67 protein-coding genes and 1 riboswitch are annotated in these 57,671 nt (G+C 32.7%); of the genes, 20 read left to right on the top strand and 47 right to left on the bottom strand.

Going from position 1 to position 57,671, the window contains the following annotated elements; translation table 11 throughout:
* Positions 1–88: 88 nt before the first annotated feature.
* A complete protein-coding gene (locus IDG66_RS10320; RefSeq protein ID WP_103143734.1) occupies positions 89–1,018 on the top strand; it encodes a glycerophosphodiester phosphodiesterase in 930 nt (309 codons plus the stop codon).
* Between the two features lie 389 nt (positions 1,019–1,407).
* On the opposite strand, the gene IDG66_RS10315 is transcribed toward IDG66_RS10320, so the two are convergent.
* The 5 genes from IDG66_RS10315 to IDG66_RS10295 all read right to left on the bottom strand — a co-directional run bounded on the left by IDG66_RS10315 (position 1,408) and on the right by IDG66_RS10295 (position 7,133).
* Positions 1,408–2,652, bottom strand: coding sequence for a Glu/Leu/Phe/Val family dehydrogenase (locus IDG66_RS10315; protein ID WP_000138487.1), 1,245 nt, complete (start codon positions 2,650–2,652; stop codon positions 1,408–1,410).
* A gap of 108 nt (positions 2,653–2,760) precedes the next feature.
* The gene (locus tag IDG66_RS10310; protein ID WP_103143735.1) at positions 2,761–3,951 is read right to left on the bottom strand and encodes an ornithine--oxo-acid transaminase; all 1,191 of its coding nucleotides are present in this window, start codon (positions 3,949–3,951) and stop codon (positions 2,761–2,763) included.
* A 307-nt stretch (positions 3,952–4,258) separates the two neighbouring features.
* Complete coding sequence (locus IDG66_RS10305; RefSeq protein WP_000838033.1) at positions 4,259–5,386, bottom strand: NADH-dependent flavin oxidoreductase; 1,128 nt, start codon at positions 5,384–5,386, stop codon at positions 4,259–4,261.
* 361 nt (positions 5,387–5,747) lie between these two features.
* Positions 5,748–6,125: a S1 domain-containing post-transcriptional regulator Ygs gene (gene ygs, locus IDG66_RS10300; RefSeq protein WP_001067294.1), complete on the bottom strand. Its 378-nt coding sequence runs from the start codon at positions 6,123–6,125 to the stop codon at positions 5,748–5,750.
* 414 nt (positions 6,126–6,539) lie between these two features.
* The gene (locus tag IDG66_RS10295; RefSeq protein ID WP_000035058.1) at positions 6,540–7,133 is read right to left on the bottom strand and encodes a peptidylprolyl isomerase; all 594 of its coding nucleotides are present in this window, start codon (positions 7,131–7,133) and stop codon (positions 6,540–6,542) included.
* Positions 7,134–7,196: 63 nt separating this feature from the next.
* Here IDG66_RS10295 and IDG66_RS10290 point away from each other — a divergent pair, with 63 nt between their 5' ends.
* The 9 genes from IDG66_RS10290 (at position 7,197) to IDG66_RS10250 (ending at position 14,878) form a co-directional block, all read left to right on the top strand.
* Positions 7,197–7,580, top strand: coding sequence for a kinase-associated lipoprotein B (locus tag IDG66_RS10290; protein WP_000781162.1), 384 nt, complete (start codon positions 7,197–7,199; stop codon positions 7,578–7,580).
* Positions 7,581–7,710: 130 nt separating this feature from the next.
* The gene (gene mnhA1 / locus IDG66_RS10285) at positions 7,711–10,116 is read left to right on the top strand and encodes a Na+/H+ antiporter Mnh1 subunit A (RefSeq protein ID WP_000054609.1); all 2,406 of its coding nucleotides are present in this window, start codon (positions 7,711–7,713) and stop codon (positions 10,114–10,116) included.
* Positions 10,109–10,537, top strand: coding sequence for a Na+/H+ antiporter Mnh1 subunit B (gene mnhB1 / locus IDG66_RS10280; RefSeq protein WP_001081626.1), 429 nt, complete (start codon positions 10,109–10,111; stop codon positions 10,535–10,537). The genes mnhA1 and mnhB1 overlap by 8 nt, the downstream gene beginning before the upstream one ends.
* Positions 10,537–10,878 (top strand): Na+/H+ antiporter Mnh1 subunit C, encoded by a 342-nt coding sequence (gene mnhC1 / locus IDG66_RS10275; protein ID WP_000402803.1) that lies wholly within the window; start codon positions 10,537–10,539, stop codon positions 10,876–10,878. Before mnhB1 ends, mnhC1 begins: the two co-directional genes overlap by 1 nt.
* On the top strand, positions 10,871–12,367 hold the full coding sequence (gene mnhD1 / locus IDG66_RS10270; protein WP_000573077.1) for a Na+/H+ antiporter Mnh1 subunit D: 1,497 nt from the start codon (positions 10,871–10,873) through the stop codon (positions 12,365–12,367). The genes mnhC1 and mnhD1 overlap by 8 nt, the downstream gene beginning before the upstream one ends.
* A gap of 1 nt (position 12,368) precedes the next feature.
* Positions 12,369–12,848 (top strand): Na+/H+ antiporter Mnh1 subunit E, encoded by a 480-nt coding sequence (gene mnhE1, locus IDG66_RS10265; RefSeq protein ID WP_000290674.1) that lies wholly within the window; start codon positions 12,369–12,371, stop codon positions 12,846–12,848.
* On the top strand, positions 12,848–13,141 hold the full coding sequence (gene mnhF1 / locus IDG66_RS10260; protein ID WP_001016306.1) for a Na+/H+ antiporter Mnh1 subunit F: 294 nt from the start codon (positions 12,848–12,850) through the stop codon (positions 13,139–13,141). Before mnhE1 ends, mnhF1 begins: the two co-directional genes overlap by 1 nt.
* Positions 13,119–13,475 (top strand): Na+/H+ antiporter Mnh1 subunit G, encoded by a 357-nt coding sequence (gene mnhG1 / locus IDG66_RS10255; RefSeq protein ID WP_000590451.1) that lies wholly within the window; start codon positions 13,119–13,121, stop codon positions 13,473–13,475. The genes mnhF1 and mnhG1 overlap by 23 nt, the downstream gene beginning before the upstream one ends.
* A gap of 248 nt (positions 13,476–13,723) precedes the next feature.
* Positions 13,724–14,878 (top strand): FAD/NAD(P)-binding protein, encoded by a 1,155-nt coding sequence (locus IDG66_RS10250; protein ID WP_000558759.1) that lies wholly within the window; start codon positions 13,724–13,726, stop codon positions 14,876–14,878.
* Between the two features lie 55 nt (positions 14,879–14,933).
* Here IDG66_RS10250 and IDG66_RS10245 read toward each other — a convergent pair whose 3' ends face one another.
* The 6 genes from IDG66_RS10245 to IDG66_RS10220 all read right to left on the bottom strand — a co-directional run bounded on the left by IDG66_RS10245 (position 14,934) and on the right by IDG66_RS10220 (position 20,930).
* The gene (locus IDG66_RS10245) at positions 14,934–15,308 is read right to left on the bottom strand and encodes a PaaI family thioesterase (RefSeq protein WP_000149291.1); all 375 of its coding nucleotides are present in this window, start codon (positions 15,306–15,308) and stop codon (positions 14,934–14,936) included.
* 18 nt (positions 15,309–15,326) lie between these two features.
* Complete coding sequence (locus tag IDG66_RS10240) at positions 15,327–16,643, bottom strand: Na+/H+ antiporter family protein (protein WP_000606324.1); 1,317 nt, start codon at positions 16,641–16,643, stop codon at positions 15,327–15,329.
* 410 nt (positions 16,644–17,053) lie between these two features.
* Positions 17,054–18,529 (bottom strand): M17 family metallopeptidase, encoded by a 1,476-nt coding sequence (locus IDG66_RS10235; RefSeq protein ID WP_001009697.1) that lies wholly within the window; start codon positions 18,527–18,529, stop codon positions 17,054–17,056.
* Between the two features lie 130 nt (positions 18,530–18,659).
* Positions 18,660–19,868, bottom strand: coding sequence for an NAD(P)/FAD-dependent oxidoreductase (locus tag IDG66_RS10230; RefSeq protein WP_000046075.1), 1,209 nt, complete (start codon positions 19,866–19,868; stop codon positions 18,660–18,662).
* Positions 19,869–20,321: 453 nt separating this feature from the next.
* The gene (locus IDG66_RS10225) at positions 20,322–20,681 is read right to left on the bottom strand and encodes a HesB/IscA family protein (protein WP_001143497.1); all 360 of its coding nucleotides are present in this window, start codon (positions 20,679–20,681) and stop codon (positions 20,322–20,324) included.
* Between the two features lie 12 nt (positions 20,682–20,693).
* Positions 20,694–20,930: a YuzB family protein gene (locus tag IDG66_RS10220; protein ID WP_001068337.1), complete on the bottom strand. Its 237-nt coding sequence runs from the start codon at positions 20,928–20,930 to the stop codon at positions 20,694–20,696.
* 316 nt (positions 20,931–21,246) lie between these two features.
* Between IDG66_RS10220 and IDG66_RS10215 the strand changes: the two genes are divergently transcribed.
* Entirely contained in the window at positions 21,247–22,311 is a 1,065-nt protein-coding gene (locus IDG66_RS10215; RefSeq protein WP_000794020.1) for an NAD(P)/FAD-dependent oxidoreductase, read from the top strand.
* Positions 22,312–22,369: 58 nt separating this feature from the next.
* Here IDG66_RS10215 and IDG66_RS10210 read toward each other — a convergent pair whose 3' ends face one another.
* Positions 22,370–22,693 carry a YuzD family protein gene (locus IDG66_RS10210; protein ID WP_000401414.1) on the bottom strand — a complete coding sequence of 108 codons (324 nt, stop codon included), beginning with the start codon at positions 22,691–22,693 and terminating at the stop codon, positions 22,370–22,372.
* 100 nt (positions 22,694–22,793) lie between these two features.
* Between IDG66_RS10210 and IDG66_RS10205 the strand changes: the two genes are divergently transcribed.
* Entirely contained in the window at positions 22,794–23,036 is a 243-nt protein-coding gene (locus IDG66_RS10205; protein WP_001141883.1) for a NifU family protein, read from the top strand.
* Between the two features lie 262 nt (positions 23,037–23,298).
* On the opposite strand, the gene dltD is transcribed toward IDG66_RS10205, so the two are convergent.
* From dltD to IDG66_RS10160, 9 genes are all read right to left on the bottom strand, one after another.
* Entirely contained in the window at positions 23,299–24,474 is a 1,176-nt protein-coding gene (dltD, locus tag IDG66_RS10200; protein ID WP_000769416.1) for a D-alanyl-lipoteichoic acid biosynthesis protein DltD, read from the bottom strand.
* Positions 24,471–24,707 (bottom strand): D-alanine--poly(phosphoribitol) ligase subunit 2, encoded by a 237-nt coding sequence (gene dltC, locus IDG66_RS10195; RefSeq protein ID WP_000395692.1) that lies wholly within the window; start codon positions 24,705–24,707, stop codon positions 24,471–24,473. Before dltC ends, dltD begins: the two co-directional genes overlap by 4 nt.
* Positions 24,708–24,724: 17 nt before the next feature.
* Positions 24,725–25,939 carry a PG:teichoic acid D-alanyltransferase DltB gene (gene dltB / locus IDG66_RS10190; RefSeq protein ID WP_103143736.1) on the bottom strand — a complete coding sequence of 405 codons (1,215 nt, stop codon included), beginning with the start codon at positions 25,937–25,939 and terminating at the stop codon, positions 24,725–24,727.
* Positions 25,936–27,393, bottom strand: coding sequence for a D-alanine--poly(phosphoribitol) ligase subunit DltA (dltA, locus tag IDG66_RS10185; RefSeq protein WP_000129653.1), 1,458 nt, complete (start codon positions 27,391–27,393; stop codon positions 25,936–25,938). Before dltA ends, dltB begins: the two co-directional genes overlap by 4 nt.
* Positions 27,394–27,408: 15 nt before the next feature.
* Positions 27,409–27,561: a teichoic acid D-Ala incorporation-associated protein DltX gene (locus tag IDG66_RS10180; RefSeq protein ID WP_000837752.1), complete on the bottom strand. Its 153-nt coding sequence runs from the start codon at positions 27,559–27,561 to the stop codon at positions 27,409–27,411.
* A gap of 47 nt (positions 27,562–27,608) precedes the next feature.
* Positions 27,609–27,719 (bottom strand): hypothetical protein, encoded by a 111-nt coding sequence (locus tag IDG66_RS10175; protein WP_001790652.1) that lies wholly within the window; start codon positions 27,717–27,719, stop codon positions 27,609–27,611.
* A gap of 253 nt (positions 27,720–27,972) precedes the next feature.
* Positions 27,973–28,932: a 2-hydroxyacid dehydrogenase gene (locus IDG66_RS10170; protein WP_000239127.1), complete on the bottom strand. Its 960-nt coding sequence runs from the start codon at positions 28,930–28,932 to the stop codon at positions 27,973–27,975.
* A gap of 32 nt (positions 28,933–28,964) precedes the next feature.
* Entirely contained in the window at positions 28,965–29,744 is a 780-nt protein-coding gene (locus tag IDG66_RS10165; RefSeq protein ID WP_000816184.1) for a TIGR01457 family HAD-type hydrolase, read from the bottom strand.
* Entirely contained in the window at positions 29,744–30,178 is a 435-nt protein-coding gene (locus tag IDG66_RS10160) for a DUF86 domain-containing protein (protein WP_000273981.1), read from the bottom strand. The genes IDG66_RS10165 and IDG66_RS10160 overlap by 1 nt, the downstream gene beginning before the upstream one ends.
* Before the next feature lie 97 nt (positions 30,179–30,275).
* Between IDG66_RS10160 and IDG66_RS10155 the strand changes: the two genes are divergently transcribed.
* Positions 30,276–30,542: a DUF3055 domain-containing protein gene (locus IDG66_RS10155; RefSeq protein ID WP_000566649.1), complete on the top strand. Its 267-nt coding sequence runs from the start codon at positions 30,276–30,278 to the stop codon at positions 30,540–30,542.
* A gap of 78 nt (positions 30,543–30,620) precedes the next feature.
* Here IDG66_RS10155 and IDG66_RS10150 read toward each other — a convergent pair whose 3' ends face one another.
* From IDG66_RS10150 to IDG66_RS10120, 7 genes are all read right to left on the bottom strand, one after another.
* Positions 30,621–31,004: a YutD family protein gene (locus tag IDG66_RS10150; protein ID WP_000598444.1), complete on the bottom strand. Its 384-nt coding sequence runs from the start codon at positions 31,002–31,004 to the stop codon at positions 30,621–30,623.
* A gap of 129 nt (positions 31,005–31,133) precedes the next feature.
* Complete coding sequence (gene lipA / locus IDG66_RS10145; RefSeq protein WP_000201875.1) at positions 31,134–32,051, bottom strand: lipoyl synthase; 918 nt, start codon at positions 32,049–32,051, stop codon at positions 31,134–31,136.
* Positions 32,052–32,134: 83 nt separating this feature from the next.
* Positions 32,135–33,454, bottom strand: a complete 1,320-nt coding sequence (locus IDG66_RS10140) for a bifunctional metallophosphatase/5'-nucleotidase (RefSeq protein ID WP_001241220.1) — start codon at positions 33,452–33,454, stop codon at positions 32,135–32,137.
* 26 nt (positions 33,455–33,480) lie between these two features.
* Entirely contained in the window at positions 33,481–34,308 is an 828-nt protein-coding gene (locus IDG66_RS10135; protein WP_000927632.1) for a sulfite exporter TauE/SafE family protein, read from the bottom strand.
* 12 nt (positions 34,309–34,320) lie between these two features.
* On the bottom strand, positions 34,321–35,169 hold the full coding sequence (locus tag IDG66_RS10130; RefSeq protein WP_000608129.1) for a DUF72 domain-containing protein: 849 nt from the start codon (positions 35,167–35,169) through the stop codon (positions 34,321–34,323).
* Positions 35,170–35,344: 175 nt separating this feature from the next.
* Positions 35,345–36,412 (bottom strand): NAD(P)H-dependent flavin oxidoreductase, encoded by a 1,068-nt coding sequence (locus IDG66_RS10125; RefSeq protein WP_000267250.1) that lies wholly within the window; start codon positions 36,410–36,412, stop codon positions 35,345–35,347.
* A gap of 13 nt (positions 36,413–36,425) precedes the next feature.
* On the bottom strand, positions 36,426–37,466 hold the full coding sequence (locus IDG66_RS10120) for a hemolysin family protein (protein ID WP_000582332.1): 1,041 nt from the start codon (positions 37,464–37,466) through the stop codon (positions 36,426–36,428).
* Positions 37,467–37,830: 364 nt separating this feature from the next.
* Between IDG66_RS10120 and IDG66_RS10115 the strand changes: the two genes are divergently transcribed.
* Entirely contained in the window at positions 37,831–38,145 is a 315-nt protein-coding gene (locus IDG66_RS10115) for a hypothetical protein (protein WP_000274029.1), read from the top strand.
* Between the two features lie 5 nt (positions 38,146–38,150).
* Here IDG66_RS10115 and IDG66_RS10110 read toward each other — a convergent pair whose 3' ends face one another.
* From IDG66_RS10110 to sufC, 6 genes are all read right to left on the bottom strand, one after another.
* Entirely contained in the window at positions 38,151–38,288 is a 138-nt protein-coding gene (locus IDG66_RS10110) for a chorismate mutase (RefSeq protein ID WP_001790198.1), read from the bottom strand.
* A gap of 186 nt (positions 38,289–38,474) precedes the next feature.
* Complete coding sequence (gene sufB / locus IDG66_RS10105) at positions 38,475–39,872, bottom strand: Fe-S cluster assembly protein SufB (RefSeq protein ID WP_001074405.1); 1,398 nt, start codon at positions 39,870–39,872, stop codon at positions 38,475–38,477.
* A 150-nt stretch (positions 39,873–40,022) separates the two neighbouring features.
* The gene (gene sufU / locus IDG66_RS10100) at positions 40,023–40,487 is read right to left on the bottom strand and encodes a Fe-S cluster assembly sulfur transfer protein SufU (RefSeq protein WP_001010508.1); all 465 of its coding nucleotides are present in this window, start codon (positions 40,485–40,487) and stop codon (positions 40,023–40,025) included.
* Positions 40,477–41,727: a cysteine desulfurase gene (locus tag IDG66_RS10095; protein WP_001006454.1), complete on the bottom strand. Its 1,251-nt coding sequence runs from the start codon at positions 41,725–41,727 to the stop codon at positions 40,477–40,479. The genes sufU and IDG66_RS10095 overlap by 11 nt, the downstream gene beginning before the upstream one ends.
* A 105-nt stretch (positions 41,728–41,832) precedes the next feature.
* Positions 41,833–43,140, bottom strand: a complete 1,308-nt coding sequence (gene sufD, locus IDG66_RS10090) for a Fe-S cluster assembly protein SufD (RefSeq protein WP_000205570.1) — start codon at positions 43,138–43,140, stop codon at positions 41,833–41,835.
* Between the two features lie 97 nt (positions 43,141–43,237).
* On the bottom strand, positions 43,238–43,999 hold the full coding sequence (gene sufC / locus IDG66_RS10085; RefSeq protein WP_000168845.1) for a Fe-S cluster assembly ATPase SufC: 762 nt from the start codon (positions 43,997–43,999) through the stop codon (positions 43,238–43,240).
* Between the two features lie 327 nt (positions 44,000–44,326).
* Here sufC and popT point away from each other — a divergent pair, with 327 nt between their 5' ends.
* Positions 44,327–45,178 (top strand): polyprenyl-phosphate transporter PopT, encoded by an 852-nt coding sequence (gene popT / locus IDG66_RS10080; RefSeq protein ID WP_001183856.1) that lies wholly within the window; start codon positions 44,327–44,329, stop codon positions 45,176–45,178.
* Between the two features lie 232 nt (positions 45,179–45,410).
* Here popT and IDG66_RS10075 read toward each other — a convergent pair whose 3' ends face one another.
* From IDG66_RS10075 to IDG66_RS10035, 9 genes are all read right to left on the bottom strand, one after another.
* Positions 45,411–45,605 (bottom strand): CsbD family protein, encoded by a 195-nt coding sequence (locus IDG66_RS10075; RefSeq protein WP_000752917.1) that lies wholly within the window; start codon positions 45,603–45,605, stop codon positions 45,411–45,413.
* A gap of 353 nt (positions 45,606–45,958) precedes the next feature.
* A complete protein-coding gene (locus IDG66_RS10070) occupies positions 45,959–46,780 on the bottom strand; it encodes a MetQ/NlpA family ABC transporter substrate-binding protein (protein ID WP_000732326.1) in 822 nt (273 codons plus the stop codon).
* A 17-nt stretch (positions 46,781–46,797) separates the two neighbouring features.
* Positions 46,798–47,493, bottom strand: a complete 696-nt coding sequence (locus IDG66_RS10065) for a methionine ABC transporter permease (protein WP_000520233.1) — start codon at positions 47,491–47,493, stop codon at positions 46,798–46,800.
* Positions 47,486–48,511 (bottom strand): methionine ABC transporter ATP-binding protein, encoded by a 1,026-nt coding sequence (locus IDG66_RS10060; protein WP_000571218.1) that lies wholly within the window; start codon positions 48,509–48,511, stop codon positions 47,486–47,488. Before IDG66_RS10060 ends, IDG66_RS10065 begins: the two co-directional genes overlap by 8 nt.
* A gap of 88 nt (positions 48,512–48,599) precedes the next feature.
* Positions 48,600–48,703, bottom strand: a riboswitch (SAM riboswitch).
* 57 nt (positions 48,704–48,760) lie between these two features.
* Positions 48,761–49,057, bottom strand: a complete 297-nt coding sequence (locus IDG66_RS10055; RefSeq protein ID WP_001065801.1) for a thioredoxin family protein — start codon at positions 49,055–49,057, stop codon at positions 48,761–48,763.
* Entirely contained in the window at positions 49,050–49,436 is a 387-nt protein-coding gene (locus IDG66_RS10050; RefSeq protein WP_001018962.1) for a toprim domain-containing protein, read from the bottom strand. The genes IDG66_RS10055 and IDG66_RS10050 overlap by 8 nt, the downstream gene beginning before the upstream one ends.
* Positions 49,437–50,175: 739 nt before the next feature.
* Complete coding sequence (locus IDG66_RS10045; protein ID WP_000932228.1) at positions 50,176–51,054, bottom strand: YwqG family protein; 879 nt, start codon at positions 51,052–51,054, stop codon at positions 50,176–50,178.
* A 178-nt stretch (positions 51,055–51,232) separates the two neighbouring features.
* Positions 51,233–51,613 carry a glycine cleavage system protein GcvH gene (gcvH, locus tag IDG66_RS10040; protein WP_000290489.1) on the bottom strand — a complete coding sequence of 127 codons (381 nt, stop codon included), beginning with the start codon at positions 51,611–51,613 and terminating at the stop codon, positions 51,233–51,235.
* A gap of 157 nt (positions 51,614–51,770) precedes the next feature.
* Entirely contained in the window at positions 51,771–52,127 is a 357-nt protein-coding gene (locus IDG66_RS10035) for an arsenate reductase family protein (protein WP_000589549.1), read from the bottom strand.
* Between the two features lie 143 nt (positions 52,128–52,270).
* Between IDG66_RS10035 and IDG66_RS10030 the strand changes: the two genes are divergently transcribed.
* Entirely contained in the window at positions 52,271–52,591 is a 321-nt protein-coding gene (locus IDG66_RS10030) for a thioredoxin family protein (protein ID WP_001147953.1), read from the top strand.
* Between the two features lie 149 nt (positions 52,592–52,740).
* On the opposite strand, the gene IDG66_RS10025 is transcribed toward IDG66_RS10030, so the two are convergent.
* On the bottom strand, positions 52,741–53,280 hold the full coding sequence (locus IDG66_RS10025) for a nitroreductase family protein (protein WP_000422910.1): 540 nt from the start codon (positions 53,278–53,280) through the stop codon (positions 52,741–52,743).
* Positions 53,281–53,362: 82 nt separating this feature from the next.
* Positions 53,363–54,079: a type I 3-dehydroquinate dehydratase gene (gene aroD, locus IDG66_RS10020; protein WP_000150012.1), complete on the bottom strand. Its 717-nt coding sequence runs from the start codon at positions 54,077–54,079 to the stop codon at positions 53,363–53,365.
* A 147-nt stretch (positions 54,080–54,226) separates the two neighbouring features.
* Here aroD and IDG66_RS10015 point away from each other — a divergent pair, with 147 nt between their 5' ends.
* The 3 genes from IDG66_RS10015 to IDG66_RS10005 all read left to right on the top strand — a co-directional run bounded on the left by IDG66_RS10015 (position 54,227) and on the right by IDG66_RS10005 (position 56,314).
* Positions 54,227–54,649: an organic hydroperoxide resistance protein gene (locus IDG66_RS10015; protein ID WP_000974464.1), complete on the top strand. Its 423-nt coding sequence runs from the start codon at positions 54,227–54,229 to the stop codon at positions 54,647–54,649.
* 398 nt (positions 54,650–55,047) lie between these two features.
* Complete coding sequence (locus IDG66_RS10010; RefSeq protein ID WP_000569884.1) at positions 55,048–55,542, top strand: GNAT family N-acetyltransferase; 495 nt, start codon at positions 55,048–55,050, stop codon at positions 55,540–55,542.
* 154 nt (positions 55,543–55,696) lie between these two features.
* Positions 55,697–56,314 (top strand): LysE/ArgO family amino acid transporter, encoded by a 618-nt coding sequence (locus tag IDG66_RS10005; protein WP_000255544.1) that lies wholly within the window; start codon positions 55,697–55,699, stop codon positions 56,312–56,314.
* Positions 56,315–56,362: 48 nt separating this feature from the next.
* Here IDG66_RS10005 and IDG66_RS10000 read toward each other — a convergent pair whose 3' ends face one another.
* Positions 56,363–56,944 carry a histidine phosphatase family protein gene (locus IDG66_RS10000; RefSeq protein WP_001140696.1) on the bottom strand — a complete coding sequence of 194 codons (582 nt, stop codon included), beginning with the start codon at positions 56,942–56,944 and terminating at the stop codon, positions 56,363–56,365.
* A 223-nt stretch (positions 56,945–57,167) separates the two neighbouring features.
* On the opposite strand from IDG66_RS10000, the gene IDG66_RS09995 reads away from it, so the two are divergent.
* Entirely contained in the window at positions 57,168–57,404 is a 237-nt protein-coding gene (locus IDG66_RS09995; RefSeq protein WP_000368687.1) for a hypothetical protein, read from the top strand.
* On the opposite strand, the gene IDG66_RS09990 is transcribed toward IDG66_RS09995, so the two are convergent.
* Positions 57,401–57,604 carry a sterile alpha motif-like domain-containing protein gene (locus tag IDG66_RS09990; RefSeq protein WP_000145163.1) on the bottom strand — a complete coding sequence of 68 codons (204 nt, stop codon included), beginning with the start codon at positions 57,602–57,604 and terminating at the stop codon, positions 57,401–57,403. The genes IDG66_RS09995 and IDG66_RS09990 overlap by 4 nt on opposite strands.
* Positions 57,605–57,671 lie beyond the last annotated feature (67 nt).

The following is a 57,671-nucleotide window of genomic DNA, read 5'->3' as shown; positions in this document are numbered from 1 at the left end:
AGAAATGTGTAAAGCGTTTTCACAAGCAGGTTTTTGTAGTATTTTAAAATTGTTAGACTACAAATAAAGAGATGAAAGGATAAAGACTATGACTAACTCTTCGAAAAGCTTCACTAAATTTATGGCTGCTTCTGCTGTTTTTACTATGGGATTTTTATCAGTACCTAGTGCTGGCGCTGAACAAACAAATCAAATTGCAAATAAACCTCAGGCTATTCAATGGCATACAAATTTAACGAATGAGCGATTCACTACTATCGCACATCGTGGCGCAAGTGGCTATGCACCCGAGCATACGTTTCAAGCATATGATAAGAGTCATAATGAGTTAAAAGCATCTTATATCGAAATTGATTTACAACGTACCAAAGATGGCCATTTAGTTGCTATGCATGATGAAACTGTTAACCGTACAACAAATGGACACGGTAAAGTTGAGGATTATACCCTTGATGAATTAAAACAGTTAGATGCAGGAAGTTGGTTTAATAAAAAATATCCAAAATACGCAAGAGCAAGTTATAAAAATGCTAAAGTACCCACTTTAGATGAAATTTTAGAACGTTATGGCCCGAATGCAAACTATTATATTGAAACAAAGTCACCTGATGTATACCCAGGAATGGAAGAACAATTATTAGCTTCATTGAAAAAGCATCACCTTTTAAATAACAATAAATTAAAAAATGGACATGTAATGATTCAATCATTTTCTGACGAAAGTTTAAAGAAAATTCATCGTCAAAATAAGCATGTGCCATTAGTAAAATTAGTTGATAAAGGTGAACTACAACAATTTAACGACCAACGCTTAAAAGAGATACGCTCTTATGCGATTGGATTAGGTCCTGATTATACAGATTTAACTGAACAAAATACCCATCATTTAAAAGACTTAGGATTTATAGTACATCCTTATACAGTGAATGAAAAAGCTGATATGTTACGATTAAATAAATATGGCGTTGATGGTGTCTTTACAAATTTCGCTGATAAATATAAAGAAGTCATTAAGTAGTAATGTTAAACTAGAAAACATAAATACAAAAATATAGCTATTACTATAAAAAACAGCAGTAAGATATTTCCAAATTGAAATTATCCTACTGCTGTCTTTTTGGGAGTGGGACAGAAATGATATTTTCGCAAAATTTATTTCGTCGTCCCACCCCAACTTGCATTGTCTGTAGAAATTGGCTCCCCAATTTCTCTGTGTTGGGGCCCATCCCCAACTTGCATTGCCTGTAGAATTTCTTTTCGAAATTCTCTGTGTTGGGGCCCCGACTATTTTTGAAAAGAGCGTGTTACACGGGCATTGTTTTACAGTCAACTACTGCTAAAATAAAATTAACGAGCTTAGGGCTTTGTTTTCTGTCCCAAGCTCGTTAAATCACATATGATAATTAATTATGCCCAACCACGATATCTAGCTGCTTCTGCTGTACGTTTAATACCTATGATATATGCTGCAAGTCTCATATCTATTTTTCGGTTTTGAGACAATTCGTAAATCGTATCAAATGCCGCTTCTAATTTTTCACGTAGCTTTTCATTAACTTCTTCTTCAGACCAATAATAACCTTGATTATTTTGTACCCATTCGAAGTAAGAAACCGTTACACCACCAGCACTTGCTAATACGTCTGGAACTAATAATATACCACGTTCAGTTAAAATACGTGTTGCTTCTGGTGTTGTAGGTCCATTAGCAGCTTCAACAACGATACTAGCTTTAATATCATGTGCATTGTCTTCTGTAATTTGGTTTGAAATAGCCGCTGGTACTAAAATGTCACAATCTAATTCAAACAATTCTTTATTTGAGATTGTTTCTTCAAATAAATTTGTTACCGTACCAAAACTATCACGACGGTCTAATAAATAATCTATATCTAAGCCATTTGGATCGTGTAATGCACCGTAAGCATCAGAGATACCTACAATTTTTGCACCTAAATCATATAAGAATTTAGCTAAGAAACTTCCGGCATTACCGAAACCTTGAATAACAACCTTGGCACCTTCAATTTGCATATTACGACGTTTTGCAGCTTGTTCAATTGCAATAACTACACCTAGTGCAGTTGATCTGTCGCGTCCATGAGAACCACCCAATACAATTGGTTTACCTGTGATGAAACCTGGTGAATTAAATTTATCTAATGCACTATATTCATCCATCATCCAAGCCATAATTTGTGAGTTTGTAAATACATCTGGTGCTGGAATATCTTTGTTCGGACCTACGAATTGTGAAATTGCTCTTACATATCCGCGTGATAAACGTTCAACTTCATGAATGCTCATTTGACGTGGATCACAAACGATACCACCCTTACCACCACCGTATGGTAAGTTTACAATGCCACATTTCAAAGTCATCCACATTGATAATGCTTTTACTTCTTCTTCATCAACATCTGGGTGGAAACGCACGCCCCCTTTTGTTGGTCCAACAGCATCATTATGTTGCGCACGGTAACCTGTGAATGTTTTAACTGTGCCATCATCCATTCGTACAGGGATACGCACTTGTAACATTCTTAAAGGTTCTTTAATTAAATCGTACATTCCTTCGTCAAATCCCAATTTATGCAATGCTTCTTTAATAATTCCTTGAGTAGAAGTTACTAAATTATTGTTCTCAGTCATGATCCTTTTCGCCTCTTCTTTACCTAATGATTTCGCTTTCAAACATATTGTAACATAACGTATTCCTTTTTAAAGCCCTTACAAACTGATTGTTACAACTTTTTGACATTATTGAAATACATGTCTTATTTTTTCAAGTGCAAGGTCCAATTCTTCTTTAGTAATAATTAATGGTGGTGCAAAACGAATGACAGTATCATGCGTTTCTTTACATAATAAGCCTTCTTCTTTCAAAGCTTCACAATATGGTCTAGCACTTTCATTAAGTTCCACACCTATAAACAAACCACGTCCACGGACTTCTTTAATTGATGGATGATCAATTTGCTTTAATTGTTCTTTAAAATAATCTCCTAATTCTAAAGAGCGCCCTGGTAAATCCTCATCAACGATAACATCTAATGCAGCAATTGATGCAGCACAAGCAAGTGGATTACCACCAAATGTTGAACCATGTGAGCCAGGTGTAAAGACATCTAATACTTCTTTATCTGCTAATACAACAGAAATTGGGAAGACACCACCACCTAGTGCTTTACCTAAAATATAGACATCAGGTTTTACATTATCCCAATCCGTAGCAAATAATTTACCCGAACGACCTAATCCTGCTTGGATTTCGTCAGCAATAAATAAGACATTATGTTCATCACATAATTCTCTAATTGCTTTCAAATATCCTTCTGGCGGTATATTTATACCCGCTTCACCTTGAATTGGTTCTACTAAAACTGCTGCAGTATTTTCATTAATTGCAGCTTTCAATGCATCTACATCTTCAAAATCAACTTTTCTAAATCCATCTAATAACGGACCATAACCACGTTGGTATTCTGCTTCTGAAGATAATGAAACTGGCGCCATTGTTCGACCATGGAAGTTACCATTAAATGCAATGATTTCTGCTTTATTTGGCTCAATTCCTTTAACATCGTATGCCCAGCGTCGTGCTGCTTTCAAAGCTGTTTCTACTGCTTCAGCACCTGTATTCATTGGTAAAGCTTTATCTTTACCTGCCAGTTTACAAATTTTTTCGTACCATTCACCTAAGTTATCACTATGAAAAGCACGTGAAACTAGAGTCACTTTATCAGCTTGATCTTTTAATGCTTGAATAATTTTCGGATGTCTATGACCTTGGTTAACAGCGGAATATGCAGATAACATATCCATATATTTATTGCCTTCAGGATCTTTAACCCATACCCCTTCAGCTTCTGAAATGACAATTGGCAATGGTAAATAATTATGTGCTCCGTAATGATTTGTTAACTCAATAATTTTTTCAGATTTAGTCATCATATCTCCCCTTTTCATCATTTATAACTATTATACATGAAACATTATCCAAATAATTACATTAGTTTTCAAAGCAGATACTTTTCCACCAAAAAAGATGAAATAATCACTAAGTTTCATTAAATTTGTCTATTTTGAAAACCCTTACATTTATAATGACATAATTACTTAAATGATTACAAGCAAAAGAATTGATAATTTTACACTTAATCAAAAGTATATTTTACTAAGAATATTTTTATTTATAAATATTGAAAACCACTAACAAATTGCATACACAATATCATTAGTGGTAACAGTTAAACACTTATTTATCTTTACGTGGTAATGGATAGAATCCTTCATTAAATTGATGCCATAAATTAGGAGTTAAGTGATGATTATCTTCTCTCTCTGGATCAAAGTAATTAATAATTTCATCTTCCCGTCCATCTTTAATTTTTTCAACAAATTGATAATCCAGTAGTAGCTCTCTACCAATGGCTACTAAGTCAACACCAACATTTTCAACTGCATCTAAAGCTTCGTCAGCTGTGAAAATTGAACCAATACCGATAAGTGGCATACGACCATTTATCCATTTGTGAATTAAAGGCAGTCTTTCTTGTCCAGCGTATTTACCTTCACGTGTCGTTGCATGCGTATCCATCATCGAAACATGAATATAGTCGATTGGCATATGGCTAATTTTATTAACGAGTTCCTCTGTAATTTCCATTGTGATTCCTGGAGACTCCGCTTCCTCTGGAGATAATCTGTATCCAACTATAAAGTCTTTATTGCCATACGCTTCTTTCGCTTTAAGCACCTCTTCAATCACAGCGACCGGGAATTTATATTGATTTGCCCAAACATCATTTCTTCTATTATAGTATGGTGATACAAATTGATGAATTAAGTAATGATTCGCGCCATGTATTTCAACACCATCAAATCCTGCTTCAATTGCACGTCGCGTTGCTTCACCAAAATCCTTGATTGCTTGTTCAATCTCTTCATTCGTCATTTCTCTAGCACTATGTTCTTGTTTCTGACCGAAACTTTTTAAAGAAATTGGACTTGGTGCTACGACGTCTCCACCAGGTGTTAATTCAGGCAATGCTTGTGCACCGCCATGATGTATTTGTACGAGTGCTTTGGCACCGTTTTTCTTCATTGCTGTAGCTAATCGTTTTAGTCCTTCAATATCACTGTCATGCGCGATTGATGGCTGTCCTGGAAATGCTTTTCCGACATCACTCACATTACTCGCAGCATTAATTGTAATACCAACATCTTGTGAACGCTTTTCAATATAAGGAAGTTCTACATCTGAAATAGTACCATCATCATTTGAAGAAATATGTGTTAAAGGGGCTAACACAAATCGATTTCTCAACTCTACTCCATTTGGTAATTCTACTTTATCAAACAATGGTTCGTATTTACTTTTCATTACTTAATTCCTCCTTAAAATTATTGAGTTGACTATAACATGTAATTTTTTCATTCTCCAATTATCTGTTTATATAGTTGCAATTCGTTTAATACTTTAAGTTGTAGTTCTCATTTCTAAAATAAATTAAAAAAACAAATCCACATACAATATTGCAAATCAATGATTCTATCTATCAAAGATAATGGATATGTCACCTTAAACCATTTGTACGTGTAAATAGAATCAATCATATTACGTTATCGTAGACAAAAAGAGATTAGTATCTAATAAAATTTAATAGATACTAATCTCTTTTATAGTCTAAGAAACTTTCATTTCAGACCCTTTGTATGATTTTCGGTACGATTTATCTGTTCCTTTAGTCGTTTCGAATTGCTCGCTTTGACTGTTTTATCCAGATTGGTAAGCGTTCTTTAAGTGTTTGAAACCCATATTTTTCTGTTTCTCTGATTTCATCTAATACTGATTGTTTTTCCTTCTTACGCTCATAATTTTTGAAGTAATCATTATCCTTTAATGATAGATTAAGCTTTCCTTCATCATCTATAGACAAAATTTTAGCTTTAACAATTTGGCCTTCTGATAGAAATTTCTTCAAATTATGAACGTAGTCATCCATAATTTCTGATATATGAATCAGTCCTTCAGTATGATTAGGGGTCTCAACAAACGCACCGTATGGTTGAATACCAGTTACACGCACCTTGATATGTTGGCCAATTTTGTAGTTATTCAACTTAATAACCCCTTATTTCGTTTACTTAACACTATTATCATAGCACAAATCGAAATGGTGGACTAATTAAAACATCAAATCATACGAATATTATTTTATAAATGAATAAGAATTCTACAAACTTGGATTTACAAATAAAATTAGCAACAAACTCCTATCTAAATCAATATGATATCCAGCTACTTTGTTTTCAATTTATTAACTATTTGAATAGCAATTCTCTTTAAAAACATAAAAAGCAACCTCAACTATTATCTTTAGAATACACATCTATTTAAAAACTGTGCTTTCTTGATAAATATATTGAGATTGCTCATCATGTTAGTTTATTTGTTTCGTTGGAATATATACTAATCCATTCATAAATTAGCTTTATCCGAGTTTAAAATGTTGGTAGTTAATTATGTTTAGCTATTATTCTTCAACATCAATAGATTCAATTACAACATCATGAAGTGGTTTGTCTTGTGGTCCCACTTTTGTATTTGCAATATCTTCTAAAGTAGTTTCACCATCAATGATTTGACCGAATACTGTATGTTTTTGATCTAACCATGGTGTACCACCCTTTTCGCCATATGCATCAACGATTGGTTGAGGCCAGCCACCATCTGCAAGTTGACTTAACATATTTTGAGGTACTTCTTTCATTTGAACAATGAAAAATTGTGAACCATTAGTATTAGGTCCTGAGTTAGCCATTGATAATGCGCCATATAAGTTAAATGCATTTAATGAAAATTCATCTTCAAAAGCACCGCCATAAATACTTTCGCCACCCATACCAGTAGCTGTTGGATCGCCACCTTGAATCATGAAGTCATTAATGACACGGTGGAATGTTATTCCATCATAATAACCATTTTTTGCATGTGTCACAAAATTTTCAACTGTTTTTGGTGCAATATTTGGAAATAATTTGAATGTCATGTCACCTTTATTTGTGTGCATAACCACTTTAATTTCACCTTGTTGTACTTCTTTGTTTAACTGTGGATAGTTAGCCATTTATATTCTCCATTCATGTTATGATACATATATATTAACATACTTTTAAGGGAGGAAAATAGCATGAAGCTATATCGATTTTCACACAAAACAGGTAGCTATGGTGTCACGATTGTTGAAGAAAATGGAGACGATGTCCTTGTTAAAGTTGAACAAGTTATCAAACACCCGAAACAAGGTGATTTACATAACCCTACTGAAACTGAAGGTGTATTTTTCCATGAACGCAAAGCATTAAGCCATTTTGAAAAACGCTATACGAAACGTTCACAATTACGCGACTTCAATGTTGATGTATTGCGCTATGAAGATTCACTTCAACAAGCAATTACAGATTTAGAAACTAAACTTAAAGCTCAGCAAACAAAACATGCTGAAATGTCTTTAGCTAGTTTAGCACGCTTAAAAGAAGATTATTCACTTCAATACAAAGAAAATTTTAAATAAAAAATGACGTGTTTCTTCTTATTTAAATACTTCTGAAAATAAAGCACAACAAGGAGTGTGTACGTTTTTCAGAACTATATCATTCATGTATAATGAATAACATAAATATTTTTTAAAGGAGGACAACATAGTGAGTTTGTTACATATTGCGGTGATATTACCGTTAATATTCGCACTCATTATTCCTATCCTGTATAGATTTTTTAAACGTATACATTTAGGATGGTTCGTATTACCTGTCCCTATCGTCATATTTATTTATATGCTTACATTAATTAAAACGACGATGTCAGGTAATACTGTAATGAAAACCTTAAATTGGATGCCTCATTTTGGTATGAACTTTGATTTATATCTTGATGGCTTAGGTTTACTCTTTAGTTTGCTTATTTCAGGAATCGGCAGTTTAGTAGTATTATATTCAATCGGCTACTTAAGTAAGTCAGAACAACTAGGGAATTTTTATTGTTATTTATTACTATTTATGGGTGCAATGTTAGGTGTCGTACTTTCAGATAATGTTATTATTCTATATTTATTCTGGGAGCTAACGTCATTTTCTAGTTTTTTACTTATTTCATTCTGGCGCGAACGACAAGCATCTATATATGGTGCTCAAAAATCGCTCATAATCACAGTATTTGGTGGTCTATCATTATTAGGTGGTATCATCTTACTCGCTATACCAACACAATCATTTAGCATTCAGTACATGATTCAACATGCTTCTGAAATTCAAAATAGCCCATTCTTCATTTTTGCGATGATTTTAATCATGATTGGTGCTTTTACAAAATCTGCTCAGTTTCCATTTTATATTTGGCTACCAGATGCAATGGAAGCACCTACACCAGTCAGTGCTTATCTTCATTCAGCAACAATGGTTAAAGCAGGGTTATATTTAATCGCTCGAATGACACCAATCTTCGCAGCATCGCAAGGTTGGGTATGGACTGTCACACTCGTTGGTTTAATTACATTATTCTGGGCTTCGCTAAACGCAACAAAACAACAAGACTTGAAAGGTATACTGGCATTTTCAACAGTATCCCAATTAGGTATGATTATGGCGATGCTTGGAATCGGTGCCATTAGTTATCACTATCAAGGCGATGATAGCAAAATATATGCTGCTGCATTTACGGCTGCAATATTCCATTTAATCAACCATGCAACATTTAAAGGTGCCCTATTTATGATTACAGGTGCAGTGGATCATTCTACTGGTACACGTGATGTTAAGAAATTAGGTGGCTTACTAACAATTATGCCTATTTCATTTACAATCACTGTTATTACAGCATTAAGTATGGCTGGTGTACCACCGTTCAATGGTTTCTTATCAAAAGAATCATTTTTAGAAACAACATTTACAGCAAGCCAAGCAAATTTATTCAGTGTTGATACATTAGGCTACCTATTCCCAATCATTGGTATAGTGGGCAGTGTCTTCACATTTGTATATTCAATTAAATTTATAATGCATATATTTTTCGGACAATATAAACCTGAACAATTACCTAAAAAAGCACACGAAGTATCAATATTAATGCTTTTATCACCAGCTATTTTAGCTACATTAGTAATTGTATTTGGTTTATTCCCTGGCATTTTAACTAATTCGATTATTGAACCAGCTACATCTTCGATTAATCATACGGTAATTGATGATGTTGAATTCCATATGTTCCATGGATTAACGCCTGCCTTTTTATCAACATTAGTGATTTATATTTTAGGTATCTTACTAATTGTGACATTTAGTTATTGGGTGAAATTGTTGCAACGACAACCTGGTAAACTAACATTCAATTATTGGTACAACAGAAGTGCAAATGTTATTCCAAACTACTCTGAAAAGATGACGAATAGCTATGTTACCGATTATTCACGTAATAATTTAGTTATCATTTTTGGTGCATTAATTTTATTAACATTTGTCACTATATTCTCAGTACCTTTCAACATTAATTTTAAAGACGTTAGTCCGATTAGAATTTTCGAAGTTTGTATCGTAATTTTATTATTAAGTGCTGCCTTTTTAATTCTTTTCGCTAAATCAAGATTATTTAGCATCATTATGTTAAGTGCAGTTGGATATGCTGTGTCTGTATTGTTTATATTCTTTAAAGCACCCGACTTAGCATTGACACAGTTTGTCGTTGAATCTATTTCAACAGCATTGTTCTTATTATGCTTCTACCACTTACCAAATTTAAATCGTTATAATGAAAAGCGCTCATTCCAGCTTACTAATGCTTTAATTGCTGGTGGTGTTGGTTTGTCCGTCATTATTATCGGTTTAATTGCATACGGAAATAGACATTTTGAATCGATATCTAAGTTTTATCAAGAGCACGTTTATGATTTAGCTCACGGTAAAAACATGGTAAACGTCATACTTGTTGATTTCCGTGGTATGGATACTTTATTCGAGTCATCTGTGCTTGGTATCGCAGGATTAGCTGTATATACAATGATTAAATTACGTAAAAAGCGTCAAACGCAAGGTAACGAGGTGAAAAATCATGAATAGACAACAAAATGATCTAATTTTGCAATTTGCTGCAGTTATTATCTTTTTCATGGTAATGGTCTTTGGTTTTTCACTTTTCTTAGCAGGACATTATACACCTGGTGGCGGTTTCGTCGGCGGATTATTATTCGCAAGTTCACTTGTTATCATTACGATTGCATTTGATATAGAAACAATGCGTAAAATTTTCCCATTAGATTTTAAAATCTTGATAGGTATCGGATTAGTTTTTTGTATTGCGACGCCTATCGCAAGTTGGTTTTTAGGCAAAAATTTCTTTACGCATGTCACATTTGATATACCGTTATTTATATTAGAACCTGTTCATATGACAACAGCAGTATTCTTTGATTTCGGTGTTTTATGTGCAGTAGTTGGTACTGTCATGACAATTATTATTTCGATTGGAGAGAACGAATAGTGGAAATTATTATGATTTTTGTTAGTGGTATTCTCACAGCAATTAGTGTCTATCTCGTTTTGTCTAAAAGTCTGATACGAATTGTTATGGGAACTACACTATTAACACATGCAGCAAATTTATTTTTAATAACTATGGGCGGACTTAAACATGGTACTGTTCCAATTTATGAAGCGAACGTAAAAAGCTATGTTGATCCTATCCCGCAAGCACTTATTTTAACAGCAATCGTTATCGCCTTTGCGACAACAGCCTTTTTCTTAGTATTAGCATTTAGAACATATAAAGAATTAGGCACAGATAACGTTGAGAGTATGAAAGGAGTTCCAGAAGATGATTGAAAGTAATATGCTTGTGTTAACGCTAGTTATTCCAGTAATTACAGCCATATTACTTGTCTTTATTGGAAAGCGTCCTATTATAAAGCGTTATGTCGCACTAGGCGGTACATTATTAACCTTGGTCGCGGCAATTATCAATTTAGCAAATGTTGTTAAACATGGACCAATACGCGTAGAGCTAGGTTCATGGAAAGCACCATACAGTATTGTCTTTGTATTAGACATATTCAGTGCCCTACTAATAATTACTAGTATTATTATTACAGCTATTGTGATTTTATATTCATACCAAACAATTGGTATTGAACGTGAAAGATATTATTATTATTTTTCAGTACTATTTATGTTAATAGGTATCATTGGTGCATTCACAACTGGTGACATTTTCAACCTATTCGTATTTTTCGAAGTATTTTTAATGTCATCTTATTTCTTATTAGTAATTGGTTCTACAAAAATTCAACTACAAGAAACAATAAAATATGTTCTTGTTAACGTTGTATCGTCATCCTTCTTCGTAATGGGTGTAGCGATTTTATATTCAGTAGTAGGAACATTGAATCTAGCAGATATAAGCAATAAATTAGCTAACCTTTCAGCGCATGACAGTGGCTTAGTCAATATCGTTTTCATACTATTTATCTTTGTTTTTGCTACAAAAGCTGGCGTATTCCCAATGTTTGTTTGGTTACCTAGTGCATACTATGCACCACCAATTCCAATCATTGCATTCTTTGGTGCTTTGTTAACAAAAGTTGGTGTTTATGCAATCGCTAGAACATTGAGCCTATTCTTTAGTGATAATGTAAGCTTTTCACATTATGTCATTTTATTCTTAGCACTATTAACGATCATCTTTGGTTGTGTCGGTGCTGTTGCATATGCCAACATTAAAAAAATCATCCTATACAATGTCATGATTGCTGTAGGTGTGATCTTAGTCGGCGTTGCAATGATGACAGAGTCAGGTATGATTGGGGCTATTTACTATACATTGCACGACATGTTAGTAAAACTTGCATTATTCTTGCTTATCGGAATTATGATTAAAATTACAGGCACTGCTGATTTAAGACAATTTGGTGGCTTAATTAAACGATATCCTGTACTTGGTTGGTCATTCTTTATCGCAGCATTAAGTTTAGCTGGCATTCCCCCACTCAGTGGCTTTTATGGAAAATTTTTTATTGTCCAATCAACATTTGAAAGAGGATTTTATTTAAGTGGTGTCATCGTCTTATTATCAAGTTTAGTCGTATTATATTCTGTCATTCGCATATTCCTACAAGGCTTTTTCGGTCAACCAAAAGGATATGATCTTAATAACAAAGTCGACGTCAAATATTTAACTACGATTGCAATCGTTGCAGTTGTGATAACTGTTTTATATGGATTGTCAGCAGATTACTTATATCCAATGGTAAAAGCTGGTGCAGAAACATTCTACAATCCATCAACCTACGTTAAAGCTGTATTAGGAGGTAAATAACATGGCTGTACAATTAGTATTAAACTTTATTATCGCAGTGTTTTGGTTGTTTGTGACAAATAGTTACACAACAAATAACTTTGTGTTAGGTTTCATCTTTGGCCTAGTTCTTGTTTACCTCTTACACAGAGTGTTACCAGGTAGATTTTATGTCATCACGCTATATCGTATTATTAAATTAGTTATTATTTTCTTAATCGAACTGATTAAAGCTAATTTTGATGTTTTGAAAATTATTATTAAACCTTCGATTAAAAATGAACCAGGATTCTTTGTTTATCACACAGATTTAAAAAAAGATTGGCAAATTGTCTTGCTGTCTAATTTAATTACATTAACACCTGGTACTGTAGTGCTTGGTGTAAGTGACGATCGTACAAAAATTTATATTCATGCCATAGATTTTTCAACTAAAGAGCAAGAAGTAGAAAGTATTAAAACATCATTAGAGAAAATTGTAAGAGAGGTGGGCGAAATATAATGAATCATAATGTTATTATCGTTATTGCATTAATCATAGTTGTCATTTCTATGTTAGCTATGCTCATTCGCGTTGTGCTAGGCCCATCACTTGCCGATCGTGTTGTCGCATTAGATGCGATTGGTCTTCAATTAATGGCAGTTATAGCATTATTCAGTATTTTATTAAATATTAAATACATGATTGTCGTTATTATGATGATTGGTATATTAGCTTTTTTAGGTACTGCAGTATTCTCTAAATTTATGGACAAAGGTAAGGTGATTGAACATGATCAAAATCATACTGATTAGTCTTGCACTTATCTTTGTTATCATCGGTGCTTTAATTAGCGCCCTGGCAGCTATAGGATTATTGAGACTTGAAGATGTATATTCACGTGCACATGCTGCCGGAAAAGCATCAACATTAGGTGCAATGTCATTACTATTTGGTACGTTTTTATATTTTATTGCTACTCAAGGTTTTGTAAATATGCAATTAATCGTTGCGATTATCTTTGTATTAATTACAGGTCCTCTTTCAAGTCATATGATTATGAAAGCAGCATATAATATTAAAACGCCTTATACTAAAAAGACTAAAGTCGATGAAATTTCAGAAGACTTAAAAGACACAAAATTGTAGATTATATAACAAAATCATGAATATAAATCAACAACAAACAGCAGTAAGATGATTCCAAATTAGGAATGATTTTACTGCTGTTTTCTTTTGACATTGTTACCTCTTTTTCAATGGTTTTTTCTTTGACTACAGCTTCGCCCTATCTACATATATCTCTTTAATTTAATTGCCTTTCATGTCGTTATGTATTATGATAATAATAATTATAAATCGTAACGATTACGCTTTAAAAAGAGAGAGGTTTTATTATGCATTGGACAATTATCGGCGGTGGCATACAGGGAACTGCAATCGCACAAAAACTATTATCAAGCGGATTAACAACAGACCGATTAACAATCATTGACCCACACGAAACTTTTTGCCAAAGGTTTAACTCATTTACAAATCGAATAGAAATGCCTTATTTAAGATCACCGATTGTACATCACGTACATCCACAACCGTTCCATCTAAAACAATTCGCTAAACAGCACCAATATACAAATGCTTTTTATGGTCCTTATCAACGACCTGAATTGACAATGTTTATGGATCATATTGCACATGCTTCTAAACAATATCAATTAGAGGATTGCTTGGTTCAAGGTTTAGTTCAAACTTTAGATAAACAAGAAGACAAATGGCATATCAAGTTAGAAGATGGACAAATTATCACTACAGATTGCGTCGTTATTGCAATAGGTAGTACAAATATTCCGTTTATGCCTGACATTTTAAAAGACAAACAGAATGTAAATCATATCTTCGAGAAAGAACATGATCAAGTAGTATATGATAAGACCGATCATATCGTTGGTAGTGGCATTACGGCTGCACATCTTGCACTTAAATTGTTAAATCATGATAACGATAAAAAGATTCATTTATGGCTAAATAAAGATATTGAAATACATGACTTTGATGCTGATCCTGGTTGGTTAGGTCCGAAGAATATGTCTACATTTTTAAGTACTAAAAGCATGCCTGAAAGAAATGCCATTGTACAACGTGAACGTCATAAAGGATCAATGCCTCACGAACTGTACTTACGCCTTAAAAAACATATTAAAAATGGTCGTATAAATGTGCATAAAACACCTATCACTCAAATTAGTGATGGTTTAATTAACACTGAAAATAATTCTGTTCCATATCAACAGATTATGGTTGCAACTGGTTTTGAACAAGATTTTATGTCACAACCACTTATTAAGCAATTAATACAAAATTATGATGCACCTATCAACGAATGTAATTACCCTGTTATTTCCGAAAAATTAGAATGGATACCAAATCTATTTGTCGCAGGATGCTTTGCAGACTTAGAATTAGGACCATTTGGTAGAAATGTTATGGGTGGCCGTAAAGCTGCCGAACGCATTGAACAAGCATTTCTAAAATTACAACAATATAGCGCATAAAAAAACTGCTAGCCGTAGTTATGAATATCTCATAACATTTCAGCTAGCAGTTCTTTTATTTTAAAGGCTTAATAGCAACTGTACCACGCATAACTGTAATTAATTGTTCTTTGTCATTCTTAATTTTTATATCCCATACATGTGTCGACTTACCTTGATGAATAATTTCAGCTGTCGCAGTAACATGACCATCTTTAGCAGAATGAATATGATTGGCATTCATCTCTAAACCTAATGGAATAAATTTGGTTGTATCAATTAGATTAGCAGATCCTAATGAACATGCTGTTTCACCTAAAGCAATCGAAGCACCACCATGTAAATATCCAAATGGTTGTTTTACTTTATCAGTAACAGGCATAGAAATAACAACTAAACCATCTTCCTGGTGATCTATTGACATCTCAAATGTCTCTAATAAATGAGTCATATTTTCACCTCTTTATGCTTATAGTACCATAGCAGCAATAGTACCGAAAATCATTAAAGGAATATTATAAAACAAGAAGTTTGGTACACATGTATCGCGTATATGATCATGTTGGCCATCAACATTTAATCCCGCAGTTGGTCCTAATGTTGAATCACTTGCAGGTGAACCTGAGTCACCTAATGCACTCGCTGTTCCAATCAATGCGATTAATGCCATTGTATCTAGTCCAATTGACGCTCCAAAAGGAATGAATAATGATGCGATAATAGGAATTGTTGCAAATGATGATCCAATACCTAAAGTGACAATTAAACCTATCACATACATCATGATAATGCTAAATAATTTATTATCACCAGTAATACTTGTTAAAGTTTTAACTAATTCATCTATATCACCAGTAGCATTCATTACACCAGCAAATCCATTTGCTGTTAAAATAACTACACCAATATAAGCCATAATTTTAATACCTTCAACAAACTTAGCATCTAATTCATACCAATTATATGCACGTGAAATAAAGAATACGAGTACCCCTGCCAGTGCACCAAAAATCATTGAATCTGTAAATGTTTGTACTAAAAATGTAGCTAGTATTGCTACAATTGTTACTATTAAGATATATGGTTTTAACTCTGTAACATTGTCACTATCTGAAATTTTACGTGTTTCATATTCACGTGGTTTACGATATACATATAAACCGATAAGTAAGCCAACAATATACCCCATTGAAGGAATAAGCATTGCTTTCCAAATCATATTAAACTCAATTGGGTGATTCGCCTTTGCAAAGCCACTTTGAATAATTTGCTGGAAAATTTGACCGAATCCATATGGTAATAACACATACGGGAAACATAAACCAAAACCGATAATCAAACCGATTAAACGTCTATCTATTTTTAAGTCATTAAACAGACTTAACAATGGTGGGATGACAATTGGAATGAATGCAATATGTACAGGAATTAAGTTTTGACTCATGATACTCATAGCTAATAATGCAATGATTATTGTCACTTTGACTTTAACTCTTGACCATCGACTATTTTCAGCGTGAATTGCATTTATAATTTTTCCTACTAAATAGTCTGTGATACCACTGTATGAAATTAATGCTGCAAATCCACCTAATAAAGCATAGCTTAATGCTACCTCAGCACCATCGACTATATTTTTCCCAAATACATTTATAACTTTTTCAATGCTCATGCCTGAAATTAAGCCACCAACTAGCGCACTGATAAATAAGCTTATAACTACGTTTAATCGACATAAACATAGCACAATCATTAAAATTACTGCTATTACTACTGCATTTATCATATGACAACCATCCTTTATCACTCTATCGAACTAAAGCGTTTATAGACTACATAGTATCAGTAGCTTTAACACCTGTCAATAGCAAACTATACCAATAATCTTTATTTTTTAGTTAATTGTCTTTCTTAAAATAATTTTAGCTTTCATTAAATTAAACAATTTTACAAGCTTGGAACACCAATCAAAATCCTAAGTTCTAAAATGCAATATTAGTAGTCGTTGACTGAATGAACATATGCTTATAATATTTTTTTGCAATGCTAGTCAAGTTGATTTATGCTCACAAGGATATGCGATTTATATTTTCTTACAACAATGAAAATGCCTGATACAATGCGATCCTTTATACTTTCAAGAGTTAAATTAGAAATGTATATCAAGACACAAGTTGTATCAGGCAAATAATTAAATTATTGTTGTTTTAACCATTGTACTATCGTCGGAATCATAAATCCTGTTGGCCCTTTTGGACCATTATATGAAGCTTTATTAGTCGTTGCTGGACCTGCAATATCGAAATGAATGTGAGGTGTTTGACCACTAAAATGTGTTACAAAACTTGCCGCAAATAGCGCTTTACCTTGTCCATTCGTATGGTTAACTAAATCAGCGATATCACTGTGTTTAATACTTGCACGTTCGGTTGCAGTAATCGGTAATTCAAATACCATTTCATCGACTTCAGAACTTATTTGTAATATATCGTTTAATATCACTTTACTATTCGATTCAAATGCAGCAGCTTTATCATCGCCTAGTGCAACAATTGCTGCACCCGTTAATGTAGCAAAGTCCATAATCACACTAGGCTGATATTGATTTGCATAAAACACAGCATCTGCAAGGACTAATCTACCTTCAGCGTCTGTATTCATTACTTCTACAGTTTCACCACTTAATGCTGTAAATACATCATCTGGCTTCATTGATGCTTCATTTATCATATTTTCAGCACACGCAAGCACTCCGACAATATTTACAGGCAGTTGTAAACGACTAGCCGCTTCAATGATACCAACGACATTCGCAGCGCCACACATGTCAAACTTCATTGTAGCCATGCCATTCTTCGTTTTAATACTATAACCACCAGAATCATACGTTATACCTTTACCAACTAAGGCAATTGGTGCTTCATCTTTGTCTTTGCCATTATATGTGATGGTTACTAATCTCGGTTTATGCTTACTACCTTTACCTACTGCTTGTAAAAGTCCGAATCCTTCAGAAACTAAAGTGTCATAATCTTTAACATCTACTTTGACCTTTGTATTTTTAAAATGATTAACAATATCTTCTGCAAATGTTTGTGGTGTTAATACATTCGGTGGCATATTACTAAAGTCTCTTGCCAAATTAATGGATTGGCCAATACTGATACCCTCATGAATAAAATCTAATTCAATTAATGATTCACTAATAAGGTTTAAATTCGTCTTAAACGGTGCCTTCTTACTTGATTTATAATGATCGAATTCATATGTTGCACGCTCACTTTGAATACCGCATGCCATTAATACATCTGATAACTGATCATATTTTGAAATAAATGAATCCATAAGTAAATACGTATCTTCAATGTGTTCTGACTTTATGTATTGGAAAAGATGTCCCCATATTTTCAACATATCTTGATAACTACGTGTCTTTAAGTTTCCTAAACCAACTGTAATTAAACGATATGTTTGATCTTGTACATCAAATGCAGTTGTATAAATCTTCCCAACTTTACTACCAATAATATGTTGATGTTTTAGTCTTTCAAGTGATTCTGTAATATCGATATGATTAAAACTAATGCGCTCTAACTGATTTAAATGTTCTGGTATACCAATAATCAATGTATTTATTTCGTTGCTTAGTGTGTTATTTAATTTAAAATTCATAATGTACCTCCTTAGATTTGATATGTTACTCACTTCAAATTGTACAACAATAAAGCCCTTCAGTGACACTGAAGGACTTTATAAATGAATAATTTAATTTTATGTGTTTAGCTGAAACTTTATTTAAAGCCTAGAATTTACCTTTTTTGAATGCTAAACCGATACCACCGATTTTGAATACCGCACGTGTATCAATCACTTTTTTCATGAATGCTGCTTTTTTACCAGCGATAGGTTTATCAAATACCATACCTACACCGTCATGTGAACCTAAAGAACAAACAGTTCCACGATCAACGTATTCGAATTCTTCAGTTGATTCACCGTTTAAGATGCGTTTAATGTTTTTAGCAACACTTTCACCTTGTTGCATTGCAATTTGTGCTGTAGTTGGTAATGGACGTTCTTCTCCAGCTGGGATAAACGCTGAACAGTCACCAATAACAAAAATGTTGTCGTAACCATTGATTGTTAAATCTTGCTTTGTAACGATACGTCCACGTTTAACGCCTTCAAATGATTCTTCCATTAATTTACTACCACGTACACCAGCTGCCCATACTGAAGTACCTGCATTTAATTGTTGTTTTTCACCATCTACTTCAACTACAAAACCTTTTTCGTTACAAGCAACGATTGGTGTAGCAATTTTAAATTCAACACCGCGGTCTTCTAAGTAGCTAACTGCGTGGTTAACTAATTCTTCTGAGAACATTGGTAACATTTTAGGTGCTGCTTCAACACAAGTGATTTTAACTTTATTTTGATCCACACCATATTTGCTACATAATTCAGGAATTCTGTCTGTTAATTCACCTAAGAATTCAACACCAGTGAATCCAGCACCACCAACTAAGATAGATAAATCGTTATCATCTTTTTCTTTTGATGCTGCATAGTTAGCAAATTTGTCTTCGATATGACGTGATAATTCACGTGCTGTGATAACATTTTCAATTTGGAAAGCATGATCTTTCATACCTTCGATGCCGAATGTTTCACTAACGAAACCTAATGCTACTACTAAAATATCAAAGTCATAAATACCTTGATTTGTTTCTACCTTTTTAGCATCACGGTCAATTTTTGTTACTTCTGCTTGAACAAAGTTCACTTTGTCTTTCTTCAAGACACTTTCCACAGGATATAATACATCTTCATAGTTTAGTGTACCTGCTGATGCTTCATGTAACCATGTTGCTTCATAGTGATATTCATTTTTATTAATAAGCGTAATTTCTGCTTCTTCTGTTGATATCGCTTTTTGCAATTTAGTTACAGTTTGTAAACCTGCATAACCAGCACCAAGTACAAGTACTTTTTTACGATCTTGAGCCATTTAATTTCACCTAAGCTTTCATATTTTTTTAACCAAATGCTGATAATTACTAGTAACAACTGGTCATTACTACTTTTACCACAATGTATACTAGTTTATCATCATTTTGTTATTTAAGTCTTTTAAATTATGTAAAAACCTGTGATGTTCACAAAAAAGACATTTTTAATCCAATACTAATTCTATAGCTTTTATGTTATATTTTCAAGCAAGATTCAGTCAGATTGTGAAAAAATTAATTAATTTTTTCGTAGCCTGATTTCGATTAAAAATGTATCCGCTATCACGATCATTTAAAATACTATTTATAGTCAGATTCTTAATTTTCAATAAGCTTTTTAATAAAACAAAATATCTTTACGCAAAAATAGGACATAATCAAATATGTCCTTAATCGTTATTGATATCAATTTGTATCCCAAAAATTGGGTTAACCATTAAAAAGTTATTTTATTAGCAATTTTCAGGATTACCTGCAACTTTTGCAGTTCTAAATGAACTACCACAGCCACATGAAGCAATTGCATTAGGATTGTCGATTTGGAAACCGCCACCCATTAATGATTGCTTAAAATCAATAGTCGTACCATTTAATACGGGTGCATCTTTTTTGTCTACTAATACTTTTAATCCAAAGTATTCTAAGACTTCATCATTTTCACCAGGCGCTTCTTCTGCACCCATACCGTATGTTAAACCAGTGCACCCGCCACCATTCACTTTAATTTTTAAATAGCCATCTGGCATTTCATTTGCTTTAAGCATATCTTTTACTTCGTAAGCAGCTGCTTCTGTTAATATAACTGTTGGCATGATAACTCCTCCTTAAAAAATCCAAGTTTCTTTTATATGTGCATATATATTTTGTAATAATTCTTCCGGCGAATCACCTTCAACAATATCACCATTTACTAAAGCATACAACCCGGCTGAACATATACCACAATGTGTCAGGCAACCATACTCTAACACATCGACATCTGGGTCATTTTCCAGTTGATTAAAAACATAATCTCCACCTTTTGCCATGTTAGAGAGACAAAATTCTACGATCGGATTCATACTTCACCTTCTTATTTCATTTGTTACAATATTATAGCATTTTAAAACTGGTATTTTAACATGATGTGCTCAATTAGCAACAACTGATGTTTCTTATCCCAGTTATGTAATAGTGCCTTAGTTAGTACAAATATTTATTTGTAGTCATTTTCAAAAAAATATATAATAAGCATATAAATACATATTTACTTTTTTAGGGGTTATTGATGAATCAAAGACACTTGCATTTTATAACTGTTCATTAACAAATATATCTATGCACTTTGATCTTTTCAAAATTAAAGTAAATATTAACATATAAAAGGGGTACTTCATTATGAAAAACTTAGTTTTGTTAGGCGGCGGATATGGTAATATGCGTATCATGTCACGCATTTTAACTACTTCTTTACCACAAGATTATACAGTCACATTAGTTGATCGTATGCCATTTCATGGATTGAAACCAGAATTTTATGCTTTAGCTGCGGGCACGAAATCAGATAAAGATGTTCGTATGAAATTCCCTAATCATCCACAAGTGAATACAGTTTATGGTGAAATTAACGACATAGATTTAGATGCTCAAATTGTCTCAGTCGGTAATTCTAAAATTGATTATGATGAGCTAATCATTGGTTTAGGATGTGAAGATAAATATCATAACGTTCCAGGAGCCGAAGAATATACACATAGTATTCAAACACTCTCAAAGGCTCGGGATACTTTCCATAGTATTAGTGAACTACCAGAAGGTGCTAAAGTCGGTATCGTTGGTGCTGGATTAAGCGGCATAGAACTTGCCAGCGAATTAAGAGAAAGTAGATCAGACTTGGAAATATATCTTTATGACCGTGGGCCGCGAATTTTAAGAAATTTTCCAGAAAAATTAAGTAAGTATGTTGCGAAATGGTTCGCCAAAAATAATGTTACCGTTGTTCCAAATTCAAATATTAATAAAGTTGAACCTGGTAAAATATATAACTGTGATGAACCTAAAGATATTGATTTAGTTGTATGGACAGCAGGAATTCAACCTGTTGAAGTTGTTCGTAACTTGCCGATTGATATAAATAGTAATGGACGCGTGATAGTTAACCAGTATCATCAAGTACCAACATATCGTAACGTCTATGTAGTTGGTGATTGTGCTGATTTACCACATGCGCCAAGTGCTCAGTTAGCCGAAGTTCAAGGTGATCAAATTGCCGATGTGCTTAAAAAGCAATGGCTAAATGAACCATTACCTGACAAAATGCCGGAACTAAAGGTACAAGGTATCGTTGGGTCATTAGGAGATAAGCAAGGTTTTGCATATATCATGGACCGCACTGTAACAGGACGACTCGCTTCTATTTTAAAATCCGGCGTACTTTGGTTATATAAATATCATAATGGTTAAAATTAAAAAGCAATGTCAGTTCACACTATTACTGACATTGCTTTTAGTTATGTGTATATTATTCATTCACAAGCTTTTGGTCTATAAATCGAGTGATTTGCTTTGTTTGTATATAACCATCTGCTACATATTCATCGTTCATTGTAATTAATGGATAAAATAGTTCATCTTGTTCTATTCTTTCAATAAATTGTAAATCATGATCTGTTAAGTTGTCATTATCTTTTGTAATATCTATATACGTATATTTAAATGATATATTTGGGTATTTTCTTTTTAATAGCGGCTGTAGCCAGTCATAAATATCTTTCGATGTTGGCGCATTAACGCAACTTGCACATATAACATCTGCCCCATATACTACCACACTCACGTGCTCCATATATTTATCCCCCATTGGTTTGATAGATTTTTATTACACTATCTATTATAATATACTAATAAAGATTATCAAATTCATCTCTCGAAAGGAGACTTGCCTGATGCCTACTGAAGATACAACGATGTTTGATCAAGTAGCAGAAGTTATTGAACGTCTTCGTCCATTTTTATTACGTGATGGTGGCGACTGCTCATTGATTGACGTGGAAGACGGTATTGTTAAATTACAATTACATGGTGCATGTGGTACATGCCCAAGTTCTACAATCACTCTTAAAGCTGGTATTGAGCGTGCATTACACGAAGAAGTGCCTGGTGTAATAGAAGTAGAACAAGTATTCTAATATAAAGATATTAAGTTAACAGAACATATTATGAATAACAACAAAGACAGGAATACTGAATTATTTATAATCAGTTATTACCTGTCTTTTTTCGCTGTCAAATTGGACTGATGGGAAAGTTATTTTATACTATTTATCTGATTAATTATTTTATTATTGCCACATATCCAAGCACATATTACTATTCTATTCTATGAAATTTAAAATATAAAAATAGCACATACGCTCAATCAAAATCGTTGAGTTATGTGCTATTTGTATTTTAATTTTTAGGTTTATCTACTTCAGGTTGTGGTTCACCTTTCATATGTTTCGCAATTTGCTCATCCATATAAACCCAACCTTTCCAACCGATGTGTACGGCATCACTGATAACATATTTTTCATAATCTTTATCAGTCATATCGTAAATTTTACCACCATTATCTACAACAGTAGAATGGATTTTTTTATAAACTGCTTGACGACGTTCTTTATCGATACCAATGTGGTCATACCATACACCGTTTGATGGAATACTTACATATTGAACATCTGCACCAGCAGCACGCATTGTTTTTACAAGTAATTCTAAATCTTGGAATTCTGGAGAATTAACATTGAATTCGTAGTCACGTCTAACTTTACGCTTACTTTCTTGAATTAATTTCCAGTATTGATCTCTAATACCAAATTTATTCGATGTAGTATCAGCTTTACCAATTTCAACTGCTTTTTGTTTCATCTCATCCCAAGAAGCGTCTGGTTTTGTAGCAGGTTTAACATGTTCTAATGGAGATTTATCCATTGCAAACAATGATTTAATCGCTTCTATTTTAATCAATTGATTCTCTTTAAAACCAGAAATATAACTATCTTTAGTTTCTTTAGGGTTTTTAGCATAAGATTTCAAGTATTCTTTATTGTGTACATGTGGAAACTGTAATAAACGTTGTGCATAACGACGTTTTAATTCAGTAGACATGTTTTTCTGCTGGAACATTTGATTAATTTGAGTTTGAGACATACGAGCATCAAAGTTTTGATTCGTTAAACCATGGTTTGTAAACCATTGTGGTGAAATAATAAATGTTAATTTCTTACCTTTTAATTTATCATACTGTGATGCAAGTTCAACTGCGTTAATTAAGTCTGTAGAACCACCAGCACCTAATAAGAATGCTTTTTTGTTGGCGTTATGCTTATTTAATGCAATTGCAGGATTAAATGGGTCATCTTTACCTAATTCACTAGAGCCGTATATAGGATAATACTTGTTTGATTCGTATAACTTATCTTGAATGAGTGTGCCTTTTAGTACTTGATCTGTCAATGAAGTTCTATTATCTTCTACAGTCTTTTCATTTACTAATCCTGTAAACCAACTAGCAGGTAATAATAGAAAGACAATGAATACCGCTCCACTAATTAAAATGGGTAAAAAAGGTTTTAATTTCATCGTAACTCTTCTAATGCTTCAACGATTTTATTTGGTGTTGCCCACTCATCTCTATCAAAGTCCATAATAGATACTTCGATATCAAGTTTATTTTGAATCTCTAATAATAATCCAACTGTTTGGAAAGAATCAATAATACCTTCTTCAAAAATTTCTACGTCTGGATTTTCTTTTACAATATCATTTTCTGCTACTTCTGCTAATAAATTTAATACTTGTTCTCTAAATTCCATAATTAAATTCTCCTTTATTATATAAGTTTACCTGAGAAGATTAAAAAGCCAAATGTTACAAAGTGGAATGTAATCACAATGCTAAGTGCTGTTGTGAAACCATTTTGCCAACGTGGCGGATGTTTCTTACGCCAACGTTCATAATAGCCATAACCTATAAACAATGCTGCATGGTATAAACCATAAACAATGTAATACACTTCGATACCATGCCAAATTCCCATTATGAAGAAGTTGATTAAGAATGCCACGTTAGACATTGCAAATTGACTCTTCAATAATTTTTTACGAGACATGTAGAATAAAGATCTCATGTAAATACAATCTCTGAACCAGAATGATAATGTCATATGCCATCTATTCCAGAAATCTTTAATATTTTTCGCTTTGAAAGGTTTATCGAAGTTTGGTGGTGTTTTAATACCGAATAAATAACTAAATGCTATCGCAAATAAACTATAACCTGCAAAGTCAAAGAATAAATATAAGCTGTATGCGTACATATATAACCACAAATTGACAAAGCCATGTAAGTCTAATTGTAACGGCATGATTGCATATGTGTTAATAAAGTAAGCAACAATATATTTATACAAGAAACCAAGCATAATCATGTGAATTGCTTTTAATACTAATTCACGATATTCATTGCCTGTTGGTACTTTTTTATCGTCTTTAACGAAACGTTTGTAACGATCGATTGGTCCAGATGAAATCGTTGGGAAGAATGAAATAAATTGAATTAATTTCCATACTTTAATTTCTTTGATAGAACCATCACGAATTTCCATAATTAACTGCACACTTTTGAATGTAACATAAGAAATTCCTAAGAAACCAACAAATTCAATTAATTTACTTTCATGGAAGTGAATCTGATGTCCACCTAACCATGTACTTTGTAACACTTTCACAAGTGCTAATGGCAATATTGATAAAACCATTACAGTTACAAATTTTGAAAATGAATTATTTTTTGGTTTTGAATGATAATAAAACATTATCAATAAAACTTGCCATACGACGTAAATAATAAAACTAATTAATTGAACACTTAAATACTTTTGGTCAAACAGATTATGTTTATCAGAAGAAAAGATTAACACAATCATAAATGCTGTAACTACGCCATTATAAATGTAACTTCGCTTACCTAAAAATCCAAGTATAATGACTGGTAATAATGTAATTAAAGCAATTAAGAAGAATGTAAAATCACCATATGGAATCATCCGTTAATTACCTCTGCAATTTTCTTTCTGTCAATTTTACCATTTGAAGTCAATGGCAATTGTTCCATCCATTCAAACTTTCTAGGAATCATATACTCTGGTAAGCGTGATTTCAAGTCATTTTTAATATTTTTAGTCATTTCTGCATTGTCCGTAACTTCAGTCGTTGGCACAATTGCACCAATTAAATGAATAACTTTATCATTTTTATATACAGGTACAACAATCGCTTCTTTTACGAACTCAGACTGGCGTAATTGTGTTTCAATTTCTTCTAATTCCATTCTGTAGCCATTCAATTTGATTTGGAAATCAATACGACCTTGAATGAACCATTGACCATTTTCAAACTTCGCTTTATCACCAGTGTGATATGTACGAATACCGTCATCGAAATTAAATACTTCAGCTGTTTTTTGGTCATTTTTTAAGTATCCTAAACTTACACTTTGACCTTCGATAACAAGTTCACCTTCATCTGTAGTAGATAATCTTGCGCCTGGTCTTTCAACGCCAACAGGTAATGTCGGATATTGATCTAAGATTTCTTGTGTAATTTGAATACTTGTAACTGCTACCGTAGCTTCAGTTGGACCATATGTGTTGTAAATCGTCGCACTTGGGAAACGGTTTACTAACGCTTTTGCTGCTCTGTGAGGTAGAATTTCACCACAGAAGAAGAATTCGTTAAGACTACCATATTGTTCTTCATTAAGCGTTGGTAATAATAAACACATTTCCATAAATGATGGTGTTGATACCCAAATGTTAATCGGTGTTGCTGTTAGCATTTCATTTAATAATTTAGGTTTATTAATCATGTTTTTATCTACAAGATTTAATGTACCGCCTGATGCTAAACATGGATAAATAGCCATTACAGATAAATCAAATGAAAATGGCGCTTGGTTAAGCCATTGTTGTTCATTTCCTGATTTATTAAGTTCTAACATCCACTCAGTAAATTGAACTAAACTTGCATATTCAATTTGAACACCTTTAGGTTCCCCAGTAGAACCAGATGTAAAGATTGTGTATACTGTGTCGTTATCTTTAATCTGACTATCAAAAATTACTGGGTCTTGAGATGTTTTAATATCTTCTATTGTAAATACTTCGCCTTCTAAACTTTCAAATGATTCATCAGTCGTATTAAATACAAACTCTGGTTGAACCTTGTTAATAATCATTTTAATACGGTCTTCAGGAATTGAAGTGTCTACAGGTACATATCCACATCCTGCTTTAATGGCACCAATCATCCCAACAATCATATATGGTGACATGTGACCGAATAAAATCATCGGTTTCTTACTACCTTGTAATCGATGTGCTAATTTACTAGACTCATCCATTAACTGTTGATAAGTTAATTCATCAGTTGTGTGTCTAACAGCAATGCTTTGTGGATTTGCATCCGCAAACGCTTGCAGCTTGTTAATAATATCTGTCATATTAAGTCTCCCTCATTAGAACTCATTATAAATGAAGTTATTGTGTGTGTCGCCACTGCCATAAATTAAATATAAAGTAATAAATATTGCCAAATACAATAGTGTTAATAAATATGGTTTGAATGCTTCAACATATTTATTAGGTGGCTGTTTACTTTTAGATTTCATATTGCACCTCTTAAAGTTCTTAGTAAAAACGCCTTTATAAAGACCGTTCAATATAAAATACGTTTTAAAATTTGTTTTTTACAATTCATTATATCGATATTCATAATGAAATTCAATTTTAATTTTATAGATTCAACATAGTAATTGGTTGTCATCACTCAATTATTGTAAATGATACACTTTGTTGAGAACATCATTCATTTTAAAGGTTATTTAAACAATAAACAATTACAGTCTATATAACAATTTTGTTATATACGTCAAAATCAAATAAACTCATCACATTAATATGACGAGTTTATAATGTTATTGAATTATCATCAGCGCAAATATATACATTCGCAAGTCAAGCATAACATATTTAACAATTGCTTTGCTTGTTTTACCAATGATTAAAAACCATACTTATTTTCAATTTACTGGAGTATGTGGTACCTGATTTGTCATAACCGCTTCTATATTATTAATACATAATTGAATCATATTGTCCCGTGTTGTTACTGATGCGCTACCAATGTGTGGTGTAATCAGAACATTATCACGTCCCATTAATGGATGTGTATGATCAATCGGTTCATTTGCTAATACATCTAAACCACATGCTAAAATTTCTTTATTGTCTAGTGCATCGATTAATGCTGTTTCATCTACAATTTGTCCTCTACCGATATTAATAAAAATTGCATCATTTTTCATTTGTTCAAATGCTTCAGCATTAAATTTATGATGTGTTTCTTTTGTAAGTGGCGCTGTACAGATGATAAAATCACTTTCTGCTAACAACGTTTCAAAAGAAACATATGTTGCATTAAAGTCCGCCTCTGCATCTTTATGTCTTGATTGATTATGATAAAGAATATTAGTATTAAACCCTTGCAACCTTCTTGCAAAAGCTTTACCAATATCTCCCATACCATATATTCCAATAGTTGAATTGAAGACATCTTTACCTGACAATAAATAAGGACCCCAGCTTTGCCATGCATCTGCTTCTACATATTTTTCAGCTTCTACAATACGGCGTGCTATAGCAAGCATTAATGTAAATCCTAATTCTGCAGTTGTTTCAGTAAGTACATTTGGTGTATTCGTGACAACCACGTTATTCGCTGTTGCACTTTCAACATCGATGTTGTCATATCCTACAGCCATATTCGCAATTACTTTTAAATTTGGTGATTGCGCTAAAATTTCTGCATCGATCTGTTCACTTAATGTAATAAAACAAGCATCTGCGTCACGAAGTGCTGTCACAAATTGATCTTTAGGCATAGGCACTAATGATTTTTGCCACATAACAACGTCACCAAGTTTACTTAATTGTTGATAAAATTTATCTGGAATTTTCCTCGAAACAACTATTTTTACCAAATCAATTCACCTACTTTATAAAATGACTATATCTATTTTTCTAATTCAGCTATTGCTTCATTTAAATCTTTAAAAGAATACGTTGGTGGCACATTTTTATTTTGCACATCTTCTAACGTAGATACACCTGTTTGTACATGAATCGTATCCATACCTACGTTAATACCAGACATAATATCGGTATCGTACAGATCGCCTACCATAGCAACTTCGGATTTATCTAATCCTAAAATTTCTAATGCTTTAACCATAATAATCGGTTCTGGTTTACCAATAAATTGTGGCGATACACCTGTCGATACACTTACAACACTTGTAATAGCACCATTACCAGGTAATAAACCACGCTCTTTAGGAATTGATACATCAGGATTTGTAGAAATAAATGTTGCACCATTTCTTACACCTAACGTTGCAATCGCAAGCTTTTCATATGTAACTTGTTCGTCAAGTCCAATAACTACATAATCAACATGCTCGTCATTTTTAATGACAAGTCCCGCTTCGGTTAACGCAGTATTTAAACCACTCCCACCTAACATATATACTGATGCTCCTGGTGATTGTTCTGAAATATAATCAGCAGTGGCTAACGCTGACGTTACAACCTCTTCTGGTTTAGCATCAATGTGCATTTCACGTAATTTTTCAGTTACTTGCTCAGGTGTTTTTGTTGAATTATTAGTTACGTATAAATGAGGAATGCCTTTTACATTTAAATAATCGATGAATTGTTTTGCTCCATCAATCTCATCTGTTCCCATATACATTGTGCCATCTAAATCGATTAAATACGCTTTATACTGTTTCATTATTGATTTTCTCCTTTACCAAAAGCTGTTACTGGTACATTTTCTTGATGTAAAAATGTCGTTACTTCTGTAATAAATTGTTTGTAATAAGGTAATGCGTCATCAAACATTGGCATGATAATCTTAATATCTAAGGCTGTGTAATCATATGTAAATTGTTTACGAATACCGACAGTTTTATTAATCGCCTGCTGTGTTTCTTTAGTAATAACATTTTCTAGTTCTAATATATCAATCACATCTTTATAATTACCAGGATCCCTTAAAATAAATGCATCGATAATCATATTCCCTATATCTACCGATGATTCTATCAACATTTGAGCAATGCGTTCAAATGCATAATGATTGTGCTTGCTCTCATGATAATCATCAGTTAATGCTTGTAAATAGGCTAATTTCTGAGTTAGTTTATCTTTGTCTACAAAATACATTCCTTGTCACCTCTCACTTATATATTATCATAATTTTGCAGTATACTTCATTTGTCGTTATACTAACTTTACTACTTTTAAAAGGAGTCGCTACAAAATGATTGATATGTATTTATATGATGACAACGAAGAGAGTCAAGTTCAGTTTGTTGGTTTTGTTGGCGAGCATAGTCGATATGATTTGATGTTAGTCCATACAAATAGACATTATGGTAAGACACTCGTACTTAATATGCAAACAAATAAATTCGGTATTATCGGTACTGATGATTTAAAAGAAGAAGGCTATATCGCTCATATTTTAGGTGTAAATGCTGAAGAAGGCGATGAAATTACTGAGTATTTAAATGAAGTCATTCATTAAAGATAAAAACCCCTAACTAGATTACAGGTCCATGCTTGAATTGCATGATTCCCATTTTCAATCTAGCTAAGGGTTTTATTAATGTTCAGTATCTTGAATGGTTGGCTTAATCTTCACATCTTGAAGTTTATTGTCGTCATCTATCACATCAGACGGATGAACTTCTTCGATTAACTTTTTAACCTCTTGTTTAGACAAATGTCTTAATACAAAGTAAGGACAACCAAAGTTACAATATTCAAATATGTAATCTTGAATATTTGAAAAACGTTTACTCATCTCTGCTTTTTTATTAGAATCTTTGTAAAAACCTTTTAATCGTAATTGATCGTAACCATAGTCACCAACTATGTAATCATATTTATCTAAAATATCTGAATACCTAGCAATAAATTGTTCTTCATTAAAACATTCGCGATAATTTTCTATTAATTCAAAGTAATGTTGATCTACTTTTATCAAATTCTTCACCTATCTATGACAATGAAAGGCTCAGTTTATACTTTTAGTGTTTCATAAAAATAATGATTACTTCTATGACACGTTCGTTTTGTACAAACTAAGCCTTTATGCCTTATTAATGGTTAAATATTAACTATTTAACTGTGCCTCACCTTGGCGTTGCTTTTCTTTAGCAGCTTCATTTACTTGCTCATCCGCATGATAAGAACTACGTACTAAAGGTCCAGCTTGGCAATGTTTAAACCCTTTATCCATTGCCACTTTTCTTAATTTACCAAACTCTAAAGGCGTGTAATATTTTTGAACCTTTAAATGTTTACGTGAAGGTTGTAAATATTGACCAATCGTTAAAATATCTACATCATTCGCACGTAAATCATCCATCGTTTCATAAATTTCTTCTATAGTTTCACCTAATCCAACCATAATACTTGATTTAGTTGGGATATCCGGTTGTAATTCTTTTGAACGACGTAAAAACTCTAATGTTCTGTCGTAAGTCGCACGCGCACGAACTCTCGGTGTTAAGCGACGAACAGTTTCAATATTATGGTTTAAAATGTCAGGTCTTGACGCCATTAATGTTTCTAACGCATCATAGTCCCCGCCCATATCTGATGGTAAAATTTCAATCGTTGTAAATGGATTTCTTTCTCTAACTTTACGTACTGTCTCAGCATAAACATTTGAACCAGCATCTCTTAAATCATCACGCGCAACAGCAGTGATAACAACGTGTTTCAAATTCATTAATTCAACTGATTCAGCTACACGTTCAGGCTCATTTAAATCAAGTTCATTAGGTAAACCTGTCTTAACCGCACAAAAACGACAAGCTCTTGTACATACGGCACCTAAAATCATAAATGTCGCTGTACGACGTGCACCCCAACATTCATGTATATTAGGACATTTAGCTTCTTCACATACAGTATTAAGATTTTTTTCCCTCATCATCTTCTTAAGTCCTGTATAGTTTTCGTTGGTATTTAATTTTATTTTCAACCAATCCGGTTTACGTAATATTTCCTCGTTTTTTGTCGCCATAACAACACATACCCTCCTGTTAAGTGTATCTTTAAACATTATATCGAAATTCATGACAAATGAAAATCCAATAATCTTACTTTTTAATATTCCAATAATTTTTCTTTAAATATATCTCTTAAAAACTCTGGCATTAAATACTCTTTTGGTAATTCTTTCAATGTTGGGAAATAACGACCGAACGTATACATATCTATCGTACCTAGTACATATTCTTTGTCGTCTTCGATTTCTTCTCCATTCAGATAGTAACGCCCTGTAGAATGAATGTACCCTAAATTATAAAGAATATATCCTCCAAATATATTCCCTCTGAAACCCAAACCTTGTGCATGTTCATACATATATTCTTGTTTATTACTTTTAGCTATAATCTCTTTTAATTTCACACCAAAAAGTCTAACCCTTACCATATTAATCGGATGCGGTAACATTTGATGAATGTCATATTCTGTCACTTCATCTTTTACAATATCTTTAACGAGTAAGCCAGCATTGATGATGGCACATTGTGCATGTGTATACTCACAAACACTTTGAGCTAATAAGTATGCAGCTTCAGTTATGTGATTCATACTACGCTTAAGCACTACTGGATGTTGAATTACTGAATTGGACATTAACGTTTTTCCTTCTTCTTCAAATGAAGTTTCAACTTCAGGTAATGTTTTTAAAGGAATAATCTTTGCAGTTTTATGTACTACTTTATGTGCCTCAAAAGTTAAATTAACCTCTCCAAGATAATTACCATACTTTCCAGCTGCCGCCATCAGTACACCATTATTGATTTCACCATGTTCAAAATAATGATGCGTATGACTACCAAAAATGACATCAATTTCAGGCAATTCTTGGCATAATGTTTCATCGAAGAAAATGCCACAATGACTTAGCACGATTAATACATCAAATTTACCTCGTTGAAGTTCAATTTCTTCTTTTATAGATTCAAGTGGATCGGTAACAATCCAATTTAGTGCACGATAAAATGGGGTAAAAGGTGCTGTCGCTGCAACGAATAGTATTTTCACACCGTCTATGTCCTTAATATAAGAAGAAACGATATTATTTGGTAAATGACCTGATTCATCTATAACATTGCTACATGTCACTATAAATTTTGCTTCGTCGTAAAGGTGATTTAAAGCTTCGTGTGAAATGGTCATCCCTTCATTATTACCGATTGTTGCAACATCACATTTTGCTTCATTTAGTAATGCCACATTCTTTTTACCTAAAGTTGCTTCAGTTATAGGTGCGGATAAATCTACATGATCACCTAGATCAACATATAAAGAAGGATGATTAAGTCGTGGCCGATGTTCTGCCATATATGCTTTAATGCGTTCGTATTCATGTAAATGACTATGAATATCGTTCGTATGATAAATTGTAAGCCTCAAATTGACGTCCTCCTTTTAAAGTTGTATTAAATCAACGCACGAATAATTAAATATATACCCATTAACAACATTACTGTTCTCAATAATGTTACTACCGTATCTGACTTAATTGATTGATTCACTTTGACACCGATTTTCGCACCAAAATAACTAGAAATAATTAAAATGATTGCATAACCCCAAGCTACGTGACCTTGAGCAATGTGCCCTATAGAACTCATGACACTTGAAAAGAAAATCATCATCATACTTGTTCCAACAGCTACATGAGGTGGAAATCTAAATACAATAAGCATTAGTGGCGTCATTAGTGCGCCACCTCCAATACCAAATAAACCTGTCAATATACCAATTAAAAACGTTGTAATAAAAGCAAACAATGGTGGAACACTATAATGATATGTTTTACCTTTAGCGTCTACATAAGTCTTTTCATACTTGGGTTTATCGAAAATTTTAAACGGTTTAATCTTATTTCTTACCATTAATAAAATGGCTACGAAAATTAAAAAGATACCAAAATATAAATTAAATGACTCAAATGTTAAATATCTACTAATGAAGGACCCAAGCAATGAACCTGGTAATAGTCCAAATAAAAAGATGGAACCATTTTTAATATCAACTTGTTTTGTTTTTAAATATCCAAGTGATGAAGAAAGTCCTGTCACAATTAGAATGACTGAAGACGTCCCTATCGCTACTTGTGTTGTAATATTATGTAGTAATCCATGTTCAACACCGAGGTAAACCATTGTTGGAACGATAATAATACCGCCTCCAATGCCTACGATAGACCCTATAATCGCTGACAAACCTCCGATTAAAACTAATAATGTAATTGTTAATAACATAGTCGTCGCCTCTTAAAATAATTTTAATTGTTGTGGTGCTAACCCTTCATATTCTATATTCAATAATCGCTGATATGTTTTGGCATTATTTGCTGCATGACCACCAGAATTATTGTTAAATATGACGTAAACTTTCTTAGCTTTTTGTGCTAATATTTGTGCCTTTTGTGCCAAGTCTATTAATTCTTGCTCATTATAATCATATAAATAGCGTACATCGCGCCATTCTTGATCTGACATATCTTTCTTAGTCCAACCGTAATGATTACGTCCATGATAACGTACAAACGCAATTTCATTTGTGATTCGATTGACTAAAGGTACACTGCCATCTTTCACTTGTGGTTCATCAACTACTGCATGAATGATTTGATGTTCTGTTAAAAATGCCAATGTTTGTTCTTTAAATGCATCACTAAACCATGATTGATGCCTAAATTCTACACACATTGGAAATGCTTGTAATTGCTGTCTTACATACAAAATATATTTGATATTTTGTGCATTGCAGTCAAACCATGGCGGAAATTGAACCAATACCATTGCTAATTTTTTCTGTGTATGTAAGGGCTCTAACATATTCTTAAATTGATCAAATAGTTCTTGCCTTGTATCTGCAAATGTTTTGTAGTCTGCATGCAATGTGAGTGCTTGATGAATTTTGACCACAAATTCAAATGTATCAGGCGTTTCTTTTATCCATTTCAATATATTTCTTTCCGGTTGTATCGCATAGTATGTCGCATCTAATTCGACAACCGGAAAATGTCCAGCATATGTTTTAAGTTTATCGGTTTGGCGTTCTAAATCTTCATATAATGAATAGTGATCACCCCAACCTGTTAATCCGATGTTTATCATATATATCACCAATGTCATCATACCATATAACTTTTATCATAATCATTTCAGCGAACTTTAGTTTGATAATTTCGTTTGACTAGATTGGTAAAATAGAAACGCAATCCACAAAAATGGCAAGCACTAAAATAATGTTTGGGGGTGCTTGTGCTTTTGTGGATTGCGGTCGATTCGATTATTTATATTGCATGATTTGATTAATTTGATTGATTATATTGGACATGATGGTGTTGGCGGGATGCGTTGTTGCTAGTCGCGGGCTTTGTCCACTCCACATATGTGTTAACTCTTTGTCGCCGATGTTTGCCGCGGCTTTTCTTATGCTACTTGTTAGCTCATTTTGTATTGGATAATCTGGGATGTCGCCTTCGTATTGGGACATTTCTTCGATAAACCTATTGTTGATACCGCGTGCAAGCTTTCCACTAAACGCTTTTGTAACGACTGTATCTGTTTCTTTACTATTTATAATTGCGTCTCGTAGTAGTTCTGATGCATTACTATCTTGTGATGTTAAAAATGCAGTGCCCATTTGTACCCCTTCTGCACCTAAGACAATACTTGCCAAAACTCCTCTACCGTCCATAATTCCACCAGCGGCAATGACCGGAATTGAAACGACATCTACAATTTGTGGCACTAAAGATATTGTTCCAACCATAGGTAATTGATTTTTAGGTTTTAAAAATGAACCACGATGTCCACCTGCTTCACTACCTTGAGCAACGATAGCATCCATACCCGCTTTTTCATTCGCAATAGCTTCATCAACACTTGTTGCTGTACCTATTAGCTTAATGTTTGCTTCTTTCAATCTTTTTATAATAGATTCGCTTGGAATTCCAAAAGTAAAACAACATACAGGCACTTGCTTTTTAATTATCGTATCAATATGACACTTAAATTGTTGTTCTTCGGTAATTTTTACAACCGGCTCTTCTAAATGTAATGCGCGTCGATAAGGTTTTAACCATGCATTCATATTTTCAATTTGACTACTAGTATATGATTGTTGACTTGGTACAAAGACATTTACGCCAAAAGAATTTGACGTTAATTGGCGTACATAATCTATTTCATCTTCCAATTGCTGCGTATTAAAGTAACCTGCGCCTATTGTGCCTAACCCACCACTGTTACTTACTGATGCAACTAATTTCGGTGTCGTACTTCCTGCCATACCTGCTTGTATAATTGGATATTCAATACTTAACATTTGAGTAAGTCGATTCTTATTCCACATAGCTGTTCGCTCCTTATATAGATACGTTGCGATTTTTCCGTTGTTGAAATTGAATTTGCTGTTGAGAAAGTTTTTCTTTTTCCTTTTTATCCATCTCATCTTCAATTTCCATACCTAATAATTCTTCAATTAAGTCTTCATGTGACACTATCGCTTCAGTACCACCAAATTCGTCCAACACAATTGCTAAATGTTTTCTAGAAATAGTCATCTTACGTAATACCCATTCAGCTTTATTGTGTTCATTCACAAATAATGGCTTAGCTGAATAGTTTGTAATTTGATTTTCTTTTTTATTACTCCAAGCCAACAGATATTTAGAATGAAACACTCCAATAATGTTATCAATATCTCCCTCGTACACTGGATATCTAGTGTATGGCTTATTCATAACCGTTTCATAAACTTCTTCGTATGTCGCATTTGAAGCAAATGCCGTCACATTAATTCTAGGTGTTGTATCTACATCTTTTACTTTTAAATTTTCAAAATTAATGACACCTTCCAACCTACTCGTCTCAATTTCATTTAAAGCACCTTCATGTCCAGCAATTGCTAACATTGTTTTAAATTCTTCTTTTGAAAATTGATGTTCTTGAGGTTGACCCTTAGATAAACTTCGATTAATACTGTCCGTCAACTTATTTAAAAGTAATGTGATAGGGCGAAACACAATGACACAAATATTAATAATTGGATATACAAGCCTTGTTATTTTATCTGGAAATGTTGCAGCGACAGACTTGGGAATCACTTCGGAAATCAAAATGATAACAACTGTTAAAACAGCTGATGCAATACCAACGCTAATCCCCCAACGTAAAGCCATAATTGTAACAAGTGTTGGTAATAAAATATTCGCGACATTATTCCCAATTAGAATCGTTGTAATAAACTCACTTGGTTTTTCAAGTAACTTTACAATGCCTTTTGCTTTTTTATCACCTTTGTCAGCTTCAGTTTTAAATTTTGTTTTATTGGCAGCCGTTAATGCCGTCTCGCTTCCTGAAAAGAAAAACGAAATAAATATCAATATAATTATGGCAATGATCACGCGTGTAGTCTCCTTATTGTCATATCTTATTTTTATTGTAGTTACTTAATTCCCGACGTTCTCGTTTAATAAACCAGTTAAAATTCATTATATATAATAGTCTTAATAATGATAATTAATATGCATTTTTAGTCATAGTTACTTTAATGCATTCATTAGTAAAATGATGCTATAGTTCGAGCTGTTTGTTATTATTAAATTTGCATAATGAAAAATTTCAACAAATTCAGTTTATGACATAGTTATAATCATTTGAAACCATTATAATGATAACAACCAGTTTCTCATAAATTTATTCTAATTATCTTTTAAATAACTTTAGACAAGTACTTGTTTATATCCAAATATAGAAAGAAGGATTAACATGTATTTTGTTTTAGCAATATTTACAATAATCAGTGCCAGTGTAAGTTTAGGTTATTCAATTCAAGCATGTGCATCTAGCCATAATATAAATGCATATTATGCACTTAGTCGAAGCTTACCTTTATTTTTATTAGCTATTTTTTCTTTAGTCATTCATAGTGCTATATTTTTGATAACTATATCCATTGCAATGATCTTAGTTCAATTTTTAGATGCGATTGTTGGTTATAAAAGTGAAGATGTCTTTAAAACTTATGGTCCATTAGCAACATCTGTAGTGAACTTAATATTATTAATAGTTTTCTTATTTTAACTCACTTATACAACGAATCTTAATCGAACTAATATCGAATTATCTAAAGAATATTTGATGTAGCTTTCAATTAATTTAATAAAGACCAGCACTCTAATGCCACAATCATGTTGTATTTGTGTTGTCGCTTTATCCACCATCAATGATTATTTTTTACACCAATCAAAAAATCGAACTGATATAAATAAGTACAAAGCTTATCTATCAATCCGATTTAGTTATAAAACAAAAAAAGCCACAGTAATGTGGCTTTTTGTTATATTCAGTATCAAAATGGTATCAATAGCCATTTTCGGAAGTCAAGAATGGCTTAACAACGCGGTTTAAAGCTATCCAATACTACCTTCCATTTCGAACTTGATTAAACGGTTCATTTCGACCGCGTATTCCATTGGAAGTTCTTTTGTAAATGGTTCGATGAATCCCATAACAATCATTTCTGTCGCTTCTTCTTCAGAAATACCACGACTCATTAGATAGAATAATTGTTCTTCAGAAACTTTTGAAACCTTGGCTTCATGTTCTAATGATATTTGATCGTTGAATACTTCGTTATATGGAATTGTATCTGATGTTGATTCGTTATCTAAGATTAATGTATCACATTCAATATTTGAACGAGCACCTTTTGCTTTACGTCCAAAATGAACAATACCGCGATAAATAACTTTACCACCATTTTTAGAAATAGATTTAGAAACAATTGTAGAAGATGTATTAGGTGCTTTATGAATCATTTTAGCACCGGCATCTTGAACTTGTCCTTTACCAGCAAATGCAATAGATAATGTACTACCTTTTGCACCTTCACCTAAAAGAACACAGTTTGGATATTTCATCGTTAACTTAGAACCTAAGTTACCATCTACCCATTCCATATTTCCGTTTTCATAAACAAAAGTACGTTTTGTAACTAAATTGTATACATTGTTCGCCCAGTTTTGAATCGTAGTATAACGAACGTGCGCATCTTTATGCACAATGATTTCCACAACAGCAGAGTGTAAAGAACTAGTTGTATAAACTGGTGCAGTACAACCTTCTACGTAATGTACAGAAGCACCTTCATCAGCAATGATTAATGTACGTTCAAATTGACCCATGTTCTCAGAGTTAATACGGAAATAAGCTTGTAGTGGCGTATCTAGTTTGATATTTTTAGGTACATAAATGAACGAACCACCTGACCATACTGCTGAGTTTAACGCCGCAAATTTGTTATCTGCTGCAGGTACTACAGAAGCAAAGTATTTTTTGAATAATTCTTCATTTTCTTGTAAAGCACTATCTGTATCTTTAAAGATAATACCTTTTTCTTCAAGTTCTTTTTCCATATTATGGTAAACAACTTCAGATTCATATTGAGCAGAAACACCAGCTAAATATTTTTGTTCAGCTTCAGGAATTCCTAATTTATCGAAAGTTCTTTTAATTTCTTCTGGCACTTCATCCCATGAACGTTCAGCTTGTTCTGAAGGCTTTACATAGTAAGTAATGTCATCGAAATTCAATTCTGATAAGTCGCCACCCCATTGAGGCATTGGCATTTTATAAAACAATTTTAATGATTTAAGACGGAAATCTAACATCCATTCCGGCTCATTTTTCATGTTAGAAATTTCTCTAACGATATTCTCAGTTAAACCACGTTCTGATCTGAAAATGGACACATCATCGTCGTGGAATCCATATTTATAATCCCCAACATCAGGTGCTTTTTTAGCCATTTCAATCACTCCTTAAAAATATATTTACAACGGCGTGCGTAAGTTTTTAATTCATGATGTAAACCATATTATAACAATGACATGACATCTTATAAAAATTTTTATACTTTTATATGTCTAATATCAAAATTATCTATGATTAACAGCATTCTATTCTTCTTCAGTCGTACCTTCTGCTTTACCTTCTTTAGCAACAGTACCTTTTTCCAATGCTTTCCAAGCTAATGTGGCACATTTAATACGAGCTGGGAATTGAGATACACCTTGCAATGCTTCAATATCTCCCATTTCTTCTGTAATCACATAGTCTTCACCAAGCATCATTTTCGTAAATTCTTGGCTCATTTGCATTGCTTCTCCAAGTGAATGACCTTTAACAGCTTGTGTCATCATCGATGCACTTGCCATTGAAATCGAACAACCTTCACCTTCAAACTTAGCATCTTTTATAATGCCGTCTTCTATATCAAATGTTAGTCGTATACGGTCACCGCATGTCGGGTTATTCATATCTACTGTCATAGACCCGTTATCTAATACACCTTTATTTCTAGGATTTTTATAATGATCCATAATGACAGATCTATATAATTGATCTAGATTATTAAAATTCATAAGAGAAAAACTCCTTCGTTTGTTTCAAGGCATTTATTAACTGATCAACGTCTTCTTTCGTGTTGTATATATAAAAACTCGCTCTAGCTGTTGAAGACACATTTAACCATTTCATTAACGGTTGCGCACAATGATGCCCAGCTCTAACCGCTACACCTTCTGTATCTACGGCTGTAGCAACATCGTGTGGATGTACATCTTGTAAATTAAACGTTATTACACCTGCACGACGATCCTTTGGCGGGCCATAAATTTCAATTCCTTCAATTGCAGACATTTGCTCATAAGCATATATCGTTAATTCTTGTTCATATTTATGAATTGCATCAAAACCTATGCGTTCTAAATAGCGAATAGCTTCTGCAAGCCCAATTGCTTGAGCAATTAATGGAGTACCCGCCTCAAATTTAGTAGGTAAATCAGCCCATGTTGCATCATACTTACTTACAAAATCAATCATGTCGCCACCGAACTCAATCGGTTCCATTTTTTGTAGTAACTCACGTTTACCAAATAATACGCCAATACCTGTTGGTCCAAGCATTTTATGACCACTAAAACTATAAAAATCAGCATTCATTTCTTGCATATCAAGTTTCATATGTGGTGCTGCTTGCGCCCCATCAACACTGATAATTGCACCATGTTGATGAGCTATTTCTGCAATGGTTTTAACATCATTAATTGTACCGAGCACATTAGATATATGTGCAATAGCAACGATCTTTGTTTTATCATTAATCGTTTGCTTAATATCCTCGATGTTTAATTCACCGTCAGCTGTCATTGGTATAAATTTCAATGTCGCATTTTTACGCTTTGCTAACTGTTGCCAAGGAACAATATTGGCATGATGTTCCATTTCAGTGACAACAATTTCATCGCCCTCTTCAACATTTGCATCACCATAGCTATGTGCTACAAGGTTAATCGACGCAGTTGTTCCGCGTGTAAAAATGATTTCTTCAAAATACTTCGCATTAATAAAACGACGAACGGTTTCACGGGCATTTTCATAACCATCAGTTGCCAATGATCCTAATGTATGAACACCACGATGAACGTTTGAATTATAACGCTTGTAGTAATCTTCTAAAACATTTAACACTTGCACAGGCGTTTGACTTGTCGCTGTTGAATCAAGATATGCTAAACGTTTGCCATTGACTTTTTGATCTAATATCGGAAAATCCTTGATTACTTCATTAACGTCAAATGAGTGTTCGGCCACTTCATTCACGACCTTTCTTAAATAAAAATCCTAATCATTTAAATACTGACGTTGTATTAGTCTTATACCAATATCGACAGTCTATATCTATTACAAACTTTTATTTTCAAAATATTATTTAGAAACTTTGCGTTCAATTACTTCTCTCAATTGACGTTTAACGTCTTCGATAGGTAATTCACGTACTACTGGATCTAAGAAACCATGTATAACAAGACGTTCCGCTTCTCTTTGAGAAATACCACGACTCATTAAATAGTAAAGTTGATCTGGATCAACACGACCTACTGATGCAGCATGACCAGCTTGTACATCATCTTCATCAATTAATAAAATAGGATTCGCGTCACCACGAGCATGTTCAGATAACATTAATACACGTGATTCCTGATTAGCAATTGATTTAGTTCCACCATGCTTAATGTAGCCGATACCATTAAATACAGACGATGCATGTTCTTTCATAACACCATGTTTAAGGATATAACCATCTGTTTCTTTACCATATTGTACGATTTTAGATGTTAGATTAATTTTTTGTTCGCCTGTACCTATAACTACTGATTTAAGTGAACTTGTTGAACGATCACCAAATAAATTTGTTGTATTATCAATAATTTGGCTACCCTCATTCATTAAACCTAGTGCCCAATTAATTGAGGCATCCGCTTCAGTAATACCACGTCGAATGATATGACCTGTAAAGCCTTTATCCATATAGTCCACTGAGCCATATGTGATATTTGAATTTGCACCAGCAATCACTTCAGAAATAATATTTAATTGATTTCCTTCACCAGATGCATTTGATAAGTAATTTTCAACATATGTGACTTCGGCGCTTTCTTCAGTAACGATGATAACATGGTTATAAAAGCTTGCATTTTCGTCGTCGTGCAACACAACGTATTGTACTGGATGTTCTACAACTACATTTTTAGGAACATAAACAAATACGCCACCATTAACTAATGCCGTGTGTAGCGCTGTGATACGATGTTCATCTACTGTTACTGCATCTTTCATAAAGTACTTTTGTACTAAATCACTATGGTTCATAAGAGCGTCTGCTAAACCTTCAACGATAACGCCATCTTTCGATGCATTATCATCAACTTGTGTGTACGCAATCGTATTATTATGTTGAATTACTAAGTTTTTAGAATGATCTACGTCAATAATTTCTCTTACTGACTCAGGTAATTGTGATAAAGATTGATAAACATCACCTTTTACATCGTGTTGTTTAAAAGAATCAAAATCCCATTTTCTTAATTTTGTTTTATCAGGTTTTGGCATTTCTAAAGTTTCTGTTAATTTCAAAGCTTTTTTACGTAATTCTGTCATCCAAGAAGGTTCATTGTGGGCTTTAGAATAATCAACAAGTTGTTCTTCAGAAATGTTCAAAATATCAGTTGTCATAACTTTTTCCTCCTACTTGATGAAATTTACTATTTCGTATAAATGTTCATTTTCATCATATATAGATGAACATCTCATGGATACTGTATTAATAAGATTATTCAGCTGAACCGAACTCTTCTTTAACCCATTCATATCCTTCTTCTTCAAGACGTTTTGCTAATTCTGGACCACCAGATTTAACGACTTTACCAGCATACATTACATGTACTTTATCAGGAGTAATGTAATTTAATAATCGTTGATAGTGTGTAATCATTAATGCACCAAAGTTTTCCCCACGCATTTGGTTAATACCTTTAGATACAACTTTTAATGCATCGATGTCTAACCCTGAATCGATTTCATCTAAGATTGCAAACTTAGGTTCTAACATCATTAATTGTAAGATTTCGTTACGTTTCTTCTCTCCACCTGAGAAACCTTCATTTAAATAACGTTGTGCCATGTCTTTATCTATGTCTAGAAAATCCATGTTTTTATCTAATTTCTTAATAAATTGCATTAAGTTGATTTCTTGTCCTTCTTCACGTTTCGCATTGATTGCTGAACGCATGAAATCAGCATTTGTAACACCTGTAATTTCTGATGGATATTGCATTGCCAAGAATAATCCTGCTTTTGCTCTTTCATCAACTTCTAATTCTAAAATATTTACACCGTCTAAAAGTACTTCTCCTTTAGTTACTTCATAGCTTGGGTGTCCCATAATTGCAGATGATAAAGTTGATTTACCTGTCCCGTTTGGTCCCATAATCGCATGTATTTCATCAGTGTTAATTGTCAAGTTAACACCTTTTAAGATTTCTTTATCCTCAATAGACACATGTAGGTCTTTGATTTCTAATGTTGATGCCATTTTATATTCCCTCCGTAAAATATAAAGTTTTCTTAACTAGTTTATAATAATTTTAATTTGTAGTCAAAAAGACTTTGTAATAATGCGTTCAGTTAATTATAACTTACTTATACCTTAATATAAACAACTTAAACCCTTTTTATTATTTTTAATAACTCTAAAGTACAACTCTAATCCGCTCTCTTTAAAAATATAAATGATAATAAGTGCACATAATTTCTCAATGGATTTTATGAATTTAAAATATGTTATCATTTCACTAGGACATTTGTAATATGGTATGATGCTATTTATGATTTTATTCCAATCGTTTGAAAGGAGTTATTCATGCAACAATTTAAATGGATTAATATTCTAAAAGGTTTTGCTATGGGAACGAGTGACTTGGTACCTGGTGTTAGCGGTGGGACTATCGCATTATTGTTAGGTATTTACAATCAATTTATCGCTTCAATTAGCGGCATATTCTCACGACGTTTTTGGCCAAGTTTTACATTTTTAATCCCCATTATAATTGGAATGTTACTGGCAATGGGATCACTAAGTAATCTTTTTAATTATTTATTAAGCCAACACCATATTCCAACTATGTTTTTCTTTGGTGGATTAATCATTGGTATCGTTCCATATTTATTGAAAATTTCTAACTATAAAACGTCATTTACAACTAAACATTACATGATGGTTATAGCTGGTATCGCTATCTTAATTGTTATTACATTAATGAATAATGGTGATAAACATGCTGGAGAAACACTTACTCTATCAACTAGTCTTATTATTAAATATTTTATTGCAGGTATGTGTGCATCTAGTGCTATGTTACTCCCAGGTATTTCAGGGTCATTTATGTTATTAGTATTTGGCTTCTATGGTACGGTCATGCTAGCAATATCTGAAGTTGTTAAACTTAACTTTGCAGGTCTTCCTATATTACTTGCAGTCGGATTTGGCGTGCTTGCTGGATTCATTATTTCAAGCAAAATTATCCAGTATTTCCTAACACATCATAAACTAATGACTTTTGCATTAATCATTGGTTTTGTTGTTGGCTCCCTCTTTGCAGTATTTCCAGGTTTACCAACTAATATCGTGATGTGGTTCGTTTCATTAGTAGTATTTATCATCGGTTTTATTGTAAGTTTGACTTTAGGTCGAATTACCGCTGAAAATGAATAATCATTTTAGGGGTGATAAAATATTTTCAGTATCTCGTTAATCATATGCAATATATGTCTCGTTTTGTATACATATTATTGGATATCATTAGCGAGTTTTTATTTAGTTTTTTTCTAACATTAAAATAATTATTAATAAATTTTGGTATCCACTTTTTTAATACAAAAACCACCTAGCCGATGGTTATACCGACTAAGTGGCATGTGCAGTGTATTAGGAATAAAAAGTAAAATTACTCGCCTTTGTTACCTTTTACTTTATCAATAAAATCAGTTGCTTTTTCTTTTGCATTTTCAACGAATTCTTTCGCTTTACCAGAAGCTTTATCTTCTTTACCTTCGTTTTCTAAATTTTTATTATCAGTAACATTACCTACTGTTTCTTTAACATTACCTTTTGCTTGTTCAAATTTACTTTCGTCTGCCATAATAAATGCCTCCTCGGAATAATTAAATGTTATATATAATACTTACCCACTGAAAAATTATCTAAACATTTTACTTAAATAATTTTTGATATTGATTTGACGTCATTTTATAACTAGCGAAATAGATTCATCATTAACTTGAGGGAGTGGGACTGAAATAATAAAGAATCACTAATGATTTATGATGTATTAGTCACTAGCCATGTGAAATTAAAAATAAGAATAAATGAGTAGCACGCATGCATATAGGATTTTACTTTATCCGTAATAGCATCTCATTCCTAAATATCATATAAATACCTGTTTAAATTAAAAAGCCCAGCAACATCACGTTACTGAGCCATTAATATGATTTATTTAGCAGGAATAACTGCACCATTGTATTTTTCATTAATGAAGTCTTGAATATCTTTAGATTGTAATACTTCAATTAATGCTTTGATTTTCTTATCATCTTGATGTCCTTCTTTAACAGCAATTAAGTTTGCATAAGGATTATCTTTCGCACTTTCTACAGCAATAGAATCTTTTTTAGGATTTAGTTTTTGTTCGATTGCAAAGTTCGAATTAATGATAACAGCATCAGCGTCTTCATTTTGATAAATTTTAGGTAAGAATTCTGCTGATTGTTTATTATTAAACTTAATATCTTTTTTATTCTCTGTAATATCACTAAACTTAGCATCTTCAATTTTTACGCCTTTTTTGATTTTAATTAAACCTGCATCAACGAAGAATTTTAAGAAACGTCCTTGTTCAGCTGGATTATTAGACACATAGACTGTTGCACCTTTTGGTAATTCTTTTAAACTTTTATACTTTTTAGAGTATACAGCCATAGGTTCTAAGTGAACATCACCGGCACTTACGATTTTGTAACCTTTATCCTTTTTCTCTGTGTTTAAATATGGTGTATGTTGGAAATAGTTTGCGTCAATTTCACCTTTGTCTAGTAATTTATTAGGTGTAGTGTAATCGTTAATTGTTTTAATATCTAGTTCATAACCTTTTTTCTCTAATAATGGTTTTGCTTTTTCTAAAATTTCAGCATGTGGTGCTGGTGAAGCACCTACTGTTATTTTCTTGTCGTCACTGCCACTTTTGTTTCCATTACCGCAAGCTGCTAATACAACTGCAAATGTTAATACTAAAATAAGACCAAATAATTTTTTCATAAAATGAAACCCCCAATTTATCGTTTATCAAGTTTATTTGTAAGCCAATCCCCAATGAATTGGATTATAAATACAATAATTAAAATAAAAACTGTTGATACTAAAATGACATCATTTTGATTTCGAGTGAAACCTGTTAAGTATGCTAAATTTCCTAAACCACCGGCACCAATTACACCTGCAACTGCTGTTGAACCAACTAAAGCGATTGCTGTAACTGTAATGCCAGACACTAGCGCTGGCATAGCTTCAGGTAAAAGGACTTTACGAATTACTGTCCAAGTATTAGCGCCCATTGACCAAGCCGCTTCGATGACACCTTTATCAATTTCTTTAAAAGCAATTTCTACGAGCCTTGCATAAAACGGTGCTGCGCCAATGATCAAGGCTGGTAACGCACCTGTCGGACCACTTATCGTTCCAAGTATCAAACTTGTAAATGGAATTAATAATAAAATTAAAATAATAAATGGTATCGCTCTAAATAAGTTAACAATGAAAGAAACGATAGAATAAAATAACCTTGCACCGATAGACTTACCTTTAGCAGACAAGAATAATAACACACCTAAAATAAGACCAAGTATAAATGCAAATATAGTTGAGACGACTGTCATGTATAGTGTTTCGACTATTGCAGTCCAAACTTCTGGCCACTGAATATTAGGCATTGTAATCATTTCATTTATAATTTCACTAAATGATTTACCCATGTCTTAACACCTCCATTTTAACTTGTCGCTCAATTAACTCTTTTTCGAATTTTCCGAAATCTACACTTGAAATATATGGAATATGCAGAACTAAAAAGCCGACTGTTCCATTTTTTGTATTTTTAATATTTGCTTCTAAAATATTAATTTTAATATCATAGGCAGTTGATAGACTCGATACAATAGGCTCGGTTGTTGTTGAACCAGCGAAAACTAATCTAACGATATATGCATCTTTTTCTAATGGCTCTAATTCTGTTAAAGATGTTTCGAAATCATCATTTAAATCGTCTTTCACAAATCGTTTTGTCACAGTGTGTTGCGGATTTTCAAAAACCTGTGTCACCGGTCCTTGTTCTATCACTTTACCACTTTCCATAACTGCAACTTCATCACAAATACGACGAATGACATGCATTTCATGCGTAATTAGTACAATTGTTAAATTTTGTTGTTCTCTAATTTTTAGTAGTAGATCTAAAATTTCATCTGTTGTTTGCGGATCAAGTGCACTTGTTGCCTCATCACAAAGCAAGACCGTTGGATCATTAGCTAACGCTCGTGCAATCCCAACACGTTGCTTTTGTCCACCTGATAACTCTGATGGATAAGCCTTTTCTCTACCTTTTAAACCGACGAGTTCGACAAGTTCTAATGCTTTTTGCTTAGCTCTCCTTCTAGGGACACCTGCAATTTCAAGCGGAAACATAATATTTTTTAACACAGTCCTTGACCATAACAAATTAAAATGTTGGAAGATCATACTTACTTTTTGTCTTTTTGCTCTTAATCCATTTTTGGACAATTGACCTATATGGTCTCCATCTATAATAACTTCACCTGATGTAGGCGCTTCTAAATGATTAAACATTCGAATCAAAGTACTTTTTCCTGCTCCAGAAAAACCAATGACGCCATAAATCGATCCTGCTCGAATCGATAAATTAACGTGATCTACAGCAAGGACTTCTTTATTTTTAGTCCGATATTCTTTAACAACTTCTTTTAATTCAATCACGTTGATTCCTCCCTGTGTTGCTTAATAAAATAAAAAATGCTTTCTCAATATCGATAGAAAAATTGAGAAAGCAATAGTAGTATTGTTTCTCTCATCTTCAAAAGTTAAAACTTTATGTGAATTGGCACCATTTCTATATAAGACGGTTGCCGGGCTTCGTAGGGCACATCCCTCCACCACTCTCGATAAGAGTTTACGCATCATTTAATTTGTATTAATCCTAACACCTTAGTAAAATTTCGTCAATAACTATTTTAAATTTTCTAACAAATCAGTCACCGATTTAAATGCATAAATTCGTTTTACTTCTTTATCTTTATTCATCAACAATAAAATCGGCGTAGACATGATTTGCATATCTTTACAAAACTGAGGATAAAAGTTTAAATCTATTTTCAATAATGGTAACTGCAATATTTCATTAGCAATGTCTAACATTCTTTCTGAAACCTTACAAGTACCACACGTTGGTGTATAACCAAAGATTAAATGTTTGTCTTCCTCATAAAATGTAGTTACATCTTTGATGTCTAATGAATTATTCATTTACTAAAACTAACCTTTCATTATTTATATTCGGTAAAAGAGGTGTTTCTTTCTTACAAGTAAAGCCATGTTTTGAAAGTACATGCGCCAAATATTGTTTGGGGCAATTCGCAACTTGACAGTAAGTTTTATCAATAAATATATGTTCACTTTCACTCAAATAACGTTTAAACCAATTTCTAATTCGATCTCCTTCGTCATCAGAATCGGCTAATACAAAAACTTGTTTATCATACAGTGATTCTATCATATCATCAAGCTTATCTATACTCATTGTTCCATGAGTACAAATAATATTGACTGGTTCTGCAATAACCTGTTGCACCCTTTTTTTATCAGATTTTCCTTCAACAATTATCACTTTATTTACAATAGCCATCATCATCACCCTTTAAAATCAATAAACATCTGTCACTGTATCATTTCACAAAATTGGTATGAATAAAACATAAATCACAAAAAATTTAAACTAGCTTAATATAATAATTACAAACTCAATGTTTGACTAGCTGGAACATTTAACATAAGCAGACAAAGGCTAAGTCAAAAATCAACATCCTAAAATCTACAATGTTATATTAACAATAGTTAACCAAAAGAAAATACACCTATAACAAACTTTTCAATTATAGCGGGGCCCCAACACAGAAGCTGGCGGAAAGTCAGCTTACAATAATGTGCAAGTTGGGGGCCCCAACATAAAGAAATACTTTTTCTTTAGAAATTAGTATTTCTTATGCATGAGTTTTACTCATGTATTCCTATTTTTAAATACACATTAGCTGTGGCTTATGAAAACAGGCTGGGACATAAATCAATGTTCTATGCTCTACGAAGTTATATTGGCAGTAGTTGACTGAACGAAAATGCGCTTGTAACAAGCTTTTTTCAATTCTAGTCAGGGGCCCCAACACAGAGAATTTCGAAAAGAAATTCTACAGGCAATGCAAGTTGGGGATGGGCCCCAACAAAGAGAAATTGGATTCTCAATTTCTACAGACAATGCAAGTTGGGGTGGGACGACGAAATAAATTTTGCGAAAATATCATTTCTGTCCCACTCCCTAGATTGATCTATAGATACTACACTTATTAAAGTAATATATTTTTATGATTCTCTTAGCTGCAATCCCATGAATACATGTAATCATCAAACTTCATAGCCTCAAGGTCAGTAGATTTTACTAAGATATTGGCAATACCTAAATCACCCCATATAATCGAAGAATTACCATCTCTTGTAGAATCAATTTGCAGTAAGACTCTATCATACATTTTCAGTTCTTGATCGTTCGTTCTTGGATCTATTTGGTCAAAATATGGATAACCACCAAGTTGATTAAATGGTTCCTTAGCAGTAAATGTGTTACACACAGGTTCCATCAATTCATCATAACCACCAAACATTGATTTTAGCGCGAAGGATGGATTGACTTTATTCCACAATGCAAGCACGTCCTCATCGTACTTATAATCAGTACATGTAATAGTTTGTTTCGACAATCTAAATTCTATAGAAAATGCTCCACTGAACGGGATATCCTCATTATCAGCATCTAATGACTTCAAATGCGCTTGAATATTTTCGAGTGATAAATCTGTAATTGGCTCTTTTATATAAACAAGCCTTGAGTTTATATTGTTTCCCTTTAAATTTTCAGACATACCATACATTTGATCTTCTGAACTAATCCAAAACTGCAATATCCCTTCTTTTACAGGAAATAATTCTTGTTGTTCTGGAAGATTATCCAAATTAATCTGTGCTAACAATACCATTGGTACATTATTTTCATCTAATGGTATATCTTTAAAAGATTTTAAAAATGGCATTCCACCAATCTTACTCTGGTTTAATGTTTCTTCTTTCATCTCTTTTAGAACCATTTCAATACATGGTAGTACTGGTAAATTACCGTTTTCTACAGATTCTACGAAACGGTTATATGCTTTTTGCTCCTTTTTAGAAAGATGACTAACGTCTTGAATGTTTAGCATATTAACTTCCCCCAATTTTTATTTTTAAAATAGCTAAATTCATTATTTTCATCATTCTTGAATAATAAAATGTAGCAATACTCCAAATAATAGTACCTAATAAATTTTCTTTCATATTATTTACTTACTCAGACTAAAAATAAACTCCTCAATCTTAGATTAAGGAGTTACACGGTGATTATTCACCAATCATTTCTGAATATTTTTCAGCTGTTAATAAAGCTTCAATCTGACTTTCATCACTAATTTCTACTTTTACCATCCATGCTTTTTCGTATGGAGATTCATTTACAAATTCGGGACTATCTTCTAGTTCTTCGTTGACTTCAACTACTTTACCAGAGATTGGTGCATATAATTCTGATACAGTTTTAACTGATTCTACGCTACCAAACGTATCCCCTTCATTAATTTCATCATCTGTTTCTGGTAATTCAACGAAAACAATATCACCTAACTCGCTTTGTGCGTATTCTGTGATTCCAATTGTTGCTACATTACCTTCAACTTTAACCCATTCATGCTCTTTTGAATATTTCAATTCATTTGGTACTGCCAAGAGAATCCCCTCCTAATTAATCTTTACATCATTAATGATGCCATAAGGCTAGATGCTATTCAACTATATTTATAAAAATTAACAATTGTATAGCTTATTTCATTTTACATGTAATGAATCTAAATATCGAGATATTTAGTAAACGTTTACATTATACTTACGCTAACCAAGTCTCTTTATATTGATCTTCTTTAAATCCTAACGTTATCTTATCGCCCATTACTGCTAGAGGACGCTTTACTAACATACCATCAGATGATAACAACTCTAACTTTTCATCATCTGATAAAGTTTGTAATTTATTTTTCAAATCAAGCTCACGATATTTCGCGCCGTGTGTATTAAACAATTTATTAATTTCTACGCCTGTATTTGCAATTATTGTTTTAAATTCATTTATTGTAGGTGTATGTTGAACGATATCAATTGGTTCATAACTTACGCCATATTCATCTAAAAACTTTGCTGCCTTTTTACAAGTTGTACAATTCTTATATTGGTAAAATTTAATCATACGACTGCAACCTCCTTTATGTATTTAAAATAAATATATCATTTTCCATAGCAAAAGGCTTTCATTTTGAAGCTAAAATTTTTTATTATGTTATAAATTTAGCTATAATAAAAATTATTAAACTATCTAGAGGAGTTGTTACAATGCAAGCAATCAAAAGTAATGAATCATTTAAATCTGTGATTAATAGCGATACACCTGTAATTGTTAAATTTGAGGCAGGATGGTGCCCAGACTGTCGTGCTATGGATTTATGGATTGACCCAATCGTAGAACAATATAAAGATTACCAATGGTATACTGTTAATCGTGATGAATTAGAAGATGTAGTTGTTGAAAATGAAGTTATGGGTATCCCTAGCTTGCTAGTATTTAAAAACGGCGACAAAATTGCACACCTTCATTCAGCAAATGCTAAGTCACCTGAGCAAGTTGAATCATTTTTAGCAGAAACTTTTAAATAAATACTAAAATAAAAATGTGTATATACTGCACAATAAAAAGCTGAGACTGTGATTGTACCGACTCTAGTAAGTTAGATTAAATCTCTAACTCGATAGATGTCCATCAATTCATGACTCAGCTTTTATTAATGTTTCTATAATTATACATATTAATATAATGTAATTAAGTTTCTATTTTTACGTGGTGCTTTAGGCATATCTTCTTCTAAATCCGTTAAATATAAGAATCCAGAAAGAACTTCATCTTTCTTTATACCAAGTGTTTTTCTTACTTTAGGATCATAGATATATAATGGCGATTTCCAACATGTACCTATTCCCGCTTCATAAAGTAACAACATAAGATTTTGTGCATATGCACCAAATGCAAAGTAGTTTTCATCATTTTGACGTTGTCTTGGATCTGTTTTTAAAATAAGCAATAACATGCCACCTAGTTTCGTAACTGCATCATAATGACATTGTTGCTTATCTAATTCATTAGGAAATGCAAATTTAGAAATATCCTTACTCATATCTCCTAATCTGTCTTTCGGAACATGCACAACTCTCCATGGTTCCCTCATTCCGTGATTTGGAGCATCAGCAGCTTTCTCAATTGCTTGATATAGCAATGCGTCATCTATGTGCATATCTCTTTTAAATTTTTTCACACTTCTTCTATTAGCTATTGCTTGTTGTAATTCCATCTAAAATCGCTCCTCCACGAACAATGATAATACTTCTCAATTATAAGACAGCACTTACACAAAAGCAACCTAATTCATTTTATTAGTATAAAGTCACTTGTGCTTTTAAATCAGTAACATCAATCTGTCCTGGAGCTTGTGGTTCTCCGATACAACCATAAGTCAATGCACCACCAAAAACGCCTTGAGCCGTTCTACTTATTAGTCCAAGTTTAGACATTGAAATACCAACAACTTTGCAGTCCATAGTATCTGAAAATGTAGACATTGCCTGCAATAAATTTAACACATCATTTTTATTATGTGGCATTACTGCTAATTTAACGTATTCTGGGTTGAATTTTTGCATTTTAAAAAATATAAATTGCAATTCATCTAATGGAGGCGTACTTTCGAAATTATGATGTGATATAACCACCTCTTTATTATACTGTTGCAAGTGTGTAATGATTCGTTGATGTTTTTCAATGTCAATATCTGCTTGCCATTCTATATCAATCATATCTATGCCATTGATATTTGCTAAGTCTGATATTAAATTAAGATACAAGTCATTTATAAATTGCCCATAGCCACCTTGTAACTTTGTACGATACGTAACTAATAATTTGAATGAATCTTGCATAACCTTCAGCTTTGTAATCATTTCTGCCACTTGATCAACTGTGACATTTTCAATTTGATCAATTCGTAATTCTAATACGTCTATTGCATCAATACGATGATTAATTTTTTGAATTAAAGTTTCTTCGATAGATAATTGTGGCGCGATAGTCGCTACTACTTCCACATGTGTCATAGTAAATCCCTCATTTCAGATACTCATTATTTTTATTGTAAACAACAACTTTTTATCCTTCAATCAAACAATGCTATAAATGAAAATGATTAAGGTATTTTCGAATGGGTAAAGCATAAATGTATTTTAAATTAGGAGGTTATAAGAATGGCAATACATTATGAAACTAAAGCGACGAATGTTGGCGGACGTAAAGGACATGTTTATACTGATGATCGAGCGTTAGATATTGATATCGTTTCGCCTGCTCAAGCAGATGGTAAAGCTACTAACCCCGAACAATTATTTGCAGCAGGTTATGCATCTTGCTTCAACGGTGCTTTCGACCTAATTTTAAAGCAAAACAAAGTGCGTGATGCTCATCCAGAAGTAACACTAACAGTGAGACTAGAAGATGATTCAGACTCAGAAAGTCCTAAATTAAGTGTTTCAATTGATGCGACAATTAAAAATGTTATATCTCAAGAAGAAGCTGAAAAATATTTACAAATGGCTCATGAATTTTGTCCATATTCAAAAGCGACTCAAGGAAATATTAATGTCGATTTAAATGTAAATGTTGTAGATTAGCATTAACTTAAAGAGATTATTCAACGTTATTAATAAAATTCACATAAAATTCAAATTTGCCAACCAAAAATTTTTGGTTGGTTATTTTTTCTATTCGTGACTGAAATTTCTGGCAATATTTAACTGAAAATGATTGTCCCTTAGTCATCATAAATGTGACCGGTTCCAATACTGGCTTGACTTCTTCGCATACCGTCTACAAATAAAAGTCCAGTGTCGACCAATAACCAATTCCATAATTTCCTGAACTTAAAAATAAATATAATTAAATTGATAATCCATTTACAAGAATGTGCATATAAATCAGTGATTGCAAAATTTTAATAAACATTTTAATATGTAATTAAGAAATTTTTTTAGTACAAAATCTTTCTTAATAATGATTAAGGAGGTCAGTAATGATAGAAATTAAAACATTAACGAATAATGATTTTAATGAGTATAAGAGACTTGTTTCGACAGTCAATGAAGAATTCACTCAAGATTCACATTATAGTCAAACAATGACTGACACCTTAATACATGACATTTTAAATCAAGGTTCACCGAAATGTATTGTATTTGGCTGTTATGAAAACGAAACACTTATCGCAACAGCTGCCTTAGAACAAATTCGATACGTTGGAAAAGAACATAAATCATTAATTAAATACAACTTTGTTACTAATAACGATAAATCGATTAATAGCGAGCTCATTAATTTCATTATTAATTATGCACGGCAGAACAATTACGAATCTTTACTTACATCAATTGTGTCAAACAACATAGGTGCTAAAGTTTTCTATAGTGCACTAGGATTCGACATTCTTGGTTTTGAGAAAAATGCAATTAAAATCGGAAATACCTATTTCGATGAACATTGGCTTTTTTATGATTTGATTAATAAGTAATACAGTTTTATATATTCTACATTTCTCATAAATTCAAATCATATAGGTTCTATTTTTCATACAACTACTCTACTATTGAGTAGTTGTTTTTTATTTGATATGATAACAATAAGTTTTTTCAGAATATTCTATGTTTTAGAGGTGTCAAAACTTAATGGTAACCGCAATTATTCATGGATTTATCTTAGCGATTGGTCTAATTTTACCTTTAGGTGCACAAAATGTATTTATTTTTAACCAAGGAGCTAATCAACCAAAATATAGATATGTATTGCCTGCAATAATTGCAGCCGGGTTGTCAGACAGCTTACTTATTATTATTGCAGTGGTAGGAGTATCTATCATTATTATGTCTTTACCTGTACTTCAAGCAATTATTTATATAGTTGGTTTAATTTTCTTGATGTATATGGCTTGGACCATTTGGCATGATAAACCCTCAACAGATGGAGAAGCTCAAATTATGTCTCCAATGAAACAAGTAAGTTTTGCTTTATCAGTTTCATTACTCAATCCACATGCTATTTTAGATACAATTGGTGTAATTGGTAGTAGTGCTGCATTATATAGTGGCAGCAATAAAATTGCGTTTACAATCGCTTGTATTAGCGTTTCATGGTTATGGTTCTTTTTACTCGCAATTTTAGGAGAAATGGTTGGATCAATTGATAAAACCGGAAAATTATTAACAATAATCAATAAATTATCAAGCATAATAATTATTATTGTTGCTCTGATGATATTACAAAAACTTATTCAATTATTATTCTAAAGCGTTATACAAAAGACATGCTTGTGTCTATGTATAACGCTTTATTTATTATAAATTTGGATCAATTAACTCAACAAATTTAAATGTTCCATTGTCATATTCAAATTTCAGGATATTACAATTACCGATATTATGCTTTAATGCTTCATCTAGTTTAAGGCAATATCTTAAAAATACTCCCATTATTGTTCCATGACTCACGACTAATGCATTATTCTTTGTTTGAGACATAATGTCATGTAAAGTTTTCACAATGCGATCTTCAACTTGTTGCCTTGCCTCTCCTTTGAAAGGAACAATTCGATCTCCGAATAAGTCTTCAGGCTTGTATAGATTATCAAATAGATAGACTGACTCACCTTCAAATAATCCAAAATGCCATTCCTTCAGTCCCTTAAAACGTTGATACGATTGGTTAGGTGCAACATTTTCAAGTGTGTCACTTGCGCGTTCTTGCGTTGATGATGCATATAAATCGAAGTTTATCCCCTTAGTTTCATAATAACTACGTGCCTTTTGAGCTTGAGCAATTCCAAGTTCTGTTAGCGGCGAATCTCCAAATCCCTGAATTAGTCCCTTAAAATTAAACAAAGTTTGTCCGTGGCGCATTAAATATAACGTTTTAGCCAACAATAACACCTCTTCAATAAAAAGTATTGATAGCTCAAAATGTATTCTCTTTTTATTAAAATGAGTACCAAATATATTAAACCATTATTTAAACTTTTTCGGTAGCGAAAACCTTTGCTTTTGATGTACATTTTTTCATAAGTAATGATGATTTTAGTTTAAAAGATAATGTGACGGGGTAAAACGCAATGAAGAGTACAGAATTTTAAAGGAGTGAGTGTTTATGGATAATCATAATCAATGTAATTATGTGAATCCACAAAATGTTTCACTTGACTGGGAATGTTTTATAATTAGTAAAAGTGAAATGTTGTTAGATGGTGTACCAAATGAACTTATCAACACTTGGTTAGATAAAGACATTATTACACCATTTTCGATAAGAAATGATGAAATAAACTTTAAAACAAAAGATATTTGGGATGCACTAATACATCATAATTGGTACTACTCAAATTAATTTGCCATATATAAGCTAATAGCTCTATTTGTAGTTTCAATTAATTGATGATCTGTGTAATTAGACATCACATATGCTCTAATTACTTGGTGTCTTTCTTCTAATCGAGGGAATGCTTTATCTTCACTAACGTGTTCGGCCAATATACCAAATGGTGTGTTATCATTTTGAAAACCCATGATGAAATTGTAAAACGTCATAAGACTTGCCCCCTTCATTTATTAAGCGCTATTTAAAGTGTTATTATCTGTCTCTTTATACACATCT

This window comes from Staphylococcus sp. EG-SA-18 (assembly GCF_017151825.1).
Classification (GTDB): Bacteria; Bacillota; Bacilli; order Staphylococcales; family Staphylococcaceae; genus Staphylococcus; species Staphylococcus aureus.
This window is presented reverse-complemented; position numbering and strand designations above follow the sequence as displayed.

What these genes read in the sequence shown, in the direction of transcription:
- IDG66_RS10320 (WP_103143734.1), top strand. Translation starts at nt 89, where the DNA reads ATGACTAACTCTTCGAAAAGCTTCACTAAATTTATGGCTGCTTCTGCT.
- IDG66_RS10315 (WP_000138487.1), bottom strand. Translation starts at nt 2,652, where the DNA reads ATGACTGAGAACAATAATTTAGTAACTTCTACTCAAGGAATTATTAAA.
- IDG66_RS10310 (WP_103143735.1), bottom strand. Translation starts at nt 3,951, where the DNA reads ATGACTAAATCTGAAAAAATTATTGAGTTAACAAATCATTACGGAGCA.
- IDG66_RS10305 (WP_000838033.1), bottom strand. Translation starts at nt 5,386, where the DNA reads ATGAAAAGTAAATACGAACCATTGTTTGATAAAGTAGAATTACCAAAT.
- IDG66_RS10295 (WP_000035058.1), bottom strand. Translation starts at nt 7,133, where the DNA reads ATGGCTAACTATCCACAGTTAAACAAAGAAGTACAACAAGGTGAAATT.
- IDG66_RS10290 (WP_000781162.1), top strand. Translation starts at nt 7,197, where the DNA reads ATGAAGCTATATCGATTTTCACACAAAACAGGTAGCTATGGTGTCACG.
- mnhB1 (WP_001081626.1), top strand. Translation starts at nt 10,109, where the DNA reads ATGAATAGACAACAAAATGATCTAATTTTGCAATTTGCTGCAGTTATT.
- mnhD1 (WP_000573077.1), top strand. Translation starts at nt 10,871, where the DNA reads ATGATTGAAAGTAATATGCTTGTGTTAACGCTAGTTATTCCAGTAATT.
- mnhE1 (WP_000290674.1), top strand. Translation starts at nt 12,369, where the DNA reads ATGGCTGTACAATTAGTATTAAACTTTATTATCGCAGTGTTTTGGTTG.
- mnhF1 (WP_001016306.1), top strand. Translation starts at nt 12,848, where the DNA reads ATGAATCATAATGTTATTATCGTTATTGCATTAATCATAGTTGTCATT.
- mnhG1 (WP_000590451.1), top strand. Translation starts at nt 13,119, where the DNA reads ATGATCAAAATCATACTGATTAGTCTTGCACTTATCTTTGTTATCATC.
- IDG66_RS10250 (WP_000558759.1), top strand. Translation starts at nt 13,724, where the DNA reads ATGCATTGGACAATTATCGGCGGTGGCATACAGGGAACTGCAATCGCA.
- IDG66_RS10245 (WP_000149291.1), bottom strand. Translation starts at nt 15,308, where the DNA reads ATGACTCATTTATTAGAGACATTTGAGATGTCAATAGATCACCAGGAA.
- IDG66_RS10240 (WP_000606324.1), bottom strand. Translation starts at nt 16,643, where the DNA reads ATGATAAATGCAGTAGTAATAGCAGTAATTTTAATGATTGTGCTATGT.
- IDG66_RS10235 (WP_001009697.1), bottom strand. Translation starts at nt 18,529, where the DNA reads ATGAATTTTAAATTAAATAACACACTAAGCAACGAAATAAATACATTG.
- IDG66_RS10230 (WP_000046075.1), bottom strand. Translation starts at nt 19,868, where the DNA reads ATGGCTCAAGATCGTAAAAAAGTACTTGTACTTGGTGCTGGTTATGCA.
- IDG66_RS10225 (WP_001143497.1), bottom strand. Translation starts at nt 20,681, where the DNA reads ATGCCAACAGTTATATTAACAGAAGCAGCTGCTTACGAAGTAAAAGAT.
- IDG66_RS10220 (WP_001068337.1), bottom strand. Translation starts at nt 20,930, where the DNA reads ATGAATCCGATCGTAGAATTTTGTCTCTCTAACATGGCAAAAGGTGGA.
- IDG66_RS10215 (WP_000794020.1), top strand. Translation starts at nt 21,247, where the DNA reads ATGAAAAACTTAGTTTTGTTAGGCGGCGGATATGGTAATATGCGTATC.
- IDG66_RS10210 (WP_000401414.1), bottom strand. Translation starts at nt 22,693, where the DNA reads ATGGAGCACGTGAGTGTGGTAGTATATGGGGCAGATGTTATATGTGCA.
- IDG66_RS10205 (WP_001141883.1), top strand. Translation starts at nt 22,794, where the DNA reads ATGCCTACTGAAGATACAACGATGTTTGATCAAGTAGCAGAAGTTATT.
- dltD (WP_000769416.1), bottom strand. Translation starts at nt 24,474, where the DNA reads ATGAAATTAAAACCTTTTTTACCCATTTTAATTAGTGGAGCGGTATTC.
- dltC (WP_000395692.1), bottom strand. Translation starts at nt 24,707, where the DNA reads ATGGAATTTAGAGAACAAGTATTAAATTTATTAGCAGAAGTAGCAGAA.
- dltB (WP_103143736.1), bottom strand. Translation starts at nt 25,939, where the DNA reads ATGATTCCATATGGTGATTTTACATTCTTCTTAATTGCTTTAATTACA.
- dltA (WP_000129653.1), bottom strand. Translation starts at nt 27,393, where the DNA reads ATGACAGATATTATTAACAAGCTGCAAGCGTTTGCGGATGCAAATCCA.
- IDG66_RS10180 (WP_000837752.1), bottom strand. Translation starts at nt 27,561, where the DNA reads ATGAAATCTAAAAGTAAACAGCCACCTAATAAATATGTTGAAGCATTC.
- IDG66_RS10165 (WP_000816184.1), bottom strand. Translation starts at nt 29,744, where the DNA reads ATGAAACAGTATAAAGCGTATTTAATCGATTTAGATGGCACAATGTAT.
- IDG66_RS10160 (WP_000273981.1), bottom strand. Translation starts at nt 30,178, where the DNA reads ATGTATTTTGTAGACAAAGATAAACTAACTCAGAAATTAGCCTATTTA.
- IDG66_RS10155 (WP_000566649.1), top strand. Translation starts at nt 30,276, where the DNA reads ATGATTGATATGTATTTATATGATGACAACGAAGAGAGTCAAGTTCAG.
- lipA (WP_000201875.1), bottom strand. Translation starts at nt 32,051, where the DNA reads ATGGCGACAAAAAACGAGGAAATATTACGTAAACCGGATTGGTTGAAA.
- IDG66_RS10135 (WP_000927632.1), bottom strand. Translation starts at nt 34,308, where the DNA reads ATGTTATTAACAATTACATTATTAGTTTTAATCGGAGGTTTGTCAGCG.
- IDG66_RS10130 (WP_000608129.1), bottom strand. Translation starts at nt 35,169, where the DNA reads ATGATAAACATCGGATTAACAGGTTGGGGTGATCACTATTCATTATAT.
- IDG66_RS10125 (WP_000267250.1), bottom strand. Translation starts at nt 36,412, where the DNA reads ATGTGGAATAAGAATCGACTTACTCAAATGTTAAGTATTGAATATCCA.
- IDG66_RS10115 (WP_000274029.1), top strand. Translation starts at nt 37,831, where the DNA reads ATGTATTTTGTTTTAGCAATATTTACAATAATCAGTGCCAGTGTAAGT.
- sufB (WP_001074405.1), bottom strand. Translation starts at nt 39,872, where the DNA reads ATGGCTAAAAAAGCACCTGATGTTGGGGATTATAAATATGGATTCCAC.
- sufU (WP_001010508.1), bottom strand. Translation starts at nt 40,487, where the DNA reads ATGAATTTTAATAATCTAGATCAATTATATAGATCTGTCATTATGGAT.
- sufD (WP_000205570.1), bottom strand. Translation starts at nt 43,140, where the DNA reads ATGACAACTGATATTTTGAACATTTCTGAAGAACAACTTGTTGATTAT.
- sufC (WP_000168845.1), bottom strand. Translation starts at nt 43,999, where the DNA reads ATGGCATCAACATTAGAAATCAAAGACCTACATGTGTCTATTGAGGAT.
- popT (WP_001183856.1), top strand. Translation starts at nt 44,327, where the DNA reads ATGCAACAATTTAAATGGATTAATATTCTAAAAGGTTTTGCTATGGGA.
- IDG66_RS10075 (WP_000752917.1), bottom strand. Translation starts at nt 45,605, where the DNA reads ATGGCAGACGAAAGTAAATTTGAACAAGCAAAAGGTAATGTTAAAGAA.
- IDG66_RS10070 (WP_000732326.1), bottom strand. Translation starts at nt 46,780, where the DNA reads ATGAAAAAATTATTTGGTCTTATTTTAGTATTAACATTTGCAGTTGTA.
- IDG66_RS10065 (WP_000520233.1), bottom strand. Translation starts at nt 47,493, where the DNA reads ATGGGTAAATCATTTAGTGAAATTATAAATGAAATGATTACAATGCCT.
- IDG66_RS10055 (WP_001065801.1), bottom strand. Translation starts at nt 49,057, where the DNA reads ATGAATAATTCATTAGACATCAAAGATGTAACTACATTTTATGAGGAA.
- IDG66_RS10050 (WP_001018962.1), bottom strand. Translation starts at nt 49,436, where the DNA reads ATGGCTATTGTAAATAAAGTGATAATTGTTGAAGGAAAATCTGATAAA.
- IDG66_RS10045 (WP_000932228.1), bottom strand. Translation starts at nt 51,054, where the DNA reads ATGCTAAACATTCAAGACGTTAGTCATCTTTCTAAAAAGGAGCAAAAA.
- IDG66_RS10035 (WP_000589549.1), bottom strand. Translation starts at nt 52,127, where the DNA reads ATGATTAAATTTTACCAATATAAGAATTGTACAACTTGTAAAAAGGCA.
- IDG66_RS10030 (WP_001147953.1), top strand. Translation starts at nt 52,271, where the DNA reads ATGCAAGCAATCAAAAGTAATGAATCATTTAAATCTGTGATTAATAGC.
- IDG66_RS10025 (WP_000422910.1), bottom strand. Translation starts at nt 53,280, where the DNA reads ATGGAATTACAACAAGCAATAGCTAATAGAAGAAGTGTGAAAAAATTT.
- aroD (WP_000150012.1), bottom strand. Translation starts at nt 54,079, where the DNA reads ATGACACATGTGGAAGTAGTAGCGACTATCGCGCCACAATTATCTATC.
- IDG66_RS10015 (WP_000974464.1), top strand. Translation starts at nt 54,227, where the DNA reads ATGGCAATACATTATGAAACTAAAGCGACGAATGTTGGCGGACGTAAA.
- IDG66_RS10010 (WP_000569884.1), top strand. Translation starts at nt 55,048, where the DNA reads ATGATAGAAATTAAAACATTAACGAATAATGATTTTAATGAGTATAAG.
- IDG66_RS10005 (WP_000255544.1), top strand. Translation starts at nt 55,697, where the DNA reads ATGGTAACCGCAATTATTCATGGATTTATCTTAGCGATTGGTCTAATT.
- IDG66_RS09995 (WP_000368687.1), top strand. Translation starts at nt 57,168, where the DNA reads ATGGATAATCATAATCAATGTAATTATGTGAATCCACAAAATGTTTCA.
- IDG66_RS09990 (WP_000145163.1), bottom strand. Translation starts at nt 57,604, where the DNA reads ATGACGTTTTACAATTTCATCATGGGTTTTCAAAATGATAACACACCA.